Here is a 54,785-nt window from a genome sequence, read left to right as displayed (position 1 = left end):
GATGGGGGCGGTGACGGCGCTGGGCGATACGCTGTTCCCCAAGACGTCAATGGGATTCGAGCTTTCGGCGGTGCACTTTCTGGAGCGGCTGCGCGTGGTGCACCCCATCGCGGCCATTGGAACCGGGATCTTCGTGGCGCTCAGCGGACGGATGGTGCGGCGGCTGCGTCCGGGGCGCGAGACGGAGCGGCTGTCGACGGCGCTGGTGGCGCTGTTCGGGCTGCAGGTGATGGCGGGGACGGTGAACGTGGTGCTCCTTGTCCCCGTGTGGATGCAGCTGGTTCACCTGCTGCTGGCGGACGCGCTGTGGATCACGCTCGTCCTCACCGCGGCCTCCGTGCTGGCCGCCGAGCCCCGCGCCGAAGCCGCCCCGCTCCCCGAACCCGCGTCCCCCCGCCCCGCCGCGGTCTGACCCGGTTTGGGGTGGATGATGATCGAAAGCCCCTCGTCCGCATTCCGGGCGAGGGGCTTTGTTGTGCGGCGACGGGGGTGCCGTGCATGGGACCAGTCTTCCCCCGCTCCGCGAGGTGAAAGGCAGACTTCAGCGTGAGGGCAGACGGAGACTCGCGTCCGCCGCCGTGGGCCCTCACCCCGCGTGCTGCGCACGACGACCCTCTCCCACGAACAGATGCTACCCATTACCCACAGGAAGTGGAGAGCAGGAGACGCCGAAGCGCGATCGTAAAGTCCATGAGCCGACGGAAGCCGGTCCATAGGGACTGGACGCCCGGTTCTCCGTCCCGTTTGCGCCCCATGAAGCCGCCCAGCATCGCGATCATGCGTACCGCCTCTCTCACGGTCGGCGGCTTCTCCGGCAATGCGCGCGGCCGGGTGGAGCCGACCACGTACAGCGCCTTCCACTCGTCTTCTTCCAGCACGGCCGTACAGGGGAGTTCGGGCGCCACGCGCGCCACATAGGTCATGTACAGCAGCCTCCACGCGACGACGTTGTAGAGGGCCAGCGCCCGTTCGATCCGGTCCGCGTCCGCCAACTGCAGGTCCTCCATCCCGCAGCCGCTCTTCAGCACGTAGTGGTAGCGCTCCACCTTCCAGCGCTGTGCATAGGCGTGGACGACCTCCATCGCTTCCTCCAGGCCGTGCACCGCGACCGTGGTGATGATCATCCATTCGATCGGTGCCTCGCCCTCGGGCACCGTCCGGGTTTCCCGCACCCGTACCACGCTGACGCACACGGGCGACAGATCGCCCCGCCCCAGGTGGTTGCGCGGCGGCTCCAGCGTCACGGTGCAGGCTCGCACCTCCAGCGCCGCCGTACGCTCCTTCCGCTTGCGCGAGCGCGGCACGTGCACCTGCATCTCACCCACCACCGCGGCGGCTTCCACGGCCGCGTGCAGATAGCCGAACCCTTCGCCCGCGAGCTTCCGCTCGTGCGTCGCGCGGACCACCAACTCCACGCCCGGCCTGCGCGGCATGGCGAACAGCTCGAAGATGTCCGCTTCGCGATCGCCGCTGATCCAGACCTCCACTTCGTGCGGCAGCAGGGACTCGACCGCGTCCACGGTCTCCAGCCAGCGAAAGCTCTCCTTCTCCTCGATGAGCCGCTTCCGCCGCGTCCCCCGCTTCTCTGCCGCGTCCTCCCGCGCCCACACCTGCTGGCTGACGATCCCCAGCGGCACCCCCTCGATCGTGCTCATCAGCGCCGAATGGACGAACAGCCCCCGCTGTCCTCCCGAGCCACCCATCGGACCCAGGCCCAGCATCCGGCTGTCGGAGTCTCCAAGGCTCAGCCCGGTCGAGTCCTGCTCCACCAGCACGCGCTTGAACCCGGCGGCCCGCTCCGACGCTGCACGCGCGTGCGCCAGCCGGATCTCCTCGGCGGACACGGCCTCTGAACTGAGCGCGCGATACGCCGCCTTCGTGTCCGCGGCGTTCCCGCATGCCTTCGGGATCGAGGCTTCCGGATTCGCCGAAAACAACTCGATCATCCGGATCACCCGCTGCTTCAGCCGCGGATCACCCAACTCCAGTGTCGCCATCTCCGCCCCAACCCACTCCGCTCCCATCTCTCACCCCGCTTTTACTGGTTTCTCCTTCGCGCCAGTATAGGACAGGTCTGTGGGTAATGGGTAGCGAACAGATGTGGGAGAGGGAGCACACACCAGTCCGGCGCGGATCCCATACGCAGTTGAAGCCCCGAAGCGGATGCGCCAGCAGCCGGTGTCGGGGCTTTCCGCTTTTGGAGCGGCGGATTTATTCGCTCAACCGGGCTCGCCAACGGCACGACTGATGGGGACCACCGCACATCATTGGCGAGAGATGGCTTATCTGCCGCCGTATGTGCTGTTCCCTATTCCCTATTCCCTATTCCCTTGCTCCACCATCCCCGCCCGGAATGTGAATTGCACCCCCGCGGCGCGGGTTTCGGCGGGTGGATCAACAGCGGGGAGAGTCTGTGTCGAACGTGGCGGAAACGGTGGGAAGCGTGCTGCGGGGCGGCGACGTGAACGTGGGGCGGACGGAGCGGATCGCCTCCACCGTGGGCGGGAGCGTACTCGCGATTCTGGGGCTGCGGCGGGGAGGCGCGTCCGGCGTCCTCCTGGCCGCGGCGGGCGCCGCGCTGGCCCACCGCGGCGTCACCGGCCACTGCGCCGTCTACTCCGCCTTGGGCCGCGACACCACCGCGGCGGACACCGGCACGGCGCGGGAGCAGGCGATCTCGTCCGGCACGACCGCGGACGGCATGCGCGGCGAGGCGTCGATCACCGTCCAGCGCCCGGCGGACGAACTGTACCGTTTCTGGCGCGACTTCCGCACGGCGCCGCGCTACCAGGCGCGCATCGTTTCCGTCCAGGTGGTGGATGACACGCGGTCGCGCTGGGTGGCGGAGGGCGCGCGCGGCCGCAGCCTCACATGGACGTCCGAGGTGACGGAAGACGTGCCGGGGCGGCGCATCGCCTGGCGATCCGTGGCCGCGTCGGATCTGCCCAACCGCGGATCGGTGGAGTTCACCCCCGGCGCCCGCGCGGGAGAAACGATCGTCCGCGCCACGCTGGAGTTCGAGCCGCCCGCCGGCGTGGTGGGACAGGCCATCGCCAGCGTGATGCACCAGACGCCGGAGGAGATCATGCGGAGCGATCTGCGCGCCTTCAAGGCGCTGATGGAAGGCGGTGCCGCCGGGGGCGCGGCGTGAGCGCGCGCGACGGGGCCAGCGCCGCCGGCGCTCTCGCCGTCACCCAGGGCGCCTTCTACCTGGCCACGGGGCTGTGGCCCATCGTCCACCTTCCCAGCTTTGAGGCCGTCACGGGGGAAAAGACGGACAAGTGGCTGGTGAAGACCGTCGGCGCGCTCATCGCCGCTGGCGGGGCGGCGATGATGATGGCCGGGCTGCGCCGCCGCGTCACGCCGGAAATCGCTCTGCTGGCCGCGGGCTCGGCCGCCGCGCTCACCGCGGTGGACGTCAACTACACGGCCAGGCGCGTCATCCCGCCCGTCTACCTGCTGGACGCCGCCGCCGAATCCGCGCTGATCGCGGGATGGGCCGTGCTCGCCGCCCGTTCTCCCCTCTTCGACGACGCGGACGAGCGGCCGGGCGCGAACTCCGGCCGGGACCGCTCCCCGCGCTGAACCGCGTTCATTCCGCGGCGCACGAAGGTCCGCCCGAAACGGCATCCCGTTGCGCCGCATTCGGTTGCAGGATCCGCCACCCACGCGCGGAGCACGCAAACCGACTTGCGCGATCCCGCTTTTTCCTGCATAGTTGACCGGTTGCAGCATCCACCCGCGCCGCGGGCGCACGCGTGCGGGCTCCGGTCCGCGCCTGCCCTCCCGCGTGGGCGGACAAAGTTTCGACAGGTTCCGGCGCCGCCGGCCGGGCGTTCAGCCCGCGCAGGGCCCGCCGCCCGGCACCGTGCTCCGGCGCGGCCGCCCGCAGGATCGTTCGCCGCCGCTTCTCGCGAGCCGCGCAGGCACCACCCGCCAGGGTTGTGCCTTTTTCCTCCCAGTCCGGGGTGCACCGCCGCCCCAGGAGATTTCCCTCCGCATGCGCAAAGTCCTGCTCACCACCGCCGCCGTTCTGCTCGCGGCGGGCTGCTCCGACGGCGGCACCGAACCGTCCGTGCCCACCTCCGTGGCGGTAACCGCGGTCACGCCCTCGCTGAACGCGCTGGGGGCCACCACTGTGGTGCACGCCACCGTGAGCGACCAGAAGGGCCGCGCCATCACCGCCGCCCCGCTCACCTGGACGGCCAGCGGCACGTCGGTCTCCGTGGTGGGGCTCGGCGGCGACAGCGCCGTGGTGACCGCGGCGGCCAACGGGTCCGGCATCGTGACCGCCACCTCCGGCACCGCGTCGGGCTCCACCACCGTGCAGGTGGCGCAGACCGCGGCCAACGTGCTCAAGGTGGGCGGCGACGCCGAAACCGGGCAGATCGGCCGCGTGCTGACCAGCCAGGTGCGCGTGCAGGTGCGCGACCGGCTCAACCAGCCCATCGTGGGCCAGACCGTGAACTTCGCCGTCACCGGCGGCAACGGATCGGTGTCGCCCGCCTCGGCCACCACCAACACGGACGGCATCGCCTCCACGTCGTGGACGCTGGGACCGGCGGTGGGCGCCAACACCGTCATGGCCAGCTTCCCCGGAACCACCATCGCGTCGGTGACCTTTACCGCCACCGGGAGCGCGACGGCGCAGGGCACCATCCTGCTCAACACCGGCAACAACCAGGCGGCCATGGTGAACACGGCGGTTCCCGTGGGCCCCACGGTGCTGGTGGCGGACGCCGGCGGCACCGCGCTGGGCGGGCAGACGGTGAACTTCAGCGTGCGCAGCGGCGGCGGCACCATCACCAACGCCACCGCGGTCACCAACGCCAACGGCATCGCCGCGCTGGGCGGCTGGACGCTGGGACCCAGTGCCGGGCCGCAGGAGGTGCTGGTGACGGCTCCGGGCGTGAACGCGGCGCCCGTAGTCATCCGCGGTGTGGGCTGCGCGGGCGGCGGACCGGGCACCACGGGCTACAACATCACGCTCTGCTTCACCTCGCCCATGACGCCGTCGCAGGCGCAGGTGTTCCGCGACGCGGCCGCGCGCTGGGCGCAGGTCATCAAGGGCGACCTGCAGGACCTGACCGGTGCCGTTCCGGCCAGCGCCTGCGCCCCCGGCACGCCGTCCATGGACATGGACTACGACGACCTGCTGATCTTCGCCATCGTGGAGCCCATCGACGGCAGCGGCCGGGTTCTGGGCCAGGCGGGCTACTGCTACCGCCGCGTGAACGGGCTTCCCGTCATCGGCCTGATGCGCTTTGACGCCGCGGACGTGAACGACCTGGAGACCAGCGGCACGCTCGGCGCGGTGTTCCTCCACGAGATGGGCCACGTGATCGGTGTGGGCTCGTCGCTGTGGACCAGCATGGGCTTCCTGCAGAACCCCAGCAGCACCAGCAGCGTGCTGGACACCTACTTCAACGGCCCGGGCGCCGTCGCGGGCTTCGACGCCATCGGCGGAACCACCTACACCGGCGGCCAGAAGGTCCCGGTGGAGAACACCGGCGGCGCCGGCACGGCCAACGGGCACTGGCGCGAAAACGTGCTGCGCAACGAGCTGATGACGGGCTACGTGGCCAACGGGGCCAACCCCATGAGCCTGGTGACCGTCCGATCGCTCGCGGACCTGGGCTACCAGGTGGATCTGGGCGCGGCCGACAACTTCTTCCTCACGCTGGCGCTGCAGGGCCAGCAGGGCGGATCGGCCAGCTTCATCCCGCGCACCTTCAAGCTGCACAACGATGAGCTGAAGCTGCCGCAGTTCACCATGGACCGCGCGGGCCGCACGACGCGCATGCAGTAACGCACCAGAGCGGCCCGGCGGGGTGCAGTCCGCCGGGCCGCTCTGGTGGGATGGATGAACGGAATCCGGGTGCGCGCCTTTCTTCGGCGCGCACCCGGATTGTTGTTGGGCGGATGAATCCGCCGGGCCGCTCTGGCGGGATGGATGAACGGAATCCGGGTGCGCGCCTTCTTCGGTGCGCACCCGGATTGTTGTTGGGCGGAAGGATCCGCCGGAGTTCACGCGGAGGCCGGGGGGTACGCGGAGGTGCGCGGGGGGATCGGGCGCCGGGCGAGGATCGGTGGAGCGATGAGGAGATGGGGGGATAGATGAAGGGCCTCGCCACGGGCGGTGGCGCGGACGGATGCTCTCGTCCGGTCGCGCCGTCGCGGGGGGAGGCCCTTCGCTGCCGTGGGGCGGATCAGTCCAGGGAGCCGGCGGGGGTGTCGGGGTCCACGGGAAAGCCGTTGCGCGCGGCGCGGACAAACGCCTCCACCACCCCCGGATCGAACTGCGTCCCCGCGCAGCGGCTCAGCTCCGCCAGCGCTTCTTCGCTCGTGCGTGCGTCGCGGTACGGGCGGCGGGTGATGATGGCGTCGTACGTGTCCACCACGGAAATGATGCGGCCCTGCAGCGAGATTTCCTCCCCGCGCAGGCCGGCGGGGTAGCCGGTGCCGTCCCAGTGCTCCTGGTGGTGGAGGACGGCGGGCAGGCCGGGCACCAGGAACGAGCTGCGCGCCATGATCGCCGCGCCGATCTCCGGATGCCGCTTCATCTCCGCGTACTCCTCGTCCGTCAGCGGCCCCGCCTTGCGCAGCACCGCGTCGCTCACCCCGATCTTGCCCACGTCGTGCAGCAGCGCGCCCACCCACAGCGCGCGCAGGTCCTCGCCCGAAAGGCCCATCTCCCGCCCGGTGGCGGCGGCGTAGCGGGCCACGCGCTCCACGTGGCCGCCCGTGTAGTCGTCCCGCGTCTCGATGGCGGCGGCAAGGGAGCGCAGCGCGTCCAGCAGCAGCACCTTGAGCTGCGCGGCCTGCTCGGCCACGCGCTCGCGCAGGTGCTGCTGGTGCGCGCGGTTCTCGCGCAGCAGGCGGCGGTACGAGAGGGCCCGCTCGGCGGCGAACAGCACCTCGTCCACGTTGAAGGGCTTTACCAGGTAGTCGTCCGCCTGCAGCCGCAGCGCCTCCACCGCGTTCTCCACCGTCCCCGCGCCGGTGAGGATGATGAAGCCCGTGGTGTCGTCCAGCGCGCGGATGCGGCGCAGCAGCTCCAGCCCGCTCATCCGCGGCATCTGCAGGTCGGAAAGGATCAGGTCCGCGCCGTCGCGCTCGAATGCGTCCAGCGCGGCCCGTCCATCCTCCACCTCCACCACCTCGTAGTCGCCCCGGCGCAGCATGGCGCGCAGAACGCCGCGCACCCCGGCGTCGTCATCCGCCACCAGCACCCGCGGCGCCATGCTCACTGCGCACCGCCCGCGTCCACCCGGAACCCGCGCACGTCCAGCGCCAGGTCGTGCGCCACGCGCAGTCCCGCGCGCCCGCGCACCGAAAGCTCGCCGCTGGCAATGCGGGCCACCTCCACCTCGTTCACCAGAAAGACGGTGGTGTCTGCCCCCACGCGTGCCTCCAGCGTGTTTTCGCGCCCCACGCCCTCGCCGTCGCGGTTGGCGGCCGGGCTGCGCGTCCAGTCGCGCACCAGCGGCGTCTCGGCCCCGGCGCGACGCTTTACCAGCACGCTGCCGTCGCCGCGGAGGAGGAAGTAGCTGTACGTCTGCCCCGCTTCCGGCGCGTCCAGCCCCGCCCCGCCGAACACCAGCCCGTATCCCTCGTGCAGCCGCCCGGTGCGCTTGTGAAAGGTGGCGCGCACGGTGTACGGCGGCGCCAGGTCGGCCCCGTCCGCCGGCCACAGCACCGTGTGCGGCCCCGTTTCCACCAGCAGCCCGTCCGCGCCGGGCGTCAGCGTGACCCCCTCGCGCGGGTTCACCCGCCACGCGGAGGCGGCCTGCGCGCCGGCCGGTGGCGGCGAAGGCGCGGCGGGAGCGCCGGGCACGAGCGAGTCCGCGCCGCCCTCCCTACGGGCGGGCGCGTCGCCGGCACAGGCGGCGAGGGCCAGAAGAATCAGCGGAAGCGGCGTGCGTGGCATGGCGTGACTAGGGCGTCAGGGAGCGCCGGAGCTCGTCCAGCGGCAGATCGCGAAGGGGTACTTCCAGCGGCACGACCAGTTCGCTCTGCGTCTGCGTGCGCAGGCGAAAGGTGTCGCGCAGGTGAATGGGCAGGTCCTGGCGGATGGGGATGGTGGTCTTGACCGGAACCCGCACCACGCGGTTGCCGAACGGCGTGTTGATCGGCAGCTGAAAAGTGGTGTTGATGGGGACGTTGGTATTCAGCCGGATGCGGTAGCTCTGGTCGATGGGGACATCGAACCGCACCGGCGTGCCGGCGGGGATGCGCACCGTGTACTTGAGGGTGGCGTCCTGTTCTTCCAGCCGGGTGATGACGCGGTCCAGCACCGGGGCCAGCATGCGCTCGGGATGGCGGATCAGGTACAGCAGCACGCCGTTGAGCGCCAGCGACAGCAGCGCGACGGCCAGGGCGGCGGGCGCCAGCCAAGGCGCGCGCCAGGACGAAGATTGGATCACCGGTGCCGGCGGAAAAAGGGAGACCGTGTTCCCGGCGGAACATACGTCAGGGGCACGGCAGTGGAAATGGGCGCGTCCCTTATGACACCCGGCCCCTCCGCGCGTTGGCGGAAGAGGGCCCCGCGGGGAGGATAATCACCCGTGCGCCCCCACCGCCCGCCCGCCATCCACGCGAATCCATCCGACCCGCTCCACACTGGTGTGTGCTCCCTCTCCCACATCCGTTCGTGGGAGAGGATCGCCGTGCGCAGCACGCGGGGTGAGGGCCCACGGCCCGCCGCGCACAGGCCCGGTACGCGGCAGAATTCCTCTTGAGCGAATGAATCCGCCGCTCAAACAGCGGGAACCCCCGACACCAGCCGCTGGCGCGTCCGGTTCGGGGCTTCAACTGCGTCTTGGAACCCGCAACAAGGACGCAGTCCAGTCCGCGAAAGCGGACTTCGTGTTTTGCGAGGCGCGGTTTCAACCGCCGGACGACACCTGCGGACGCGCGCCGAAGCCCGCTCCCCAGCCGAACGGCTCCCCCTCCCCCGCTTGCGGGGCGAGGGGGCTGGGGGGAGGGGGGAGCCCGCCGCCGCGCCGAACCATCCGGAACGTACGATCCTGGGGTGTGCTCCCTCTCCCACATCCGTTCGTGGGAGAGGGTCGTCGTGCGCAGCACGCGGGGTGAGGGCCCACGGCCCGCCGCGCGGTCAGCTACGCACGAAACGTCCGTCTCGTTTCAGACTCGCGCCGCTTCCGAAGCGTCACTCCGCCGACGTCAGGGCCCGCAGCTTGAGCATCGTGCCCCAGTTGCGCGTCGTCACGCGGTCCTTGAGCACACGGGCGACGGCTTCCGGAAGGCGGCTATCCAGCGATCCGTCCGGGCACCAGAAGTACGCCGCGCGCCCGCTGATCGCCAGTTTCTCCGTCCCCCAGTCCTCCCGCATCAGCCCGTCCAGCAGCCGCAGTTCCGCCGGATCGCGCGGGATGGCGACAAAGAGCCGCGAGGGATTGTCCACCTCCGCGCCGATGCCGTTCTCCGCCACGATCTGCGCCACTTCCGCCGCCGTGAGGACGATCACCCGCGCCGGCACCCCGATGCGCGGCCCGGCGAGCACGCCCTCGATGCGTGCCGCCGCCTCCTGCGGCGCGGTGCCGGTCGCGGAGTACACGACGTTGCCGCTGTTCAGCAGCGTCTTGACGTTCGTGAACCCAAGCTCCTCTACCCCGTCGCGCAACTCGGCCATGGGCACGCGCTTGGACTTGCCCACGTTGATCCCGCGGATCAGCGCCACCTGCATGTCCGTCATCGGCTTTCCCCGTTCCCCGCCCTCAATCTTCCACCAGCGCCTGCAGCTTCCGGGGCGCGATCCGGCAGTACGACTGGATGATGAGCCCGCGCAGCTCGGCGTCGTCCACCGCGTCGATGTGAATGCCGATCCATCCTTTTACGCCCACGTACGGCGGAATGAAGTACGCGTCCGGCCGCGCGCGCACCAGCATCTGCTGCACGCCCACCGGCGCCGCGCACCACAACCCGTCGCGCCCGCGGCCGTGGTGCGTTCCCGCGCTGGCGTGCATGGCAAAGATCTTCTTGCGGACGCGGAACGTCGGCTCGCCCCACGCCGCCTGCTCGAACGCTTCCGGGAGCGACAGGCAGATCGCCCGCACCCGGTCTAGGGCGTTGCGATCGGCCGGGGGACCGGCGTCGGCCGGGAGATCAGCGGCGCTCATCGCTGGCGCGGAAGGAGTGGGGTGGACAGGAACCGTTCTCCACGGAGCAGGAGTGTTTCCATCCTCGGAAGCGATTCACACCGGCGGCGGAAACCGATCGTCTCCCGGCCCATCACAGCAGCAGCGTGAATGCGACCGCGATGGCGGAAATCATCCACACGGTCAGCAGCATCTGGTAGACGAGAAAGAGGCCAATCGCCTTGGGCACCGTCCGCAGCCACGATTCCGCGTGCACGCGCCGGAGGGCGATCGCGAGGTACGCCAGGGCGATGGCGGCCAGCACGGCGCCCCACGGCCCGCGTCCCGGCTTCTGATCAGGAAGTAGCCGGTCCGCGATCATCAGCAGCAGATAGAACGCGCTCCAGTGCAGCGCGAACACCGCGTGGGCCAGGTATCCGCGCCGCGCGCGCCGGTGAAATCCCGCCACCACCAGGCCGAACAGCAGCACCGAGCCCACCAGAAAGACCGGCAGGTAGCCCGCCACCGCGGCCTCGAACCGCTCCTGGAATACGGGGAGTGAAATCCCCCGCGCCGTAAGCTGATCCAGGACGGACGCGCCCATGTCGCCGCTGACGCCGGCCGCGTTCAGCGAGCTCACCACCCGCCGCGTGGCGGGATCGAAGGTGACGAACGGGCGGTAGGCGTTGACGAAGAAAAACGCCGTCGCGGCACCCAGGTACAGCTGCAGCGGCTGGGCGTAGCGCACGCGCCGGCCGGCCAGGTATTCCGCCGTCAGCTCCCCCGGGCGCACCAGCAGGCGGATCACGCTTCGCGCCACCCGCGAGTCCACGCTGGTGAGGTCCGCCGCCAGCGCCCGCAGCACGCCCGCCACCGTGGACGACGGCGGCTCCGCGGCCTGCCCGCACTCGTGGCAGAAGCGGCCGGCCAGCGCGGCGCCGCAGTTCTCGCATGCCCCCACGGACGGCATCGCGAGTGCGGCGGGCGCGGACACGCTCATTCCGGTGCGTACAGCCGCACCTGCATGCACGACGGGCAGCGCCACCCGTACACGGGCAACTGCCGCTTTCCCTTGAGCTTGAGGCCCGTCCACCGGCCCTTTTCCGGCGCGCCCTGAACCCACATCCCCACCGTGGGAGAGGTGCCGTCGTTGCTCAGCATGAACCCGCCTTCCAACGGACGCTGGCAGTCGGGACAGATGGGAGATGCCATGAGGGTCTGCCTTCGGGGAGAGGACGGACGAGGCGCGCCGGACGGAGGTCGCCGGCGCGCCGTCCCGCGGATGGTTCAGGCCGTGGCGGGAAGCTCGTAGTCGAATTCGTACGCATGCTTCCCGTCAGGCATGACGATCTTCATCGTCCCGGAAAGTCCCTCCAGCTCGCCCGTCCCCGAGTCGGGGATGACGGAAATGGTGAGGCTCTGGGCGCCGCGGTCCATCACACCCATGTGCATCAGGATGAAGGTGCCCGCGCGTCCGTCCAGCGCGCCGATCACCTTTTCCATCGCCACGTACCCCGCGGAACCCGTCACCGCGGTCATCCCCGCGAGCATCTGGCCGATGCTGGTGGCCTCCAGATCGCCGTGGTACTGCTTGTCAAGCAGCATGCGGCCCAGCGGCGATCCCTCGTCCGCCTGGGGCGTCATCTTGACCTCGAACGGGCCGGTCACGTGCGTCATCGGGTATCTTTCAGGGCTCGGAAACGGGGTGTGGGCGGAGACAGCAGAGTGCCGGTGCCGGCCGCCGCTGTCAACCGCGGACGGTGGCGGCTTCGGACCCTCCGCACCTGCGGCGGCGGAATCCGCTCTCCGGCATCCACTTTCCGCCGACGGAGGGCCGCCGGGACGGGACGCGGCCGCGCGGCTGACCGGAAACATGGCATGCATCTGGCCCCTGTCTCCCGCTTCCTTTCAACGATGGCAACGGGAACGGATGTACGGAATGCGACACCTGCCGGCGATCGCCGCGGCGGCCGTGCTGGCCGCGGCATGCGGCGGCGATGAACACCGGGGCTACACCAATCCCGACACGGACCCGCAAGCCCGGCCAACCACCGCCGCCGCGCCGGCCGTGGCTCCCCCGCCCGCGCCGCCGGTGCTGACCGCCGCCGATTCCGCCACCGCGCAGGCGAGCGTCGCGGCGCAGGCGGATTCCGTGCGTGCGGCCATGCTCACGGTGCGCGTGCTGGGCGCCAGCGAGGTGGGCCGGCTTCGGCAGGACGTGAACAAGAAGCAGATCGCCACGGCGCAGCGGCTGGGGCAGCGCGCGTCGGGCGAGGCGCAGATCCGCGAACTGGTGCGCGCGGGGCGGCTGGTGGCGCTGGGCGACAGCACGGAGTTCTGGGTGCTGCGCAGGATGGACCACTCCAGCCCGTACGTCACGCCCGACGCGCGCGCCAACCTGGTGGAGCTGGGCCGCCGCTTTCACGCGCGGCTGGACAGCGCGGGGCTGCCGCACTACCGCATGAAGGTCACGTCCGCCATCCGCACGGACGAGAGCCAGGCGGACCTGCGCCGGATCAACTCGTACGCGTCGCGAATCGTGAGTGCGCACGAGTTCGGCACCACCATCGACGTATCGCACGAGCGATTCGCCGTCCCCGTGCCGCGTCCGGGAGACGCGGCGGCCGGGCTGCGGGCCAGGGTGCTGGAGGAAGTTGGCAAGGAGAACGCAAAGCCGCTCCAAGCCATGCTGGGACGCGCGCTGCTGGAGCTGCGGGATGAGGGCGCGCTGCACGTGATGATCGAGGACCAGCAGCCCGTCTACCACTTCACCGTCGCGCGCCGCTATCCCTGACGCGTGATCGTGAGCGCGCATGCTGACGTGCTGCGGACAGCTTTACCGCCCTCACGCGGAGGCCGCGGGGGTTCGCGGAGGTCGCGGAGGGATTTCCGTCCGCTGGGCCGGCCAAGCGGCACGACACCAGAACTTTGGAAGATAAAGCGGGAGCCCGGCCAGTCTCAAAAGGTTTGGAACCAGCGTTGAGAAAAAAGGAGGCGCATCCTCTTTTCGCCTTTCGTTGCTGTTTCCACCGCGACCTCCGCGACCCCCGCGACCCCCGCGTGAGGGGCAGTAGAAGCCGGAAGACGCACGGAATCAGGAGCGAACTGCGCGTCGTCTTTGCTGGATGACAAACCGTTATGCGGGCTGCATGACCTCGACGCGGTTGCCGAACGGGTCGGCGACGTAGAAGCGGCGCACGCCGGGGTACCGGTCGTCCCACAGGATCTCGAATCCCGCCGACTCGCAGCGGATGGCGAGCACGTCCAGGTTGTCGACGCGCAGCGCCGGGTGCGCCTTGCGCGCAGGCGCAAAGTCCGGCTCCACGCCCAGATGCACCTCCGCCGCGCCCGACCGGAACCACACGCCGCCGTTGGCGCGCATGGGCTCCGGCTTCTGCACCACATCCATCTCCAGCACGTCGCGATAGAACGCCACGGCCCGCGGCTCCTCACCCGCGGGCATGGCCAGCTGCACGTGGTCCAGCCCCAGAACGCCCATCAGCGGCGGCCGGGGACGACGCCGGACACCCACCGCTCGGGCGAGGTCAGGTATCCCACCACCGTGCCGATGATCGCGCCGGGAACGGCGGCCAGCACGGCGAGAATCTGGCTGTCCCCGGCCTCTTTGTTCGGCGCATCGCTTACGAATTCCGCCCACGTGAACATGGTGAGCCCGGCGGCCAGTCCGCCCACCAGCGCGCCTTTCAGCGTGCGGCTGCGGTGCCCGCGGCTCACCTGCACGGATTCGATGGAGGTGATGGGGATGGCGACCGGCGCCCCGTGCCGCGGCTGCACGAACAGCCGCTCATCGTTGATGGCCGCCACGCGCCCCGTGACGCGAAGGGAATCCATCGCGGTGATGCGGACGCGGCTGCCGGGCTGCACCACGGGGCTGGAGTCCGCGGCGGTCTGCGCGGACAGGTCGGTGGCGCACATCAGCATCGCGCCGGCGATCAGGCCGCGCAGCATGGAAGAACGGCGAGCAATCATGTCTGTCTTGCAGGGAGAGATGTAGAAGCGGATGACGGGAAGGGCGCGGATGCGGAACTCAGCCGCGGGGGCGTCCGGAGCGTGCGAGGCTCATCCCCGCGATCAGCACCAGGAACGGCACCAGGCCGCTCCAGTTGAAGCGGCCGTCACCCCGCGCGTTGTACAGCGCAAGGCACAGCCACACGAGCCCGGCGACGGCGAACACCATCCCGAGCGCGCGGCGAAACCGGTCGTTCGGCGAGACAGATCCAGCGGGCATGGCAGAACTCGGGGTGGATGAGGGTTTGCGGCGAAAAGCGGGCGGCGGGGGCGGATTGCATCACGCTCGCGATCAGTCGCCGGAACCGGGTCGTTCGACTTCTGCCATCAACGGGCTCTGCGGATTGGCCGCGTACCATGCCGCGATGGCGGGCATCCGCGACTCGAATCCGCCGGGGATGAACACGTTCAGCACGCCCGCGCGGTCCGATGAGCGGTTCTCGAACCCGTGCATCACGCCCGCGGGGATGCGGATGAACGTTCCCGCGGGCGCTTCCACATCCTCGCCGGCCACCTGAAACGTCATGGTGCCCTGGATGACGAAGAAAAGTTCCTCGTTGGCCTCGTGAACGTGCGGGTGCGCGCCCATGTGGTTCGCCTCCACCCACCACTCCGAGACGGAGTAGCGTGACGCGGTCTCGCCTTCATCCGCCTTGAACACGGCCCGCACGGCACCGCAGTCGTACGCCCTGCCCTCTCCCGGCCCCAGCACGATCAGCCGGTCAGGACGTTCCTGCGGATCACTCATGAAAGCCGTGGGCTGAGAGGATGCATGGGCCCGCTACGGACGAAGTCGCACGACGACCGCGGTGTCGCCCGCGCTGGCCGTGATGTACAGGTCCCGCCCGTTCAGGACCGCTCCACGGAGCCGTCCAATCTCGCTGACCCGGAACAGGCGGACCGACCTGTCGCGCACGATCACGATGTCGCCGTGCTCGTTCCAGAACAGGGCCTGCCCGTCCAGTTGGGCGGAGCCGCCACGCAGCGCGTGGACGCTTTGCAGCCGGGGCGTAAGGACGTCCCATCGCCCCGCGCGCAGGCGGAACAGCCGCGCTGGATCCGCAAAGCGGTACGGCGGCTCGTCTCCAAACCGCTGAAAATCCCCACCGGCGTAGAGAACGCCACCGGGGAGAGCGACGACGGCGGAGATCAGGCCGCTTGTCTGCTCTCCCTCAGGACGCGGCATCTCTTCCCAGCGGCCTGCATGCGACTTCCGGATGAAGCTCGATCCGGCCGCGTAGACGCCCGCCGCATCGCCGCCGACGACGTGCAGGTCCGTACCCAGGGAAGCCTCGCAGAGAGAGAGCGCCCGAGCATGCAGCGGGTGGAGTTCCAGCGTCCACGAAGCCCCGTCATAGTGCAGAATGGTTCCATGCGTCCCTACCACATACACATCCCGCTCATCCCGGCCCCACATGTCCCGCAGTTGGACCGTCGCTGTATAGTCACTGCAGAATTCCGTGGAGTCCGCGGTGGGGATGTCGTGCTCGCGAAGGGAGCCGCCCTCCGTCCACTGGTACACCCGGCTGCCGGCGACCGCAAAGAAGCTGCTGCGGGAGAATGCCTGCAGCTGCAGGTGCGGGCTGCCGAAATCGGCGGGAACCACCTGCGCGATCTTGAGCCAGTCGCTGCCTCCGGACTCGCCGCGGTACACCGCCCCCGTCATCGTGCTGAGGAACAGCGCACCATCGGGGGAGGCGGCGAGCGCATACGGCGTATCGTCCGGCAGCCGCCAGACGACGTCCCCGTCCCCGAGCGCGAGTACGCTCGCCGTGGGCACCTGCCGGCACGCGCCCAGCAACGCGAGCACCAGGACGGGCAGCAGGCTTCGGGCGCGCAAGGGCATGGGCCACAGGGGGTTGGATGACGAACCGGCAAGGCGGTTCCGCCGGTTGGGCGGACGCCGTTCCGGGCCGGGCATCTGCGCCGCGAACCCGCCGGCCTCAACACGTCCGGCACGCCCGCGCCGTCGGTCGGGCGTTCTCGATTCCGTGCGTCACGGGCGAGGGATGCACGTCGAGCAGAGGCGGAAAACAGGTGGATTACGCCGTCCGAATCTCGCCTGCCCGCCCGTACGGGGCAAGGATGGACGACCGGCCCCGACACCACCTGTGATCGCGCATCCGCCGATCCCGCGTCGGCCCCGGCGCCGTTTTCGAGGCCGTGCGCGCAGTCATCCGGAGGCCGGTTCTGCCCGGTGGATGGCGACCGAAACGCGGCGGAAGCGGATGATGGAATCCGCGCGCGGGCTGAGCGGCCTCCCTGCGGAGGAGGGACGGCGGTGCCGCTCGATGGACAGCGGCTCCGTCCATCGCAGCAAAAAGATCGTGAGCCCGAGAGCTTCAAGATCAGGCAGATAATGATTGGATTCGTTCCTCGCCGATGCTACTCTTGAGCGCGCGGCGGGAGCGCCGCCGTGCGAAGACACCCGCCTTTCAATCCGCTGAGGCCGCCATGAAGAAGCTGAGCCTGAACCTGGAAGCCCTCGTCGTAGAGACGTTTGAGACCACCACGCTGGAAGGCGCCGGCCGCGGCACCGTGCTGGGACGCGCGATCGCCGGCGAGATGTACAACGTGCCGCAGAGCCCGCGGTGCGGCAGTCCGCTGTGCGTGGACACCCCGCTGGCCAGCTGCGACAGTTGCGGCAACTCGTGCGCGGTGAGCTGCAACGGATCGTGCGACAGCTGCGCGGTGACCTGCGCAGCCACCTGTACCGCAAGCTGCGGCGCCGACACCTGTGCCGCCACGTGCGCGCGCAGCTGTGTGACGTGGTGCATCCCCGAGGAAACCATCGCTGCCCAACCGCACGGCTTCGCCTGATATCGTGATCGGGGGCGGCGGATGAACTTCGCCACATCCCTTCCCTGCTATCGGACATGCGACGACGGAGTTCGGGACCTTCACTCCGGACCTCTGCTCATCTCTGACACACGCAGAACCGGCCCGCGGCGATGATCTCGCGGGCCGGTTCTGTCATCCACCGCAGGACGGATCTCTGTCGATGCGAACGCGGCACCACTTTGTCAGATCGCGTTCTTGACAATCTTGTCCAGAACCCATACTCTCCTCTCATGGCACGACCCAGGAGTTTCGACCGTGACGAGGCGCTGCAGGCGGGCGTGGAGGTGTTCTGGCGGCAGGGCTACGCCGCCACGACCACCGATGACCTCGCGCGCGCCATGGGCATCGGGCGGCAGAGCTTTTACGACACGTTCGGCGACAAGCGGCGCTGCTACCTGGAGGCGCTGCGCAGCTACTCCCGCGGGGAGATCGGCCGGCAGATCGCGGTGATGCGCGGGCTGGCCCCGCTGGACGGGCTGCGCGCGCTGCTCCGCGGGCCGGCGGATACGGAAAAGGCGCGGCGCGGCCTCGGCTGCCTGGCCGTGAACGCGTTCACCGAACACGGCGGGCAGGATCCGGAAATCCTCGCCGCGCTCAAGCCCAGCGGCGACCAACTCGAGGCGGCGGTCTGCGACGTCATCCTGCAGGCCAAGACGCGGGGCGACATCGCGGCGACGCTGGACGAGCGCCGCGCCACACGGGCGGTGCTCACCGTGCGCGCCGGCCTCATGGTGCGCGCCAAGGCCGGCGCGTCGTCGACGGAACTGCGCGAGGTGGCCGACTTCACGGTGGACCAGCTCTCCCCCGCCAGCGCCTGACCGGGCGTTGTAGGGGGCGCGAGATGCAGCCGCGAAACGATCACACGGCTGGTTTTGGACTGATTTGTCAAGAATGATGGTGCCGGGCCCTTTCTCACATCCAGTTCCGGAGCACGAAGATGCAACCGACGACCGGGCAGCAGGACGACACACCGCCTGCTGCCGCGGCGGACGCGTATCCGCCCATCCCGCGGGATGATCCGAGCCGCACGCTGGCCATCGCGCGTCCCGAAACCGACGACACGCTGCCGCACGTGGGCATCGGCACCGGCACGTACACGATTCTGCTTTCCGGGCGCGACACCGCGGGACGCTACTCTCTGATCGACATGCTGGTCCCGCCGGGCGGCGGTCCGCCCCCGCACCGGCATGACTTCGAGGAGATGTTCACGGTGCTGGAGGGCGAGGTGCGGGTAACGTTCCGCGGCGAAACGATTGCGCTGCGCAGCGGCGAAACCATCAACGTGCCGGCGAACGCGCCGCATGCGTTCCGCAACGAGTCCGATGCGCCGGCCCGCCTGCTGTGCATGTGCACGCCCGCGGGACAGGAGGAGATGTTCCTGGAAATCGGCGTGCCGGTCGCCACGCGGACGAGCGCGCCGCCGCCGCCCGACCCCGCCCTGCGCGCCGAGGCGCTCGCAAAGGTGCTGGCCCTCGCGCCGAAGTACCGTTCGGAGTTCCTCCTTCCCTGAACCGCCGCGCGCTCCATCTCCGATGCGCGCGTTTCCGCCGCGGACAACACACAGCAGCAGCCAGCCGGCCCCGCGGTGATCACGCCGTGGGGCCGGTTTGCCGTGTTCCGTCGCGCAGCGGGCCCGGCGGGGGCTCGCGGCTTCTACACTGTCCCCGATCGCAGCCCGGCGTGAGCGGATGAATACTTAGGTATTGACCTTAGTAATATCCGGTGCTAGACTCTCCGTGTTCGTTCGGGCAACCCAACCCACCGACCGGTGCTGAAATGGTCCCATCCGCAGTCGCTGACGACGTGTTCTACGCCTTGTCCAATTCCACGCGGCGGCAGGTTCTGGAGAAGCTGTCCGTGGGACCGGCCACCGTCAGCGAACTGGCGGCGCCGTTCGACATGAAACTCCCCTCGTTCGTGCAGCACCTGTCGGTGCTGGAGCGAAGCCGGCTGGTGACGTCGACCAAGCAGGGCCGGGTGCGGACGTACGAGATCGCGCCCGAACCGTTCGCAGTCGCCGAAGATTGGCTAACGGCGCGCCGCAGGCTGTGGGAAGCCCGGCTGGACCAGTTCGACGAATACGTCAAATCCCTCAAGGAAAAGGAATCGGAACCATGAACCAGCAGTTCGCGGCCAATCCCAAGCTCGACATCGTCATCGAACGCTTCATCGATGCACCGGCGCGGCTCGTGTGGGAGGCATTGACCAAGCCGGAGCACCTCAAGGAGTGGTACATGCCCCGGGAGTGGGGGCGCGTGGCGCGAGCCGAGATGGATGTGCGCCCGGGCGGCATGTTCAGCATCGACATCGCGGTGGGAGATGGCGAGCCGTTTCCGAACCTCGGCTGTTTTCTGGACGTTGTTCCCATGGAGCGGCTCGTCTGGACGTCCATGCTGTTTCCCGGCTATCGCCCGGCCGTGTTCGACGACATTCCCATCACCGCCGTCGTGACGATGCAGGCCGAGGGCACCGGAACACGCTACGTGTTTACGGCGCTGCACCGGGATGCAGCCGACCTCGAGAACAACAGGACGTCCGGCTGGCTGGAAGGCACCGAGATCGCCACCGACCAGCTTGTGGCGCTCGTGACCTCGTTGAAGTAGTTCAGGGGCGAGTTCAAGTCGACTGCGCTGAAAAGCAGAACGGCCCGGCGGCGATGCTGCCGCGGGGCCGTTCTGCTCGTCCGTCGTCCAGAGGCCGCCGATGAGCCCTGGTGAATCGTGTGCGGCTGTTTCGACAGTCATTACGCGTCAGAGACGACAATCTCGAACCCCGCGAACGGAGCATGGGCCAGCATCCCCGTAATGATCTTCGGCCGCGCACGGCATCAACGCACATCGAAATTTGCCGGCGGTGATCTGGTTGCAGGGCTCGCCGCGCCCCGCTGGTTACGATGCTGCCCCTGAACATTCCCATCTTACGTTCTCCACCAGAACGTACTTGGGAGTGAGCCACGACGTGCGGTTCGAGACCACCAGTTCATAGCGTCCCGGGCCGGGAAGCTCCACATCCAGCGTGTAATCCGACGTGTTCCGCTCTCGAAAGATTTCGGAGTACGGACCTTTGACCTTGTAGGGCTCGAATTCTTCCGCGGTCAGCACCACGACGTGAACATCCCGGTTGCCGCCACGGAGAACCTGCACCCGTCCTCGCAGGCGGCATGTTCCAGATCCGGTAACGTTCATCCCGAAGTGCTTGTACTGCTCCCCGCCGATCGCCGCGTTCACGTAGCCCGCGACGACACCGCTGGTGAGTTGGGGTCGCCGCACAGCCTCAGGTTCGGGGGGATCTTGGCTGGGCTGATCAGGCCGGGTCGTGTCAGGCCCCGGCGAGGCTACCGTAGGGACAGGCAGCTCCGGAGGTGGCTGGTAGGCAAGAACGATGTCGAACGACTCTGCATTCAAAGCGATCCGCCGCCGGAATACCGTTACCGTATCATTCACTGCGATCTGCAGATCGACGGTATCTTTTCCGGGCAGGTAATCGATCTCACCAAGAGAGAAAGTACCGTTCGCATTCGTCCGGTCACTCAGGCGCAGCAGAGGAATCGACACTGCGACGCCTTCCGCCGGCCGGCCATCCTCAAAGCGAATCCTGCCCATGGCGTCGAAGTTCTGCCGCGTTGGCCCAGGTGCAGGCGGGCCGTTGATCTTGGCGATGTTGTAAGCACCCCACACGATCGCGCCAACCAGGCCGAGGATCACCACCGTAGCGAGAAAGTTACCTACGTACGGATTCAAATCCGGCAGGATTATGAGTACAACGATGAGCAGCCCCAGCAGAGCCAGGACAAAAAACGCGATCCTCTGGACTTCCGGCTCCCGCAGCCAGAAGAGCGTGGTGATCAGGAGCGCAACAACGGCCGAGTAAAGCCCGGCGCCGACAATGCGAGGCGCAAACCGTCTGCCTCCCGATTGCAGCCCCAGCCGCAGTGCGGTTTGCAGAAACTGAAAAAACGGCGCCACGTGGGCGCGCTCCTTATTCTCGGGCGGAGGACGTTCGTGACCCTGATCGATGGGAGGAGGCGCGGCTTTGCCGGGGACGGGTGAGGCGTGTTCTTCAGCCGCGGGCTCAACATTGTCGGCGCGCTGACGATAGAGCACCGGGCGGGAGTGGTCTGGCAGCCCGATGTTGTGGATGGCGTTGCAGCCCAGGGCAAAGGCGTCGTCGATGGTTCTGCCCGCGCCCACCGCGTCATAGAACCCCACCGCGAACTCCACCGCGGCCTCGTCGGCCACCTTGCCGCGCATGCCGATGGCGTAGGGAATGCCCTGGCTGATCGCCTCGGCCTGCGGCTGGGAATCGCACGAGTTGAGCAGAACGCAGCGCAGGTGGTCGGAAAAGCGTGCAAAAAGCTCGGCCAGCGCCTCGGTGCTCACGCGCTGCGTTGCACCCGACTCGTCTTCGAGCGAGATGCCCCGCTGGTTGCCATGTCCGGAGAAATGGATGAATTCAGGCTGGTGATCCAGCAGCGCCCGCCGCAGCCCGCGGGCAGTGACGGTCCATTCGGTCAGAAACTCGAATTCGTCGCGATGGCGCGAACGCAGAAGGCCTTCCTTGATGTCATGAACTTCCTTGGCCAGTTGAAGCTGTGACGTGTCCACCGGGTTGGCCGCCAAGACGAGAATTCTGCGCATTATCAAGTATCTTCAGGAAAAAGGTCGGCGCGGTTCCAGAACCGGCCATGAGTTCATCCCATTGATCTGTATCAAGTCCTGCACGGCACCGCGCCACGGAACATCTGCAATAGCCACACATCAAACCAGCAACTACTCAACGCTTGCAAGCGTCACCTGTGCGAGAAGGCGCAGCGCTTCGTCGTGAAATCATGGACGCGCGCCACAGCCCTGCATCCGAAGGCTGGGCCGGCACCTCGCCGGCCGCGGCAGCCCGCCCGGTCTGCCCATCGGGCTGGCGACACAACGGTCAGGGATGCGGGGGCGCCGCGCAAGAGTCTTGCTCGGCGAATCTGTCAACGAAACAGACGGGCCCGGCGGCAATGAGACGCCGTGGGGCCCGTCGTTCGTGGATCATCCAGCAGACTGGTGACGACCCTGCGGATGCAGAGCTGGCCGGCACGCGCCCCGTGGGCATCTGACGGGCGCACCGCTGCCGGCGCGGCGCGCGGGAGGATCAGTAGTTGGAGAACAGGAGCGTGTTCGGCGAGCCCGTACCGCCGTTCTTGACGGCGCCGGTGGTTGCGTTGGCGACCAGCGCGTCGCGCACCTGCTGCGGCGTGGCGCCCGGATGGCTTGCTACATAGAGCGCCGCCACGCCTGCCACGTGCGGCGCGGCCATGGAGGTTCCGCTGATCGTGTGGGTCGTTGTCGTGCCCGTGTGCCACGCCGCGTTGATGTTTACGCCGGGCGCAAAAATGTCGAGGCAGGTGCCGAAATTGGAAAAGGACGCCCGGGTATCCGTGGCGTCCGTGGCGCCAACGGTAATGGCCGCCGGAAGGCGTGCCGGTGAAAAGCCGCACGCGTCGACCCTGCTGTTTCCCGCCGCAAGGACGTACGTCACACCGCTCGCGATGGACGCGGCGACCGCGTTGTCGAGCATCGCCGAGGCGCCCCCGCCAAGCGACATGTTCGCGACAGCGTTGGGCGCGTGGTTGTGGGTGACCCAGTCGACCCCGGCGATCACCGTGGAGGTGGTGCTGCTGCCGGCGCAGTTCAGAACGCGCACGGCGACGAGCTTTACGGCCTTGGCGATGCCGTAGGTGGCTCCGCCCACGGTGCCTGCGACATGCGTTCCGTGGCCGTTGCAGTCCTGTGCGTTCCCGCCCGGCGTAACCGCGTCGAAGCCCTTTACGGCGCGGCCCCCAAACTCGTTGTGCGACAGCAGAATCCCCGTATCGATGATGTACGCGGTCACGCCGGCGCCGGTGGAGGCGTAGCTGTAGCTGCCGTTCAGCGGGAGTGCGCGCTGGTCCACGCGATCAATCCCCCACGTGGCGCCGCTCTGGATGGTCTGCTCGAACTCCATGGCGTCTGCTTCGATCATCTCCACGCGCGGGTCCGCCAGCAGCGCGTCCCGCGTGGAGTCGGCGAGCCAGCCCGCGAAGCCGTGCAGCACGTCGTGATACACGAAATGGGGCATCACGCCGTGGTCGCGCGCGACGGCCTCGGGGCTGATCCCATCGTGGACGCTGACGATGTAGCTGCATTCGGCCTGGTTGCGGCCGGTCGCAATGTTGTCCCTGGAACAGTGAGATGCACCGCCGGGCGCGGTAACGTCGCCGCAGGCGGCAGCGAGAACGAGCGCGGCCGCAGCGAACGCCGACAGCTTCTTCATGGAGCTTTCGATGGGGAGGAGACGCTGACCCTCTCGCGTGACCGGAGATGGGCCGTGACGGAGACGGATGACCTGGGCGGGATGCGGAGAGTGCCTGCGCGGCAGGGCGTGCGGAAATGCTGGAGCGGGAGCGACACCGGATCTCGGCACCGCGGCGACTCTACGCGTAACGGCACTGACCCGCGAGCGGAACTTACAGCATGGACGCCGCTCGCGCCAGAAAAGTCACGGTGTCCGGGCGGGCTATGGCCCGGCGGGCCGCCGGCTCCGGCTCACAGCACGCCCGCCAATCGACGGCGACGGACCCGGCACTGTCCCAGGTCCGGCGCCGTCGGGTTCACCTACTGCGCGGTGTACCCGCCGTCGGCGCTGAGCAGCGCGCCCGTCATGAACCGGCAGTCATCCGACAGCAGGAACAGCACGGCCCTGCCGATCTCGTCGGGCGTGCCAAGCCGCTGGATGGGCTGGGCCGTCCGCAGGGATGCATGGATCTCCTCCATCGGCGTGCCGCTCTTCTGATGGAAAACTTCCAGCGTGGTCGCCAGCATCGGCGTGTCGATCGTGCCGGGGCAGATGCAGTTGACGCGCACGTTGTAAGGCGCGTAGTCGATGGCGCTGCTCTTGGTAAACTGCCCCAGCGCCGCCTTGCTCATCCCATAGACCGTGCTGGATCCCTTGCCGATGAATACCTGGTCCGATCCCATCAGCACGACATTGCCATATTGCTGCTTCCGCATGACGGGAAGAACTTCTTTCATGACGTAGAACGGGCCTTTGAGATTGATGGACAACACCCGTTCGAACTCTTCGATGCTGGTTTCCTCGATGCCGGCAAACAGATGGACGCCCGCGGCCACGAAGAGCAGGTCGATCCGGCCTTCCTGGTCCACGACGTTCTGCACGCACTGGCGAACCTGGCTGTAATCCTGCACGTCACACGTCTGGAACACGCCGTCCGCCGTCTGCGCGATGTCGAGCACGTGCGTCCGGCAGCCCTCCGCGATCAGCAGCCGCACCACGGCGTTGCCCATTCCGGACGCTCCGCCCACCACCAGCGCCACCTTGTCATGGAACCCGGCCCTCGTCTGCATGGAACGTCTTTTCTTTTGAAAGTTGATGAGCGCACTCAAAGGTGTCGCCCACGCGCGAAGCATTCTCGCAGAACAGGGCGGGACGGCAAGGCCGTCGCCGTATTGACGAGCCGATCACGGCTGCCGGCGGGGGAAGCCGTTGTTCCCGGAGAGCCGAGTCACCGCGGGCGCCGGGCTGGTGCCGGCAACGAAGGTGAGGGACGCGGCGCCGCGGCCACCAGCGCTTGGCCGTGGCGCAGAGGCGCCACAGGGTCAGAAGTGCGGGGCCGGCACACGGCTACGGCAGGAGTTCCTCTGGAGGTTGAAGAAGAGCGCTCCTGGGCTGGATGAACCCCGGCTACGGCTCGTCGGTGAAGGCGTGGACAGAGCGTCGGATCGGCAGAGAGGTGCGGAAGATCGGGTTCATCCTGCTGGCCGGGGCTGGAATGGATTGCCTTCGAGTCTGGAACTCGTCGCGCGCCCTCGGCTGTGGCGCGCGCTGCTCCGGCCGGTGGCACCGATGGTTGCAGGCCTGACACCAGGCTGAGGCGCGCCGGCGCGAGCAGGACCATCAACACGAGTGGTTCTCGAGCGCGGTGTCGGCTGCAGCGCCGGGTTTGGCGGCGGGCAGGAACTCGAGCGGGACGCGATCTTCAAGGTAGCGGGTCCTTGCCTGAAGCGAACTCCTGCCGGGCCTGCATGCCCAGACCGCCCGCGTCGCGCCGCGCCGGGCGAAGGACCAGGGTCCCCGCTCGCCCGGTCCGTAGAAACTGGATTCCAAGCCGCCGGAGAACCACTCCACTTCCGCATCAGGGACCGGGTTCCCAGCTGCATCGGTAGCCACGATGCGGAACACGGCGCTCTCGCCCACGCGAATCCGCCCACCCCGCGGTTCAATCCTGATCCGCGCGACAGGTGGCAGAACGAGGAATTGTACCGAGTCGCGGAGCGTGTCCTGGGCTACCGAGACCCACACTTTCCCCGGCTTGCGAGCCCGCAGGCGTCCCTTGCCATCGACGGATGCAACGCCCGCATCGGAGGAGTGCCAGCGGTACGGCCGCGAATTTTCATCGGCACAGAAGAAATCGTCCGCATCCACCCGTCCAACACGGAGCGTAGCGGCGTCACCCACGACAAAAGGTTCGCTGGATCTCTCCTGCAGGCAAAGCGCTTCGCCCTCCCGGATTGGCAGGCACGAGGCAGCTACACACGCCAGAAACAGAGCAGGGAACAGCTTCATCGAGGATTCGTGCTTGGATGGCCGCGGAGGAACACGAGGGTCGTGGCCGCGGGGACGCGCGCAATCCTTCTGGTCGCTCGATGGATAAGGCCCCCGCATCCACTTCGGCCGCTTCTCAGGCCACGACCGACGTGCGAGCATCTCTGGCTTCCCGATGTGCAAGGTACAGCAGGATCACTCGCAAGCCGATGGCGATGTAGAACATGGAGAGAAAGCTGCCACCCCACCCGTTCGAGAAGTGCCCCCTACCCGCGCGCAAAGCGGATCCCGCCGTCACGGACAGATACAGGAGCAGTTCGCACCCGAGCAGCACAAACCCGCGCCTCGCCGAACCGCGCCAGACAAGGACCGCGCCCACGACGACCGCCCCCAGGCAGAGGTACGCGCCCGCCAGTTGCCACCACGGGCCGACCCCGTAGAAATCGTAGGCGCCCCCAAAGATGAAGTGCGGATTCGCGGCGCTCGCCAGCAGAGTGGCAGTCGCGGCAATCACCAGCAGGCTTCGGCGCATCACGATGAGTGGCAGGCGGGGCTTGATGTCGGCACGGGGCTCAGGAATGCGGGGCCGGCACGCAGGCCCGGTGGCCGGGCCGGGGGCGCAGGTTCAGCGCGGCGCGGCTGAGCCGACGGAATCAGTCTGCGGGGTACGGTTTCGATCCGACGGCGGCACCTGACCTGGCGCGGCGGGGCGCGATGAACGAAGCCGCCCGAGCAGGCGGAGTTCTTCGGGCTGGACGCTGCTCAGGCGAGCCGTTCGTGAACAACCGAACGCAGTCAGCCCCTCAGGGGCGCTTGAATCTGCGTAGAACAGGTACTTACGACCCCGCCACAGGTCCGCTCCACACATCGCCACGTTGCCGGCGGAGGTCACGACAACGGTATCCCGAGCCGGGGGCCCCTTCCAGCTCCTGTCCACCACCACGTCGTAGCGGACGGAGTAGGGATCAGCTCCCGCGAGTGCTTCCCGGGAGGTCACGTAATGCGCGCGGATGACGAGCCCCGTGAACACGGCGCGCGCCGCCCCGTACGCCTGTGGCACCGCGTCCGCGAGCGGCTGGTTGGGATCCCGCATGCAGCTGCACGCCGCGCACGGGGGCGCTGGCGCGGCCGCCGTCAGCAGCAGCGCAGACAGAATCGAGGCAACGACCGGGAGTTTGCGCACCCGTGAAATCTCCGATGTGTGAGCCGCCGAAGAATGCCATCATCGGCGGCGCGGGGCCGGCGCGCAACCTGTCATCCATCCAAAGCACGATCCCGCATCCCACGCAGCCGATGGTCAGGCGGCAGTCGTGCGTCAGGAGCCGGTATCCCCTGCCCTGCCGACCACCGCCAGCAGATCCGATCCGCCGCCGCGGCCCTCGCTTGGCGGCGGAGTCCGCTCAGAGAGGGAGGATGAGCGCGAGAACTCCGGCAAGCGCCACGACGATTCCCCACCGGGCGCGGCCATTCCAGCGGATGTGCTCACCCCGCCAGCTCAGGTACCCGAAGGCAAGAAACGCGAGGAGCAGCAGAGTGACGCCCATCTGGAGCTGTACCCAGCCCGCGGGCTGAATGCGTGCGAGCCAGGCGGCCGCGACGGCCATGAGGGCCGCACACCCCGCGTAGGACAGGGCCAGGTGACGAGGGTTGGCGGCCGGCCGGGTAAGATAGGCGTGGATGCTTCTGTTCATCTCAAAAACGCTCGCGGGGGGGGGATGAATTTCTGCGGACATGAGGATGCTGGCCCGGATGCCTGATTACGCCAGGGATCAGCGGTGCGTGGTCGCCGCACACGCCTTCGTCTGGCTGAAAGCACGCGGGAGCCCCGCGACTCCCAGCAGAAGATCGTCGGATGGATGGCCAGCGCCTATCCGCCGGTAAACGTGGACGGACGTGGTCGCGCACCAGGGCCAGGCCGCTCTTCAGGGGACGGGACAGCCGGCGGCGCAAAGCACCGCCGGCCAGCCTTCGTTCCGAGGTCAGCCGACACCAGAAGGTCACACCAGTCTCAGCAGCCCCGCAACCCGTTGCTGAACGGCGTCGCGTCGGCCTCCGCCACCTTCAGCGCGGCCCGGTGCACGCGATCGCGCAGGTGGTCAAAGCCTGGCTCGCCGAAGCCCGGCAGCTCGGTCACTGCAAGTAGTTGCTCGACCGCGGGTGCCGCCTCGGAAAGAAAGCGCGCCCGCACTTCGCCGAGGACAAGGGCGGATGCGTTCGTGACGGCCATGGACCGCTTGGTCGAGAAATCCGCCATAGGTTTGTCAGCCGCCTGCGAGGCAGGATGATGCGATGCAGTGAACTCGGGCGGGGGCGGCACCATTCCATCCCGTCGGACGGGAAGGGCGTTGATGGGGCATCCTCTATCGCCCGGGGCATTGCTTCAGGCAATCGGCATCGCCTTAGCTGGTGTGATTGGGCTCCGTGCCCGCCCCGACATGCAGACGCATGCCGTAGATCAGGTGGCCCACCTCGGTTTCTCCAAACCAGGCGGCACCCGGCAAGAAACCCCATTGCTCAAAGCCTTGACGGACTATCAACGATTGGCTGGCTTGGTTCACATCGAGCACGAGCGCGAAGAGCGCTCGGAAATCCAGTCGCGCACAGTCTGCCACAGCGTGCTTGATGAGCGCGGCCGCGATGCCGCGTCGCCGGTAAGCGCTGTCCACATAGTAACTGATCTCCGCCGTGTGGCGGAACGCGGCGCGACCGGGACGGTAGGCACTCAGTGAGCACCAACCTGCCACATGCTGGTCACTGACGGCCACGTACAGTGGATAAGTCTCCGGACCATGGCTCTCGAACCAGCCTTGGCGAGACTCGACAGAGACGGGTTCTAGGTCTCCCGTCTGGAAGCCCGCCAGCACTGCCTGATTGTAGATGCCGACGATCGACGGGAGATCGAGTGCAGCCGCGGTTCGGATCAACATGGATCGATAGCAGAGGGGTGATGGGAGAAGTGTAAGCGACCGCTCGCAATCGGATCGCTACGTACAGACAGGGTGCACCCGCACGGGCGGTTCACGCCATCGCTTGCGCTGACCTCTCACGCTCCCGAAATGGCTTCAGCCAATCCTCCGCATCCTGCTCCGCCGCTCGCATCTGCTCAAGAGAGACGGGGCGGCGCCTCAGGCTCTCGTGCCAAGTCAAGAACGCTTCCTGGATATCGGTCGCCGCCTCGGGATTGTCGGCGAGGAGGAGCGCGTGGTAGTTGCGCCGCGTATCGGTATACACGAACATCACGTGCTTGCGGTCAAAAACGAGCACATGCATGCCCCACTGCCAGATGGGCGCCCCGCGAAGGTTGAAAAACCCATTGCGGGCGGCGCCATGGTTCAGCGACTCTCTTTGCGTTCTGATCCAATCTCTGTACTCTTCCACCTGCTCCATGATCTGTCTTTGCGGCACCTGTTGCTCGTCATAAAGTGCGGCGAGTTCGGAGGGAAGCAGGAAGTCGATGTAGCGCGTGACGGCGAACCGGTCGTCGCGGAGCTTGTCACTGAGGGTGTTCTTCCACCTGGCCAGCTTTGTTTTCGCGACCCTTTCCCGCACCTCTTCACTTGCGTCCGCGTTGATGAGATTGATCCCTCCATAGTAGTCGAGACGATCTTTGCTATCCAACAACAGCGAAGCGGCCTTTTCCAGTACTTCATCCGGGGTGCGAAGGTACTCCACCTCAGTCTTCCGCTTCATGGCATCGACCTGGCTCTCCAACTCCTGCGCGCGGTCTTCCATTGCCCGCGCGCGCCGGTCCATGGCACGCATCTGCCGCATCGTGGCGTAACCGGCCGCGGCGAGGCTGACGATGGTAACGGCGATTGCAACCCGCCACCACCCGATTGCCTCTTTGAGTTGAAACAGGTTCGCTGCGTTTCCCGCGACGATGGCGACCGCGCTCGATGCGGCCGCAGCGATGATCCACGCTGTACGGAGGAGTGGCTTGTTCTCAACGTTCGACATAAAATCCGCATTGATCAGGTAGGAAGGAATAGAGCATCAAATATGAAGAGCAACGCACCCCAGGAACTCGCGCGTCATCTTAACGACGCCTTTTACCGGAGGCTGCCGAGCAGTATACATCATGAATCCACACTCATCAAGACTTTAATTCGTGTATTCCCCTTGGGTAGTACTAAGGTGCAACCCCGCGGAATAACGGGCGCTGGCGCGGATCAGACGGCCGCGGCATAATGACAGCTCCGCCGATTGACATCACATCCGGCACACTGTCATGCTTAACACGATCAAGTCAAGGACGGACACGGTGAGCATTCTCCTCTTTCTTGCTATCGGGCTGGTGGCGGGCGTGCTTTCGGGACTCTTCGGCATCGGAGGTGGGGTGCTGATCGTGCCTGCATTGCTCCTGCTGGCGCGCATGCCACCCGCGACGGCGACGGGTACTTCTCTGGCGGCACTCCTGCTTCCAGTCGGGGCGCTGGGCGCGTGGCAATACTACGAGCACGGCAATGTAAACGTGGTCGCTGCCCTTTTTATCGCGCTGGGGCTCGCGGTGGGGGCGTACTTCGGCGCAAGCTACGCGCAGGGCATGTCGCCGTTAGCACTACGGCGCGCGTTCGCAATCTTCCTCTTCCTGGTGGCTTTCAGGATGTGGTGGGGGGATGAAGGCCGGCCCGCCGCTCCAACGTCCGCGGAGAGCCCCGCGCAAGTGTCTTGAAGGCACGGCCGCTTGAGCACGATGCATCGGCCCCTGTTGGGTCCGAGTCACGGGACACCGTTGCCGTAACTGCAGGTCCGGGGGCTATACGCAGGTTTCCCGCACACGTTTTCTGGCTCTTACATCAGCAACATGCCAATATACCCACCCATGGCAAAGATGGACGAGGTGCTGCAGTGTGGATCTACTTCGACTAGATAAAGTCGGTCCGCTGGGCCGAGGCTCATGTGTCCCCGGGCGAGCGGGATACGCGGAGAAGCTGCAAACGGCACAAGGAACGGTGCACGCGCGGTCCAGCGACGGATACATGGGTGCGTGGACACCCAGTGAAAGCGCTTCTCCGGAGTCGTTGTGCCTGCCGGAAGTCATTCGCGACACGCAGGGGTGCTGACACCCGCGCCGTCACTCACCGAAGCTGCCTTGCGACGCAGGAACTGCACGCCCCGCACGACGAGTTGGGATGGCCTGCCGTGTCCCGGGAGGCCGTGGGGCGTCTCGTAGGCGGAACCGGGGTAGGCGATGAACACACGGCAGCCGCGGGTGATCCTCCCCGCAGCGCCCGTGTGTTCATCCTCTGCGGCATGCCCCGCTGCTGATCAGCGGCCGGCGGATGTCCATTCGGCGCATCGGCCCTGTTGGGCGGCTCTTCCAAACGCTTCAACGTTTCATGCGACGACCCGCGCCTCAATGTTCTCCGCAAGCGACAGCGCCGCATGCTGGGTTCTGGATCGACCGAACAGGTGTAGGCGCAGGACTGCTATGCCTCCTTGTACGCGCGCTCCAACGCGGCCACGTCGAGCTTCACCATCGTCATCATGGCCTCCATTACGGCCTTGACCTTTGCGGGGTCCTTGTCGCCGACCAGCTCCATGAACCGCTTCGGAACGATCTGCCACGAGAGGCCGAACGGGTCCTTGATCCACCCGCACGCCGTGGGCTCCGCGCCGGCGCTGACGAGCTTGTCCCAGTACTCGTCGACCTCGTTCTGGTCCTCGCAGTCCACGTAGAGCGAGAATCCTTCTGAGAAGCTGAAGTACGCCCCCCCGTTGTAGCCCATGAACGACTGACCTCCGACGACGAACTCGGCGGAGGTGATGGGGCCGTCCTCGCCGGTGCGGGCGACGTTCCTGATCTCGGAGTCCGGAAAGGTGGAGGTGTAGAACTCCATCGCCGCTTCGAGCTGGTCGTTGAACATCAGGAACGGGGTCACCTTCGTCATCGGAACTTGTCTTCTCTATGGGGGATGATGGTAATCGAAGATTCCCAACGCGCCGCGAGCCGGTGATAAGTCCCACCCGGAGGTACGCGACGGTCGTGTCTGCCCAACAATGCCAAGCGTCACGGGTGCGGGGCCGCATTGCAAAGCCTGTGTCCCTGCCGAAAACTTGGCCGGCCCCGCACTCGCTGCAGCCGATGTTAGGCGCGCGAACGACGGCACCCACCAACACCGAGAGGCGTACCGCAGGTGGGCACCGCCGGGTACAGGAGACACTCTGCACCCGGAGTTCTCCTCACTCCATCAGTTTCGCTGAGTCCAGCGCCGCTAAGGCCCGCGCCTTCAGTGGGGACTCGTCGTCGGTCCGTCGTACCACCTCGATCGCCTCACGCAGTTCACTGCGGAAAAACTCACCACCGCCTTCCACTAGCGCAATAAGCACCTGAAGGGCTGCCTCTACGTTGAACGGATTGCCATGGCGGATGCTAAGATGGAGCCACTCAATACACTTCTGGACAGCTAACGTTGGACCCCGTTTTCTCAGACTTTCAACCTCCTCTTCGAGTAGGTCGATTTTCAGCCCGGTGAACTCGTGATCCAAGTTGTTCAGTTTCCTAGCGATCGGATTCAGCGCAAACGTCGCTGCCAGTTCAGCTTCCTTCCGTACGTCGTCCCTTAGAGCCGGCAGCGCCTCCTGAACCTGAGTCCGCAAGAATCTTAGCTCTTCAGTGAACTGATCCTGCTGGCGGCGTGCTTCTTCTCGCAGACCTGTATCCAAGGCGCGAACCTCCTGCCTAACTGCTACAAGCATTTCCTCCCTGATTGCGTTCTTGTCCCGTTCGTAGAGACGGAAATTCACCCACCAGCCTGATGCAAGGAGTACTGCCGCAAGGGTGAATACACCCCCCAAAGCCCAGTACACCGTGTTCAACAGACTTTCGTCGTACTCACGCAGGATCTCAATTTCTTTCCTCTGAAGAAGTACCAATGAATCGGTACTAGCGAGCGCACGAATGCCCGGCTGTCCCGTGTCGCGCTGAGTAGTAGCAGTTCTAGCCCTGGTCGTTGAGGATGCCTGACCACTTCCGGCGGCGGGGCACCCAACCAAAAAGTAGAGCAGTAGCGCGATCATCGCGAGTTTTGTTGACATTCAGGCCTTTCAGATGTCGGTCCCGGAGGATAAGAACTCTTTCCCCACTGCTTCTCGCCTGCCCTACGCATGCAGAGGCAAGTGAATCTAATACTCAGACAAGTGGATGAGCGGGGTGGGATCAAGTACAGAGATCTTGAGGGAACTCGCGTCCTATGCGGACCGCCGAACAACGCAAAAGGTCAGGAATGCGGGACCGCCGGGCAACACTTTCCTCTGCCCACAGGGTGCGAGGCTCATCCGCTGCACCCGACCGCCAGGCCGCGGGCGGTGAGATAGGGTAGCCGAGCGGCGGATGGGGGTTAGTGAGCCGGGATGAGCGAGTTACAAGCAGAGCTAGCCGCGTAGGCCGGCACTGAGCAGCAGGCCCAGCAGCGCGCAATTGATCGCCACGGTCGCCCAGAATACTACCTGGAACTCCAATTTCCGAGTCTTGTGTCGCACTTGATCTTGAGCGAGAAGTCCTCCAGGCCAGCCGCCGAGCAGGTCGATCAGGTGGAGTGTCCGTTCTATGGTGCGCATCCTGCCAGCCTGAGCAGCATTCTTGTCATGGCGGTACAGCAAAAAGGCGATACAGCTCAGTGCGCCGAAGCCTGTCGCGACCGCCGGCGCGATCAGCGCTGCAGCCCATCCGGCCACCAAGGCGCCGAAAGCCACGATGGCAGCCGCCGTTCGCCATCCCGCCCGGCCGGTCTGCCTGTTCTTCGCCATCGAGACTGTCGCCGATCGGTGGGGAGTCGCGTAATGGACAGAGGCCGGGGGTGCTGGGCCACACGCGCCCATCCTCTACGCCAACAAGATGAGTGCGGTACCTGGCCTCACAAACCAGCCGAAGCGTTCTTCTTCCGGAAATAGCGAACGTTGAAGACGATGGCCAACACTACCGCGAGAGCCTCAGACGCGGTGGAGAAGAAGACAACGGCCCCCATGCCACAGCTGCCTTCAAACGCGGATCCGAACCAGGAGCAAGGAACAACGTATAGTGCCGCGAGACCGAGAGCGGCCGCGGTGACCGCGGCCAGCAAGCAAAGCCCCACTGCAACGGCGACTGACTTGAGCATGTTGGTCGGCAACGATCATACGGCAGGGGGTGGGGTCGCGGGACCGCAGAACATGGGTTCGTGAGCCTGACGATACAAGAGTCAGGGGTGCGGGGCCGGAGTGCAGGCCTTTCCTCTGTCCGAACGTGTGCAAGCCCGGCATCCGCCGCAGCCGATGATCACTCCACTGACTGCCTGCCGGCCAGGATGGTGAGGCTTCCGTCCAGGTCAGGCGCGCGGGGTCGCCGCGGCGGAGCCTGCCGTCCTTACGCCAGACGCACGGATACGCTCGTGGCGAAACGGACGAACCCCAGTGCATGAGCGATCCGCACCGACGCCGCGTTCGCATCGAGCGTGCGGTATTGGGCAACGAGCCCCCGCTGCACCGCCGCCCGCGCCGCGGCGCCCACGGCGGCACGTCCGAGCCCGCGGCCACGGTACGCCGGGGCCGTCACGATGGCGAGATGGGCGATGCAGCCATCCCACACCTCGTATCCCGCCAGGGCGGCGAGCCTCCCGTCGACGAACACACCGACCGCCGTCCCCCCCGCGATGTCGCTCCCGCCGTGCTCCCACTCCTCGGGCGAGCAGGCCGCCTTCAAGGCCTCCACCCAGGGCGCGTCGTCACCCGTGAGCGGTCGCGTCGCAGGCTCGGCCGGCCCCGCCACGCTGTCGGCATACCCGATGAAGGCGGGGCCGATGACCTCATGGGCACCCAGGTCCGTGAGCGCGGCGAGCAGCGCCGCCGGGCGCGAGACGGACGCGGGCGTCCACGCAGCCACGCGCGAGGCGAGCGCCTGAACCAGGTGGGGCGGTGCGGAGACGACGGGGGCGCCGCTCATGAGGAGGATGAACACGCCGCGATAGTCGCGGAGCCGAGCCTGATGCGAGAGGAGCAGAGGCGCGGGCGGCCGCAGTTCCCCGGGCTCACACCCGAGAAAGCGAGCCCAGTAGCGATCCACGACGTGTGTTGCACTGCCAGATAGCATCGCGGGCACCTGTCGGTACAAGGGGTCAGGGGTGCCCGAGGGCGCTAGAAACCTGCCCGGCGCTCGGCCGAAAGCAGGAAGCGCCCCCGGTCGCCTGCATCCGCTCGTCAGCTGCCCGCGCGCCGGTAGTGCATGGCGACCGCGCCGTTGCGGAGCGGCGTGGACGAGACCAGCTCGAGCCGTCGCGTGCTGGACAGCCCGCTCTGGTACAGGGTGGGGCCGTGACCGGCGATCCGGGGCTGGACGAGGAACTTGTATTCGTCGATCAGATCCAGCCGGTCCAACTCGGTCGCGAGCTTGCCGCTGCCGAGGAGCACGCCGGCAGGGGTCGCGGCCTTGAGCTGCTGCACGCTCGTGCGCAGGTCGCCGGTGACGTGATGGCTGTTTGTCCACGGAAAGTCGGTTCGCGTCGACGACACCACGTACTTCGGCTTGGTCTCCAGCTTGACCGCCCACTCGCGGATCGCGGGCGGCGCATCCTCGTCGCCGCGGGCGACCGCCGGCCAGTAGCCCTCCATCATCTCGTAGGTGACGCGGCCCCAGAGCATCGCCCCGCCCTCATCCATCATGCGGGTAAAGAAGGCGTGTGTCTCGTCATCGGCGATTCCCTCCTGGTGGTCTACGCAGCCGTCCAGGGTGACGTTGAGGCTGAAGGTCAGAAGTCCCATGTGAGTTCGATTCCGAGTTGGGTGTTCCGCTGGATGTCGCTTGTCGACGAGTACCTGGCAGCGGCGAACGCCACAAGGGTCAGGGCGCGCGGGCCGCCGCGCAAGACTCTCATAACGCCCGACGGCATGTACGACTCTACCCTGTGGCCGATTGGCACGCGACGGCGGCGGACTGCAGGATGCGGCGTCTGACCGAAATCGTGGCGTGGCTGCTCTACCAAACGGGTCAGCTGGCAGAATTCCCCGGTTCCGGTGCTTGCTCGCAGATCGCGTGGCTGTGGAATGTGGCGTCGCCGAAAGGATAGGGAACCGAGAGGGAGGATGGCTCGAAAAGGTGAACCACAACACAGTACTCCCGCCCAGCGATGAAGTAGAGATACACATTCGGAGCGAACGTGGCGACACGCTGGGGCTCACGTGGAAGCGAGACGGAGCGTTCGAGCACCCGGCTGAGTTCGGCCTCCAGTTCACCGGAGTTTCCCCAACGGGCGCCGCGCCGCAGGGCGGGCGTCCGCGCCATCTCATCTTCGTGAGCCTCACTGCGGCCGATCACAATCATGAAGGGACCGGAGTCCGCTCGTTCCTCGAACGGAAGGTGGCCGCCGCTGCGTTGGTGGTACTCGCGGACAAGCGCCCGGAGGGAATCCGCGGCGGCGAGGCGGACGGGATCCTGTGCACGCTGGTACGCCGTGTCGGCGGCAACATACGCGCTCCGACACGAACTGATGGCGAGGGTTGCGGCGAGAACGATTCCTTGAGCGAATCGGCGGCAGTAGACGGACGAACGGGACATCTTTCAAACGCTCGGAGACATGGGTACCCGCTTGGCCCACCCCATGGCAGTTCAAGAGGGCGGGCGCCCAACGAGGGCCAGGGTGTGGGGCCAGACGCGCAGCCTGTCCGCAGGCCGAAAGCATGCAAGCCACCTCCCACGCAGCCGATGGTCAGGAGTGAGCCCGGGCCTGCACCATAGCGTGCCACAGTCTTCGGAATCGAAACATAGGTGCGGATTCGTTCCCTGCAACCGATTGTCAGGCGGGCGCGCTCCTGGCGAGAAACTCGGCAATACTTTCAGCGGACTCATCGGCTGACAGATGCGTCGTATCAACGGGATGATCCGGCGTTGGCATGATCGGGCGATCGAAGCGACCCTGCGCGGCAGCCATCTGATATTTTGCGATGCCTTTTAGTTTCGCGTACTTCGCGCGATCCGGCTGCTCCAGGCGCCGGTGGAGCTCATCAGGCGCACATCCCAGTTCCACGAAGCTGACCACGCCACCTGCACCGTTGATCCGCTCCTGGAGCGTCGGAATGAATACGTCCGGGACGGTAATCTCCGGTGCAAACGTGAAGATCACGCCGGATAAACCGGAGGAAGCTGCACGTGTGAGTGAGGAAAGCCAGACCTCCTCGCGAAGCTCGATGAACTCCGGGCTGCCGAACTTGAACAGCGATAGCGCGAGATCAAAGGCGAGGTGGTTATGGAACAGCCGGAAGCCGGTACGCTCGGCGAGGTGCCGGCCAATCGTGAGCTTTCCGACACCGGGCCGGCCGTAGAGCACTACAAGTTGAAAGGACATCGAAACCGCGTGGATAGTTGGACGGGCTGACGACCCGAGGGTCAGGGGTGCGGGGCCGGCGCGCAAGCCTTTCGTCCGCATCCCCTGCAGCCGATTGTCAGGCCGCGGCCCGGCCATAGATAAGTTGCGCGGCGTAGCGCGTCGTCAGATAGCTGCACGAGCGTCAACCGGTACCAGCGCGATCGCAGGCGATTCGCCATCATTCACGTAGCGGCGGTTCACGATCGCCGTGCAGTCCCAGAGCTCCGCGGCGATCGCTGGGAACTGCGCGCGCCAGCGCTCCGCGTCGGGCAGTTCGACCAAGAGGACCTCTTCCCGCCCAAGGGTCACATTCGCCATTCCCGCTGAATCCTCCTCCCGCAGGTATGACATGCAATCGATCCAGGCGTTCATGTTCTCGCCATACCAGCCCGGAAAGCCGAGCGCCCGGTCGAACTCCGCATGGAAGCTCGTCTCATCGGAGATCGCGGCGGTGTTGATGCGGATGCGTGCCATTCGCTTTCCTTGCGACGAAGTCGGGGTGTCATGGAAACTCTCAAGGTGACGGAGCACCTGCAACTGCTGCCATGTCTGCCCAGCGGCCTGACGACACAAGGGTCAGGGGTGCGGGGGCGGCGCGCAAGCCTCTCCTCGCCCGAGGGGATGCAGCGCTCCGCAGACCGCAACCCGTTCATCAGCCGCCACTGAGCGCGAATTGAACGCGTCCGGACGACTCGACTACGATGAGGCCACGACAGCGTCCATCTGACCTCGGGTAAGAACGAGAAGATTCCTCGGACTGAACGCGTTCTTCTCAAGCGCCATTAGGAGGCACAGGTACTCGCGAATCCGTAAGAGAGTGTGCAAGCGGTCCTCGGACCAGCAGACAACAATCCCAACCCGGCCAAGCGCTGCGGCGTTAAGCGCACTTCCGATCAGGTACTTGGCCGCGGCGTTCCCCTTTTCGATCTCCACGGCGACGAAGCAACGCGCGTTCAGGTTACCATATTGGAGTGCTTGGAAATCAGGTCCGTGGAAGTCGCTTCCGAAGGCACCGACGTTGCGCTGGTGCTCGTCAGCCAAGGACTCGATGAATGGGCGATTCACGGCGAGTAGCTCATCATACTCGCTGATGTACTGACGCCTAACCGCGAATGGTCCGACGGCGATGTCAACTGCAGGAGAGTACATCCGACGTGCGTGGGGTTTCCGATAGGGGAAATACGCTCTCTCCTCTGGAAGGATCGCATCCCACTCGGTCTGCACATCGGCCCAGCCACCAAGTACAACTCGCAGGCCCTCTGCCAATGTGTTTTTGTACCGGTCAACTTCGCGGAGACGATCGTAGAAGTGCATCATGGTGGCGGGATCGATCAGGGGGAGCGGCATAATTCCTCGAGGATCAGCAGCGCGGGGTCGACACGCAAGCCTCTCGTCCGCCGAAAGCATGGAGAGCGCCGCGGCCTACCGCAGCCGCATGTTATCCCAGAAGCTGCAGCAGCTTGCCAACTCGTAGCGCGCTTATTCGCGCTCCAGTTCCTTCGCCAGTTCGGTCCAGCGTTCACCCCTTTCTGTTGCCAGCTTGGCCAGGACGCTTTTCCAGTCGCTAGGAGGCGAGCGAAAGTTTGGATTCGATGGGTCGAGACGCGCTTGACGGATCGATTGAACCGACACGCCGGCTGCTACGGCGATGTCGGCGTGACTAAGGCAGTCGGTAAGTTGATCCGTGGCCGTCTTGAAGTTCATCTCTCGTCTATGCGCTCGTTGACAGCCCGCCGGCCGTCTATGATGATATAGACAACGGGGCGGAAGAGAAGGCTGGCCGCTCTCCCGGCAAGAAGACACGACCAGCTTCACATGAACGACCCAGGAGCCGTCCGATCCGTAGAGTAGCCCTGCCCGGCGGCGCGGGTCAAGAGATGGAGTTCAGCATGGAACAGCAGCAGCCCCGGCCCTCGCCGATGCGGCTCCTGGAGATCCTGAAGGACCGGTTCGGCGCACTCGAAGCGGTGGCGAACTCCTGAATCAAGCTCGCCCGCTACGCGCCGCAGGACGAACTGGCGATGGACTTGCTCGGTGCTCGAGTTCGGCAGCCGCCTGCGCGACGCGAGGGATGGGGCGATGCAGTGGGCGCAGGCACGAGGGGTGGCACCGCTTACCTGAAGAGTGCGCGGCAGCTGCAGGGAAGCCGGCGGCGGCCGTGAGCGAGAAGCTATCCCGAAGTCCAGCCGCAAGCGTGGCTGACGCAACTCTGCCAAGGCCGCGGTTCCGCGCCGGATGTCGCCTGCAGTGCCGCCTTAGGCTTGCGGCTCTGCGTCCGGACGGCCGTGTGTATCCGCCTCAGCGTACGTGGAGGCGTGGGCTCGTATGATCTCGAAATTGTTTTCACAGGAGTAGACTTGTCTATCAGCGTTCAGCAATTGGAGTGCATTGTAGTGAAGCACATCATTTCGGTGGAGAGCTTTTCGTCGACCCTGAACATCGTGCATGGCGTGGAAGTAATCGGGATGATACATGAGCAGCGCCACCCTCGGACTCAGCGGATAGATTATCTCAAGTCCGTACATGCTAGTTCGCCCCAGCAGCAGGTTCTTCAGAATGCCGCCATTGCCCGTCATCTCGCGCGAAGGAGAAGAGTTGCTTAACACGTCATGAACAAATCCCATCACAGGGTGGTCTGATGTACAGAGTGGCAGATCGGCTACGTTTACACCAATTCGCCAGATATAATAAAAGAGATCCGTCGCAATCTCCGGTATCTCGCCGCTTTGCCAGAGAAATTGCTGGTGTAGCGCCCCCACCCACTCAGGAGGTAATGTAAGATCCAGCTGAAGATCTTTGGTTATTCCAGGGTTCTTTTTCTCCAGGAATATCGTAGCATCCTCGATGAGTAATTCACCTATACGTTCTGAGATCTGCTGCCGAAACTGAGGCGTACGCGCTAATTGAATTGCTACACAGATCGCCATCGTCTGCCTTTCTTCAAGGCTAGCTCCCTTACCGTCGGCGACACGCAAAGCCGCGTTTATCACTTCATTGAACGCATCCTCCCACGTCCCGAACTGCCGTTCAAACGTGTCAGGCGAAACATCGTCAGGAAGTGTCCCCTGTTGGTCCCGCAGAAAACCGTCATTGTAGAACTTAGCCTGGCAGACGTCCCGAACATTCGGAAACGCTACGCGTCCAGTCGGCTTGTCAAACATCCAGACATGGCCTTGGTCTGGTGAGAAGCGACGTAGATACGATTGTGGAACCCAATGTTGTCGGCGGTAGTTAGTCATCCGGATTATACGCGAGAGTTTGTGGAGTACCGAGCGACAAAAGCTCAGTGGATCAGGCGCATGCGCACAGGGTGGCGACCGCGGGGGCGGTCGGGTAGTGCATCGTCCAAACGACCCGCTCGGCTGGCGGCATGCGCGGAGGCGGGCTGGCGGACGGTGAGTTTCTGGGCGCCGCCCTTGAGGATGGCCTGCTTCACCTCGCCGATCGCCTTGGTGATGCGGATCTCGCGCGGGCAGGCTTCCGTGCAGTTGAAGAGCGTGCGGCAGCGCTATTCCCGGCGCGAACGAATCATCAGCGCCCGCCATCGTGCGGCAGCCGTAATCCGCCGAGCCGCGCCTCGATCCAGTACGTAACCGCGGCTTCCAGCGATTCGAATCGTTCTTCGAACAGCTGGCATCCGTGATCGACAATGGTTACCCCGTACCCGCCCGCGCGGCGAACCAGGTGCACGCCGTCGCCCGGAGGGGCATCTCGCACGAACGACTCCAGGCCGCGCTGCCGCGCTCGGGACACGATGTCGTCGAGCGACACGGACCATTTGTGCCGGAGCGCTTCGCGGGAGAGCCGATAGCGATCCAGCAAAGGTCCGAACCGGCCGGTCAGCACCGCGTCCATCTGCTCATCCGCAGGGATCCGGCGATTCAGCATCGAGTGCTCACGAGTGGGTTTCCTGCGCCCCGGGCATTGGGGGATCCAAGGGCTGAACGACGATTCCGCCAAACCGTGCCTCCCGCGCGCGGCACACCACGCCGTCGATGAAGCAGAGGTCGCTGGGGTACTCCTCGTCGGTTGCGACGTATTTCCCGATGCACCCGCCAAACATGCTCCCGTTGCAGAACGCAACCGCTCGCCCGTCCTCGGCGGTCGCGCGCCTCACACACGCGCTGCAAACGTACGCTGGATATCGCGCGTTGGGCCGCACGTCTGATCCGCAGATCGGGCAATGCTGTGAGTCAGGCGGGTTGGACATATCGACCGTCACTGTGACGCTGAGACGTAGAAGGTTGCCCGAACTGGCGGATGCGACTCCGGCCGCCATCCGTCTTGATGCCCAAGGGCGTGCCGGGCGAAAGCACGGCCGCTCAACCGTGGTGTGCGGCGGGCTGGCGAATGGGAACGAGCAAAAACCGGCCCCGCAACGTGGACGCCGCGGGGCCGGTCTGTCGTGCGTGTCGTCCAGCGATCCGCAATCAGCCCGCGTGCGCCGTGTGCGGCTTTCGGACGGTGACGTTCCGGGGGCCGCCCGTGAGGATGGCCTGCTTCACCCCGCCGGTCGCTTTGGTGATGCGGCTCTCGCGCGGGGGCCTCGGTGCAGCTGAAGCCCGTGCGGCAGCGCCCCACGCCCGCGTGGCTGTTCAGACGCATATCGGGCGCAGCAATGATCTGTGCGGCGGCGGAGAGGGCTCCGGTTGAATCTCGGGCGCGTACCACACACAGCACTCTTCTCATCTTGCGCCATAAACCGTCAATCACCATCTTGGCAGACCGTGGACGCCCGTCCACCAGCTCAGCGTCACGCAGGGCGACGAACGCCGCCCCGGAACGCCGATCACGTGTTACCAGGAGACACCGATGCGAAAGATGCAGCTCGACCTCGACACGCTGGCCGTGGAGTCGTTCCCCGTTTCGCCCGAAACCCGCGGGGCCGGCACGGTGGACGCGTACGAGGCACCCACCCCGCCGTACGCCTCGTGCGGCTGCACCACCGGCGCGTCGTACATCGCCCGGTTCTGCCCCCCTCCGGTCTCGAAGACCACCTGCGCCGAGTTCTGACACGGTGCGGGTGCGCTGAACGATTCGTAAAAACCGGCCCCGCGGCGAGAACGTCGCGGGGCCGGTTTGTCGTGCATCGTCCGAACGCACCGATCAGCCGGCGGCGTGCGCCGAGACGGGCTGGCGGACGGTGACGTTCTGGGCGCCGCCCTTGAGGATGGCCTGCTTCACCTCGCCGATCGCCTTGGTAATGCGGATCTCGCGCGGGCAGGCTTCCGTGCAGTTGAAGCCCGTGCGGCAGCGCAACGCGCCTCATGGCTGTGCGGAATCCTCAGCCGTCGTCCGCCGCATGCGTGAAGCCGGCGATCACAGCACAGAGAAGTCAGATGCGTGACCGGCCCTTTTTGATTCCATACCCACTTGACCCCGAGATTCGGCAGTTGGAAGTACGCCCACCACCTCCACGCTGAGCCATCGGAGACGAGGCAATCTCGGTAGTCCGCAAGATCCACCTCGCGCAGCCTCCACGCTTGCTCCTCCGTCACCATGATGCGGCGCGCGCCGCTCGGCCCCACGTCGCCTGCCTTTTCTCCTTCGCGAGGACGGGGCACGTCCTCCGGCCATGGCGTCTGCGTTCGCACGCCGTCCATGCACTCGGTTTTCGTAACTTCGAGAAACACGGGGCCCGTCCATGCCGCGGCGGTACTTGCCTGCTCCTGCACGGCATCATGGGCCCGCCGGTAGTAGGCGGTAACAGGGTCGGGCAGTGTGGCGTGTGCGGCGTTCAACTGTCGACAGTCCGTCCAGCGCTGCCGCCCGTCGTACGACGTGGTGTCGTGGGCGAGCCCCGCGCAGGCATCCGGCCGCCCGATGTGCTCGCTCCAGGGGTTGTTCAAGTGATGGCAACGCATTGCCCCGCCGGTCCAGAGGCATAGCGATTCAATCGCTCCGTCGAGGACCTGCCACTCAGGCGGCATCTGGACGTCGCGAAGCTCCGCATAGGCGGTCCGCTCCGCCGCGCTCCCGTACAGCCGCCGCACGAGTGCCGTGTCGGTGACGGTGCGGTAGCCGCCACCCCCCGGCGCGCGGAAGATGATGAGGCCGTCGTCGTACGCAGCGAGCATGAAGTTCCGGCTGGTACCCAGAGACTCGACGGGCGAGTACTCCCACACGAGCAGGGGTACGGGCGAACGCGTACTAAGCGGGCGGAGCGTGGCGGCCAGCGGCGTAACACGGCTTCGCCCGGAACCCGCTGTGCAGGCTGCGCAGAGAACGGCTGTGATGCCCGCCATGAGCGACCTACGGCGCACGAACGTAAGGGGCGAAACGGCGGGCAACGTTGTCATCCAGCGTAGCGCGGGGGGCGACCCGCACGAGCGGACCAGCCACATTCCGGCCCGCATCGCAATACTCGCCACAAGATTAAGGCGCATTTGCACAATCTATCGGAGTTCAACCGTCACAACCTCCGGCATGAGAACGCCGCTGTGAACGGAACCCGTACAAAACCGGCCCCGCGGCGTTCTCGCCGCGGGGCCGGTTTGTCGTGCATCGTCCAGCATCCGTCGATCAGCCGGCGGCGTGCGCGGAGGCGGGCTGGCGGACGGTGACGTTATGAGCGCCGCCCTTGAGGATGGCCTGCTTCACCTCGCCGATCGCCTTGGTGATGCGGATCTCGCGCGGGCAGGCTTCCGTGCAGTTGAAGATCGTGCGGCAGCGCCACACGCCCTCACGGTCGTTCAGAATCTCCAGCCGCTCATCGCCCGACCCGTCGCGCGAGTCAAAGATGAAGCGGTGCGCGTTCACGATCGCCGCCGGACCCACGAAGTTGTCGTCCGCCCAGAAGCTGGGGCAGCTCGTGGTGCAGGCCGCGCACAGAATGCACTTGGTGGTATCGTCGAACTTTTCGCGGTCCGACACCGTCTGCCGGCGCTCGCGGCCGTCCGTGGGAACCGGCGAGTCGTTGATCAGAAACGGCATCACGGAGCGGTACTGCGCAAAGAACGGCTCCATGTCCACCACCATGTCCTTTATCACCCGGAACCCCATCAGCGGCTCGATGGTGACGCTGTTTCCAACGTCCCGGATGAGGACCTTGCACGCCAGACGGTTCACGCCGTTGATGCGCATGGCGTCGGACCCGCAGATGCCGTGGGCGCAGCTGCGGCGGTAGGTGAGGGTGCCGTCCTCGTACCACTTCACCTGGTTCAGCGCGTCCAGAACCCGGTCCGTGGGGTCGGCATCCACCGTGTACTCGCGGTACACCGGCTTTTCGTCGGTGTCCGGGTTGAAGCGAAAGATGCGCAGCGTGATGCGCGAGTGCGCACCCGCCTTGGCGGCGGCGCGCACGGAAGCCGCGCCGCCCGCGACGCCGGGCCGGGACTGTGTGGGAGCGGCCATCAGTACACCCTCTCCTTGGGCTGGAACTGGGTGATGGTCACCGGCTTGTAGGTGATCTCCATCTCCCCGTTCCGCTGGGTGACGAACGTGTGCTTGAGCCAGTTCACGTCATCGCGCGTCTCAAAGTCCTCGCGCATGTGGGCGCCGCGGCTTTCCGTGCGGTTCAGCGCGCTCAGCGCCGTGACCTCGGCCAGGTCCAGCAGGTTGCTGAGTTCCCAGGCCTCCAGCAGGTCCGTGTTGAAGCGCGTTCCCTTGTCCACGATGCTCACGCCCGCAAAGCGCTGCTTGAGCTCGCGCACCTTGGCCAGTGCATTCGCCATGCCTTCGTTCGTGCGGTAGATGCCGACGTCGTCCTGCATCACGTCCTGCATCTCCTCGCGCAGGCGCGCCGCCGGCTCGCCCTTGGGCACGCCGCGGATGCGCTCCAGCTGCTCGCGCGCGAAATCCTCCGGGTTCTTCGGCAGCTTGGGCAGGTCCGCCGTCGCGCAGTACTCCGCCATGGCGATCCCGCCGCGCCGGCCGAAGACCACCAGGTCCAGCAGCGAGTTGGTGCCCAGACGGTTGGCGCCATGCACGGACACGCACGCCGTTTCGCCGGCCGCGTACAGCCCCGCCAGCACCGTGTTGTTGGCGTCCGACAGCGCGCGGCACTGCGCGTCCGTGGGAATGCCGCCCATGGCGTAGTGCGCCGTGGGCTGAATGGGCATGGGCTGCTTGACCGGATCAATGCCCAGGTACGTGCGGCAGAAGTCGGCGATGTCGGGCAGCTTGTTCTCGATGACGTCGGCGCCCAGGTGCGTGGCGTCGAGGTACACGTACTTCTTGCCGTTGATGCCCCGGCCGTCGCGGATCTCCTGGCTGATGGCGCGGGCCACCACGTCGCGCGACGCCAGGTCCTTCATCGTCGGCGCGTACCGCTCCATGAACCGCTCGCCGTGGTCGTTGCGCAGGATTCCGCCCTCGCCGCGCACGCCCTCGGTAATCAGGATCCCCAGGCGGTAGATGCCGGTGGGATGGAACTGGTAGAACTCCATGTCCTCCAGCGGGATGCCCCGGCGCAGGGCGATCGCCACGCCGTCACCCGTGTTGGCGTGCGCGTTGGAGGTAATCGACCAGACCCGCCCGAAGCCGCCCGTGGCGAATTCCACCGCCTTGGCGTGAAAGACGTGCAGGTCGCCCGTCGCCACCTCGTACGCCACGCAGCCGCAGCAGCGCCCGTCGTCGGCGGTGATGATGTCCAGCACCTGGAACTCGTCGTAGAACTCCACCCCCTGCTTGATGCAGTTCTGGTAGAGCGTCTGCAGGATCATGTGCCCGGTGCGGTCCGCCGCGTAGCAGCTGCGGCGAACGGGGCCCTGCCCGAAGTGGTGCGTGTGCCCGCCAAAGGGGCGCTGCGCGATCTTGCCGTCCGGGGTGCGGCTGAACGGGAGCCCCATGTGCTCCAGCTCGATGATGACGGGAATGGCTTCCTCGCACATCGCCGCGATGGCGTCCTGGTCGCCCAGGTAGTCGGAGCCCTTGACCGTATCAAAGGCGTGCCACTCCGGATGGTCCTCTTCCAGGTTGGCCAGCGCCGCGCACACGCCGCCCTGCGCCGCACCGGTGTGCGACCGCGTGGGGTACAGCTTGGAGATGACGGCCGTGCGCAGTCCGGGCGTGCGCGACAGGTAGATGGCACTCATCATCCCCGCCCCGCCCCCGCCCACCACCAGCGCGTCGTACGTATGAGTATGGATCATGACCGCAGGCCGCGGGTGAAGTCAAAGGTCAGCAGCGCGAACACGCCCCACGCCAGCGTCAGCCCCACGACGGTGTAGAGTACCATCTTGACGATGTGCCGCGTCTTGGGATTGCGGACGTAGTCCTCCACCGAGTACCGGGCGCCGTTCAGCCCGTGCAGCAGGGCGAAGCTGGCGAGGCCGATGTTGAAGAGGCGCCACAGCGGGTTGTTCCACCGCGCCAGCACCACTTCGGCGCTCAGGTGCTCCACGCCGATCATCAGGTTCCACCACACCAGGTGGTACAACGCCATGAAGATCAGCAGCAGCCCCGACACGCGCATGAACAGCCACGAGTAGAGCTCGAACTTGCCCTTCTTGGCCAGCTCGCCCTCGGGCGACTGGTAGCCGCCGCCTGGCCGGCGCTCGCCGCGCCCGGTGTCCTCGACGTGGATCTCGGTGGTGCTCATCGCGCACCCTCCAGGCTCACGGGGGCCACGGGCGCGGGCGCCGCGGAGGCCTCCACCGGAACGCCACCGTTCAGCTGGCGCTGGCGGGCGCGCTCGGTGCCCGGCTCATCCGCCAGGCCGAAGAGCGGGGCCAGCATCATCCACGCGACGGGGAGCATGAGCACCGCCGTCATGCCGATGGCCACGTGCGCCAGGCGCCGCTGGTGCAGCATGGCGATGGGCCAGAAGTCCTGGATGATGATGCGCAGGCCGTTGAAGGCGTGGAACATGACCGCGAAGAAGATCCCCAGCTCCGCCACGCGGAAGAGGGGGCTGCGGTACAGGTCCAGCGCGTGGTCGTACCAGTCGGGCCGGTACACCACCAGCGCCGTGTCGGCCACGTGGATGATGAGGAACAGCAGGATGCCCAGGCCGGTCACGCGGTGCAGCAGCCAGGTCCACATCCCGGCGTTGCCCTTGTAGCGCAGCCCCTGGCTGAAGGATCTGGCTCGGTATTCGGTCGCCATGTTCGGTGCTCCGTCCGGGGCGGATGCGCCCGCCCGGTGGGGTGCTGCAAAGCGCGCCGCGCCCGGGTGGGCGCGGCGCGGTGAAATCGCCGCGATCAGACCAGCGCCATCGGCTCCAGAACGGCGTCCGCCGACTTGCGCAGCGCCGCCTTTTCCTCGTCCGTCAGCTCCACCTCGATGATCTGCTCCAGGCCGTTGCGTCCCAGCTTGCAGGGCACGCCCAGGAACAGGTCCTTCATCCCGTACTCGCCCTGCAGCCACGCGGCGCAGGGAAGAATGCGCTTCTTGTCCTTGACGATGGCTTCGGCCATCTGCACGGCGCCGCTGCTGGGGGCGTAGTACGCGGAGCCCGTCTTGAGGTACTTGACGATCTCGGCGCCGCCGTTGCGCGCGCGGTCCACGATCGCGTCAAGCCGCTCCTTGTCGATGAGCTGCGTGATGGGAATGCCGCTCACCGTGGTGTAGCTGATCAGCGGCACCATGGTGTCGCCGTGGCCGCCCAGCACCATCGCCTGAATGTCCTCGACGGAGACGTCGATGGCCTCGGCCAGGAACGAGCGGTAGCGGCCCGTGTCCAGCACGCCGGCCATGCCGATGACGCGCTCGCGCGGGAAGCCGCTGGCCTTCATCGCCACGTAGCACATCACGTCCAGCGGATTGCTGACCATGATGATGATGGCGTTCGGCGACACGCGGGCGATGTTTTCCGCCACCTGACGCACGATGCCGGCGTTGGTGGTGAGGAGGTCGTCGCGGCTCATGCCCGGCTTGCGGGCGATGCCGGCGGTGACGATGTAGATGCCGGAGCCGGCCGATTCCTCGTAGCCGTTGCTGCCGGTGACGCGGGTGTCGAAGCCTTCGATGGGAGCGGACTCCCACTGGTCCAGGCCCTTGCCCTGGGGAATGCCTTCAGCGATGTCGATGAGCACGACCTCGCGCGCGAGCTCCTTTTCGGCGACGCGCTGGGCCGCCGTGGCGCCCACGTTGCCCGCCCCAACCACCGTGATCTTGTCTATCATCTTCAAAGCCGATGCGAAAGAGAAGTCGGGCCGCCGGACGCTTGGTTCCGGGCGGGCCGGCGGTGGCGCCAACATAGACGGCCCCGCGCGGTGTGTCAACGGCGGTTTGACAGGGAATTTCGGGTGTGTTTCGGGCGATGCGGACCCGCCCGCGCCCGGCCATCCGTTTCCTCCGTCCACCCGGTCCGCTCCGCCCGCGTGACACGCCGCGCGCGGGCCCGTCTGCATGGGAAGACGGGATCGCCGCGGATCTGTGACAGGCTCCGTTCCATACACCGCACCCGCCGCTTCGCCCAGTCCCGGTGCGTCACCGCCGCCTTTGCTCGCGGGGCGGGTTCTACTGCATCTCACGCGGGGGTCGCGGGGGTCGCGGGGAACAGCAACGGCAGGGCATCACACAGAGCTACAGAGTCAACAGAATGGGATAACCGAGGGATGATTATCGGATGAATGGATCGGTGGATGGATGGATGATTTCCGCTGTTCCCCCGCGACCTCTGCGGCCCCCGCGATCTCCGCGTGAGTGCTGTTGCTGTAAAAGCCCGGTCGCAGGGGAACACGATTCTACTGCACGCCCACGGAGCGCCCCTGGCTGCTGAACACCACGCCATCCGCATCGTTTTGAATGGGCTCCCAGCCGGTTTGAAAGCCGCGTTTGTTCGCCTGCTTGCGGGCTTCGCGGAACAGTTCGAGACCGTCGGAGTGGACGAGGAATGCGACGAACTGCCGGCTGGTGTCAGCATCGGCCAGCGCGCGCTGGAGTTCGGAGGAGGGGCGGCGCACCACCCGGCCAGTATCGCCCGCTTCCGGCTTCATGCGGTACCGCAGCCCCAGGTTCCCCGACGTGACGCTTCCCGCCACCGAAACCTCGTGGTTTCCCGCATCCGCCGAAAAGTCGTAGATGCGGCGCAGAACCACGTTGAAGTTGTACCAGTTCAGGCGGGGCAGCCCGCGCAGGAGCTGGGAATACGCCGAATCCCCAGCCTCGGTGCGCAGCCGCGCGATGCGGTCGCCCCGCACCTCAAAGAAGATCGCCTCCTTGTCCGTATACTCGTGCAGCGGCGTGTGCACGATCACCGTTGCGTCCGCGGCGGCGAGCGTCACGAACAGCAGGACAAAGATCATTACCCCGACCGTGTTGGTCAGCGTATCCAGAAAGGAATCCAGATTCCCCGCCGGCTGGTTTCCGCCGGTGCGCCGTACCCGCTTCATCGGCGGATCCTGAGCTTCCAGCCCTCGTCGATGGGCTCGTACCCGATCTTGATCCCCCGTCCCTCCACCTGCCGCCGCACCTCACCAAAGTGCGGGTACCCCGACGGACGCAGCGCCACGATGATGTATTCGTCTGCCTTCCGTTCACTCACGTCGCGGAGCAGATCGGCGAGCGGGGTATCGCGGCTGCCCAGCCGGCTGGCGGGGACCCTCTCCCCCCCGGGATGCAGCACCACGCCCTCACCCGTCACCTCCACGTAGTGCGGCCGCAGAGTGACGTTCTGCCCGACGCTGTTCAGCGCCACCAGGGTGATGGAACGCCGCGAACCCAGCGGCCCGCTGGCGACCAGAATCACCAGCAGCACCAGCGTGCCGATCACGCACGCCAGGACGGAGAGAAAGGGAAACAGCTCCGCCGTCAGCGCGGCTCCCCGGCCCCGGCTACGCGTCGCCATGGTTCCCCACGGGCCGCACATCGCCGTCGGCCTCCACCAGCGTGATGGTGCGCGGGAGAGCGAGCCGGTCCAGCGCCGGCCGCAGCGCGCGCAGCGAAATCTCCACCTCGCCCAGGATCTCCTGAAGGCGCCCGGTGTGACGCAGCGCGTCGATGCTGCGGTGCAGCGACTGCTCCAGAGCGACGACCTCGGAGGTCTGGGCGGCGAGGGCGGCCAGTTGCTCCGCGCGCTGCCCCAGGGCGGCGGCGCCGGCGTGCAGGGCTGATGAGACGGTGTTCACCGTGGCCGCGAACTGCTCTCCGGCCGCCTGGATCTGGGCGCGCGATTCGACCGCCGCCGCATTCTGCTCCGCCAGCAGCGCACGCGCCGTCTGCACCAGCGTGCGAAGCACGCGCTCGTCGCGCGCTTCCAGCCGGGCCCGGGCGGCTGCCTGTTCCTGCTCCGCCAGCGCGCGGTTCTCGGCCTGGGCCTGCGCCAGCGCCTGCCCCGCCTCACCTACCGCGCGCGCCGCGTCCTGGGCAGCGCCCGCGATCTCCGCCGCCGCGGACTGCAGGTACGTCCGAGCATCACGGACCATGGCTTCCGGGGAGGGCAGCGCGCCGCGAACCACGTGCTCCACCACCCGGTGCATCGTCTGTTCGTCCACACCCGCCGGCCGTGCGGCGTCTGCGCCGGGAAGGCGGGCGATCACCTGGTCCCGCGTGTCGGCGTCCAGCGCGAGGATCGCGCGGCGCTCCCATCGTTCCAGCAGCACCAGCGGCAGCATGACCGCCACGCTGAGCGCCAAGGCAAGCAGCGTGGTGTCGAACGCGACCGCGAGCCCGGTCGTCACGCCGCCGATTCCCTGCTTGATCTGTTCGATCTCTTCGGCCTTCTGCAGAAAGCCCGAAAACCCGGCTACCGCGGCACTGATTCCCACGACCGTGCCGATGAAGCCGAACAGCGGAATGGCCCATACCGCCACGCGAGGGACGGAGTAGGCCCCCTCCAGCGCCGCTTCGGCCTGCGCGGTGTCGTCGTCCGATGCCGCGGCGGCGGCCGAAGCCGATCCCGAAACCAGGTACGCCTGCAGCGCGCGGGCGCGAAGGAGGCCCGCCCGTCCGCCGGCCCGCGCCCACCGCTCGCGCAGCGCAACCAGCGCCACGCGGTTCCGCGCCTCCGCCGCCGTGAGCGCGGGCAGACGCGCCGCCCCGGCCAGGTCGCGATGCGCGGCGAATGCATGCGCGGCCCGCCCGGCCAGCAGCACCAGCGCGGTGCACGCCAGAAACACGGACGCGTACTGCATCCAGCCCCGCTCCAGCAGCAGGACGGCCAGGTACGATCCGCGAAACGGCTGCAGCGCAAAGTGCGTGGCGGCGGTGAGCGCGGCACCGGCGAGGAGCGCGACCGGAACGCCGGTCCCGCCTTGCGCCGGACGCGGAACGGAGACGTGGGCGTCGGGCTCCGTGGCCGCGGCCGCGGCCGGAGGGTACACGGCCGCCTGCTCGGGGGGAGGAAGAACAGTCTGCATCAGGGAGCGAGAGAGGATTGGGGACCCGTGATTGCCGTCCGCATTGCGGGATGGCCGATGCAGACTGGGTCGGCCCCGCGCACCAGGATTCCCGTTCGAGCCGTCCGCGATCGGGGGCCCACTCCCGCGGCGCGCACACCATGGTTATCTTTGCAACCTCCTGTCGGACAGGCACTTGGGCAGGGATCGCACGCCCGCTTTTCCGCTGGACAATTCCCGAATTCATGTAGAACCCGGAACGCCGCCGCCCACCGCGACGGCGCGTTTCCTTTTTCCGCGATCGTCCATGCACCCTTCCTCCAACGGTGACCGGGAACCCGCATCCGGCACCGCGCCGCCCACGGCCGGCACGCGCACCGGCAAGCCCCTGCCCCGCCATCGCGCGAACACGTCGGTGTGGCCGATGCGGATGGGAATCGCCGGGCTCGTTCTGCTTTCGTTCGTCGCCGGGTTCTGGGTGTGGGCCGCGGCGCGCGGGCCGCAGCTGCCCCGGCTGGCGTATACCGAACCGCTTTCCGCTGTTTCCGCGCGCCAGGTGGCCTCGCTGACGGTCCGCCCGGGCGACGTGATCATCGGCGAGTGGGCCGGCACGCGCGGCGCGGCGAACGGCGCCGATCCGGACTTTCTCGTCGACTACCCCGTGCAGCAGGTGGACGCGCTGGCCGCCCGCGCCGAAGCCGCCGGCGTGCGCCTGACTCTCGCCACGCGCCCGCCGCACGCCACGCCCGAGGCCACCCTCCGCTACCTGCTGACCGCGGCTCTGTTCATCGGCCTGGGATTCGTGTTCTACCGGCAGATGCGTCCCGGTGGATCGAATGCCGAGCTTGGCGGGACGGGAAAGTCCGACGTCACCTTTGACGACGTGGCCGGAACGCAGGGGGCGGCGGAAGAGCTGCGCGAGATGGTCGATTTCCTTCGCGCGCCGGACCGGTTCGCGCGGCTGGGCGCGCGCATCCCCAAGGGCGCGCTGCTGGTGGGCCCGCCGGGGACGGGAAAGACGCTGCTTGCGCGCGCGGTGGCGGGAGAGGCGGGCGTTCCCTTCTTTTCCGTCTCCGGATCGGAGGTGACGGGCTTTCTCGTCGGCATGGGCGCGAGCCGCATCAAGTCGCTGTTCAAAAAGGCCCGCAAGCGCGGCGGGGTGATCTTCATCGACGAAATCGACGCGCTGGGCGGCAAGCGCGGGCGCAACCGCTCGCACAACGAGGACGACCGCACGCTCAACCAGTTGCTGGTGGAGATGGACGGCTTCGATCCGCTGCACGGCGTGGTGGTCATCGCCGCCACCAACCGCCCGGACGACCTGGACGAGGCGCTCAAGCGCCCGGGCCGCTTCGACCGGATGGTGAGCGTAAGCCCGCCCAACGCTTCGGGGCGCGAAGACATTCTGCGGCTGCACGTGGGCCGGCGCGGCATTCCTCTGCACGGCGAGGTGGACCTGGGCCGCCTGGCGCGCCTGACGCCGGGAAGCACCGGCGCCGAACTCGCCAACCTGCTGAACGAGGCGGCCATCGGCGCCGCGCGCGAGCAGCAGGGCGAGGTGCGGTGGGCGCACCTTGACGCCGCGCGCGACCGGCTGCTGCTGGGCAAGGAGCGCACGGGCTTCCGCGCGCTGGACCAGGAGCGGTGCACGGTGGCGTATCACGAGGCGGGACATGCGCTTGTGGGCGTGCTCTGCGCGCCGGAAGACGGGCTGCACAAGGTGACCATCCAGCCGCGCGGGCAAGCGATGGGCGTGGCCTACTTCGCGCCGAGCGACGACCGGTTTCTATATCGGGCTGGGCGGGCGCGCGGCGGAGGAACTGGTGTTCGGCCCGCTCGCCATCACCAGCGGCGCGCAGAGCGACCTGCAGCAGGTGAACGGGATCGCCCGCAAGATGGTGTACCAGCTGGGGATGGGCGTCGCGACCGGGCTGCTGATCCACGACGGCGAAATGGGCAGCCTGAGCGCGGAGGCGCACGCCCGCATGGACCGCGAGGTGCAGACGATTCTGGAGCGCCTGTACGTGCGGACACAGGAGGTGCTGGAGGCCAACCGCGAACCGCTCGCCGCGCTGGCCCTCGCGCTGCTGGACCGCGAGACGATCGAGGGCGACGAAGCGGTGGAGATCATGGAGGAGGCGGGCCTTGCACGTCCGGCGTGGCTCGCCGAGGCCTTTGCCGCCCCGTTCGCCCCGCCCCGCGCGCGCCTGGCGAGCTGAGCTTCGAGGCGTGGTCTGCCACGAAAAGAGGTCCGGCCGCGAGGCCGGACCTCTTCCGTTTGCCTCTTTTTTTCGTCGCGCGAATACGACTTCCCTCACCAAAGCCGCCGCGGGGCGTCACTCGCGCTCGCCGCCCATTCTGCCCCGCGGAGCTGGATGCACCGACGGATCTGCTGGCGGCAAGCCGACATCCCGCGAAGCACGCGGCGCGACGGCCTGCGCTCGACCAGACAGAAGCCGCCGCGGGTGGTCCGGAGTGTCCACCTGTGGCGGCTTCCGGCCGTCTTCCGCTCTGCCGAAATCGTTGTAGTATTGGGCTCCCGCGACTCCGGAGGAGGCCATGAAGCACAACTACACGGCGGTAATCCAGAAGGGGAAAAATCACTGGATTGGTTGGATCGAAGAGGTTCCCGGCGTCAACTCTCAAGGCCTCACCCGAGAAGAGTTGATGGACAACCTTGAATCAGCGCTCGCGGAGATGCTGGAGATCACAGAAGCGCCCGGCCCAGGTAACCAGGCGCCTCCGTGACCCGCGGAGCTCCAGGTATCTGTCCCGCTCTGGCGAGGTGCGGTCAGATGCCCTGGCCGCCGGAGACCTCGATGCGCTGCGCGGTGATCCAGCGGTTGTCGTCGGAGAGGAGATTGGCGATCATCGGCCCGATGTCGTCGGGGAGGCCGACGCGGCCGAGGGCGGTGATCCCCGCGAACACCTTGTTGAGTTCCGGGTTGTCGCGCACCACGCCGCCGCCGAAATCCGTTTCGATGGCGCCCGGCGCCACCGTGTTGACCGCGATGCCGCGCGCGCCGAGTTCCTTGGCCATGTACCGCGTCAGGACCTCCACCGCGCCCTTTACGGCGGCGTAGGCGGCGTACCCGGGATACGAGATGCGCGTGAGCCCCGTCGACAGGTTTACGATCCGCCCGCCGTCCGCGATCAGCGGAAGCAGGGTCTGGGTCAGGAAGTACACGCCCTTGAAGTGCACGTCTACCAGCCGGTCGAACTGCGCTTCCGTCGTCTCGCTGATGAGCGCGTAGTCACCGTGGCCGGCGTTGTTGATGAGATGATCGAACGTATCGCGTCCCCACGTGTCGCGCAGCGCCGTCCGCAGCCGGCCGGCGAACGCACCGAAGCTGGCTACTTCGCCTGTATCCAGCTGCAGCGCGACGGCCTTGCGGCCCATTGCGGAGATCTCGGCGACGGCCGCATCCGCCTCGTCCGAGCGGCTGTGCCAGGTGAGGACGACGTCTCCGCCGCGGCGGGCGATGTGGGTGGCGGTGTTGCGGCCAAGGCCGCGGCTTCCGCCGGTAACGAGGGCAATCGTGTTCATTTCCGGGCTCCTGTGGTGTGATCCAGCCGCCATGGGGCGACGACACGAATCTACGCCAGCGAAGCGGGTGCTCCTTGCCGGAATCGCGAAATCTCTTGCCTGATCCTCCAGCATCGCGTGCGCGGCG

General features: G+C 67.0%; 59 protein-coding genes and 2 pseudogenes (1 of these 61 running past the window's edge). 14 read left to right on the top strand and 47 right to left on the bottom strand.

Features of this window, described 5'->3' with window-relative positions; genetic code table 11:
- A protein-coding gene (locus HNQ61_RS04165; RefSeq protein WP_170038019.1) for a COX15/CtaA family protein crosses the window boundary here: on the top strand, positions 1–412 show its final stretch. 554 nt of this gene lie to the left of the window's left edge; the window shows 412 of its 966 coding nt (coding positions 555–966); the start codon falls outside the window, past its left edge; its stop codon occupies positions 410–412.
- A gap of 226 nt (positions 413–638) precedes the next feature.
- On the opposite strand, the gene HNQ61_RS04160 is transcribed toward HNQ61_RS04165, so the two are convergent.
- Complete coding sequence (locus HNQ61_RS04160; RefSeq protein ID WP_276510302.1) at positions 639–2,024, bottom strand: IS4 family transposase; 1,386 nt, start codon at positions 2,022–2,024, stop codon at positions 639–641.
- A gap of 389 nt (positions 2,025–2,413) precedes the next feature.
- On the opposite strand from HNQ61_RS04160, the gene HNQ61_RS04155 reads away from it, so the two are divergent.
- The 3 genes from HNQ61_RS04155 to HNQ61_RS04145 all read left to right on the top strand — a co-directional run bounded on the left by HNQ61_RS04155 (position 2,414) and on the right by HNQ61_RS04145 (position 5,809).
- Positions 2,414–3,151 carry an SRPBCC family protein gene (locus HNQ61_RS04155; RefSeq protein WP_183685511.1) on the top strand — a complete coding sequence of 246 codons (738 nt, stop codon included), beginning with the start codon at positions 2,414–2,416 and terminating at the stop codon, positions 3,149–3,151.
- The gene (locus HNQ61_RS04150; protein WP_183685510.1) at positions 3,148–3,585 is read left to right on the top strand and encodes a hypothetical protein; all 438 of its coding nucleotides are present in this window, start codon (positions 3,148–3,150) and stop codon (positions 3,583–3,585) included. Before HNQ61_RS04155 ends, HNQ61_RS04150 begins: the two co-directional genes overlap by 4 nt.
- Positions 3,586–4,000: 415 nt before the next feature.
- On the top strand, positions 4,001–5,809 hold the full coding sequence (locus tag HNQ61_RS04145) for an Ig-like domain-containing protein (RefSeq protein WP_170038023.1): 1,809 nt from the start codon (positions 4,001–4,003) through the stop codon (positions 5,807–5,809).
- Between the two features lie 400 nt (positions 5,810–6,209).
- On the opposite strand, the gene HNQ61_RS04140 is transcribed toward HNQ61_RS04145, so the two are convergent.
- From HNQ61_RS04140 to HNQ61_RS04105, 8 genes are all read right to left on the bottom strand, one after another.
- On the bottom strand, positions 6,210–7,244 hold the full coding sequence (locus HNQ61_RS04140) for an HD-GYP domain-containing protein (protein WP_240979021.1): 1,035 nt from the start codon (positions 7,242–7,244) through the stop codon (positions 6,210–6,212).
- Positions 7,245–7,246: 2 nt separating this feature from the next.
- Positions 7,247–7,930, bottom strand: a complete 684-nt coding sequence (locus HNQ61_RS04135; RefSeq protein WP_170038027.1) for a hypothetical protein — start codon at positions 7,928–7,930, stop codon at positions 7,247–7,249.
- A gap of 7 nt (positions 7,931–7,937) precedes the next feature.
- A complete protein-coding gene (locus tag HNQ61_RS04130) occupies positions 7,938–8,426 on the bottom strand; it encodes a hypothetical protein (protein ID WP_170038029.1) in 489 nt (162 codons plus the stop codon).
- 746 nt (positions 8,427–9,172) lie between these two features.
- Positions 9,173–9,718, bottom strand: a complete 546-nt coding sequence (locus tag HNQ61_RS04125; RefSeq protein WP_205761957.1) for a DUF1697 domain-containing protein — start codon at positions 9,716–9,718, stop codon at positions 9,173–9,175.
- A 22-nt stretch (positions 9,719–9,740) separates the two neighbouring features.
- Positions 9,741–10,142, bottom strand: a complete 402-nt coding sequence (locus HNQ61_RS04120) for an MmcQ/YjbR family DNA-binding protein (protein ID WP_170038031.1) — start codon at positions 10,140–10,142, stop codon at positions 9,741–9,743.
- Between the two features lie 112 nt (positions 10,143–10,254).
- On the bottom strand, positions 10,255–11,100 hold the full coding sequence (locus HNQ61_RS04115; RefSeq protein ID WP_170038033.1) for a DUF3667 domain-containing protein: 846 nt from the start codon (positions 11,098–11,100) through the stop codon (positions 10,255–10,257).
- Positions 11,097–11,312, bottom strand: a complete 216-nt coding sequence (locus HNQ61_RS04110; RefSeq protein ID WP_170038035.1) for a hypothetical protein — start codon at positions 11,310–11,312, stop codon at positions 11,097–11,099. Before HNQ61_RS04110 ends, HNQ61_RS04115 begins: the two co-directional genes overlap by 4 nt.
- A 75-nt stretch (positions 11,313–11,387) precedes the next feature.
- The gene (locus tag HNQ61_RS04105) at positions 11,388–11,777 is read right to left on the bottom strand and encodes a DUF3224 domain-containing protein (protein ID WP_170038037.1); all 390 of its coding nucleotides are present in this window, start codon (positions 11,775–11,777) and stop codon (positions 11,388–11,390) included.
- Positions 11,778–12,039: 262 nt separating this feature from the next.
- Here HNQ61_RS04105 and HNQ61_RS04100 point away from each other — a divergent pair, with 262 nt between their 5' ends.
- Positions 12,040–12,894: a DUF5715 family protein gene (locus tag HNQ61_RS04100; RefSeq protein WP_170038039.1), complete on the top strand. Its 855-nt coding sequence runs from the start codon at positions 12,040–12,042 to the stop codon at positions 12,892–12,894.
- 342 nt (positions 12,895–13,236) lie between these two features.
- Here HNQ61_RS04100 and HNQ61_RS04095 read toward each other — a convergent pair whose 3' ends face one another.
- The 5 genes from HNQ61_RS04095 to HNQ61_RS04075 form a co-directional block, all read right to left on the bottom strand.
- Complete coding sequence (locus HNQ61_RS04095; protein ID WP_170038041.1) at positions 13,237–13,599, bottom strand: VOC family protein; 363 nt, start codon at positions 13,597–13,599, stop codon at positions 13,237–13,239.
- Positions 13,599–14,090: a hypothetical protein gene (locus HNQ61_RS04090; RefSeq protein WP_170038043.1), complete on the bottom strand. Its 492-nt coding sequence runs from the start codon at positions 14,088–14,090 to the stop codon at positions 13,599–13,601. Before HNQ61_RS04090 ends, HNQ61_RS04095 begins: the two co-directional genes overlap by 1 nt.
- A 58-nt stretch (positions 14,091–14,148) precedes the next feature.
- The gene (locus HNQ61_RS04085) at positions 14,149–14,349 is read right to left on the bottom strand and encodes a hypothetical protein (protein ID WP_170038045.1); all 201 of its coding nucleotides are present in this window, start codon (positions 14,347–14,349) and stop codon (positions 14,149–14,151) included.
- A 72-nt stretch (positions 14,350–14,421) separates the two neighbouring features.
- Positions 14,422–14,877 (bottom strand): cupin domain-containing protein, encoded by a 456-nt coding sequence (locus tag HNQ61_RS04080; RefSeq protein WP_170038047.1) that lies wholly within the window; start codon positions 14,875–14,877, stop codon positions 14,422–14,424.
- A 33-nt stretch (positions 14,878–14,910) separates the two neighbouring features.
- Entirely contained in the window at positions 14,911–15,975 is a 1,065-nt protein-coding gene (locus HNQ61_RS04075) for a hypothetical protein (RefSeq protein ID WP_170038049.1), read from the bottom strand.
- A gap of 608 nt (positions 15,976–16,583) precedes the next feature.
- Here HNQ61_RS04075 and HNQ61_RS04070 point away from each other — a divergent pair.
- From HNQ61_RS04070 to HNQ61_RS04050, 5 genes are all read left to right on the top strand, one after another.
- A complete protein-coding gene (locus tag HNQ61_RS04070; protein ID WP_170038051.1) occupies positions 16,584–16,949 on the top strand; it encodes a hypothetical protein in 366 nt (121 codons plus the stop codon).
- Between the two features lie 251 nt (positions 16,950–17,200).
- A complete protein-coding gene (locus tag HNQ61_RS04065) occupies positions 17,201–17,788 on the top strand; it encodes a TetR/AcrR family transcriptional regulator (RefSeq protein ID WP_170038053.1) in 588 nt (195 codons plus the stop codon).
- A 119-nt stretch (positions 17,789–17,907) separates the two neighbouring features.
- Positions 17,908–18,480 (top strand): cupin domain-containing protein, encoded by a 573-nt coding sequence (locus tag HNQ61_RS04060; RefSeq protein WP_170038055.1) that lies wholly within the window; start codon positions 17,908–17,910, stop codon positions 18,478–18,480.
- Between the two features lie 266 nt (positions 18,481–18,746).
- Positions 18,747–19,088 carry an ArsR/SmtB family transcription factor gene (locus tag HNQ61_RS04055; protein WP_170038057.1) on the top strand — a complete coding sequence of 114 codons (342 nt, stop codon included), beginning with the start codon at positions 18,747–18,749 and terminating at the stop codon, positions 19,086–19,088.
- Positions 19,085–19,573, top strand: coding sequence for an SRPBCC family protein (locus tag HNQ61_RS04050; protein ID WP_170038059.1), 489 nt, complete (start codon positions 19,085–19,087; stop codon positions 19,571–19,573). Before HNQ61_RS04055 ends, HNQ61_RS04050 begins: the two co-directional genes overlap by 4 nt.
- A 285-nt stretch (positions 19,574–19,858) precedes the next feature.
- On the opposite strand, the gene HNQ61_RS04045 is transcribed toward HNQ61_RS04050, so the two are convergent.
- From HNQ61_RS04045 to HNQ61_RS04005, 9 genes are all read right to left on the bottom strand, one after another.
- A complete protein-coding gene (locus HNQ61_RS04045; protein ID WP_170038061.1) occupies positions 19,859–21,607 on the bottom strand; it encodes a CHAT domain-containing protein in 1,749 nt (582 codons plus the stop codon).
- A 496-nt stretch (positions 21,608–22,103) separates the two neighbouring features.
- Positions 22,104–23,264 carry a S8 family peptidase gene (locus HNQ61_RS04040; protein ID WP_170038063.1) on the bottom strand — a complete coding sequence of 387 codons (1,161 nt, stop codon included), beginning with the start codon at positions 23,262–23,264 and terminating at the stop codon, positions 22,104–22,106.
- 341 nt (positions 23,265–23,605) lie between these two features.
- The gene (locus tag HNQ61_RS04035) at positions 23,606–24,355 is read right to left on the bottom strand and encodes an SDR family NAD(P)-dependent oxidoreductase (RefSeq protein WP_170038065.1); all 750 of its coding nucleotides are present in this window, start codon (positions 24,353–24,355) and stop codon (positions 23,606–23,608) included.
- Between the two features lie 550 nt (positions 24,356–24,905).
- The gene (locus tag HNQ61_RS04030) at positions 24,906–25,574 is read right to left on the bottom strand and encodes an Ig-like domain-containing protein (protein WP_170038067.1); all 669 of its coding nucleotides are present in this window, start codon (positions 25,572–25,574) and stop codon (positions 24,906–24,908) included.
- Between the two features lie 115 nt (positions 25,575–25,689).
- Complete coding sequence (locus HNQ61_RS04025; RefSeq protein WP_170038069.1) at positions 25,690–26,085, bottom strand: hypothetical protein; 396 nt, start codon at positions 26,083–26,085, stop codon at positions 25,690–25,692.
- Between the two features lie 868 nt (positions 26,086–26,953).
- The gene (locus tag HNQ61_RS04020; RefSeq protein ID WP_170038071.1) at positions 26,954–27,244 is read right to left on the bottom strand and encodes a hypothetical protein; all 291 of its coding nucleotides are present in this window, start codon (positions 27,242–27,244) and stop codon (positions 26,954–26,956) included.
- Positions 27,245–27,561: 317 nt separating this feature from the next.
- On the bottom strand, positions 27,562–27,780 hold the full coding sequence (locus tag HNQ61_RS04015) for a hypothetical protein (protein WP_183685507.1): 219 nt from the start codon (positions 27,778–27,780) through the stop codon (positions 27,562–27,564).
- 172 nt (positions 27,781–27,952) lie between these two features.
- Positions 27,953–28,480 carry a GNAT family N-acetyltransferase gene (locus tag HNQ61_RS04010; protein ID WP_170038075.1) on the bottom strand — a complete coding sequence of 176 codons (528 nt, stop codon included), beginning with the start codon at positions 28,478–28,480 and terminating at the stop codon, positions 27,953–27,955.
- Between the two features lie 91 nt (positions 28,481–28,571).
- Positions 28,572–29,510: a hypothetical protein gene (locus tag HNQ61_RS04005; RefSeq protein ID WP_170038077.1), complete on the bottom strand. Its 939-nt coding sequence runs from the start codon at positions 29,508–29,510 to the stop codon at positions 28,572–28,574.
- A gap of 271 nt (positions 29,511–29,781) precedes the next feature.
- Between HNQ61_RS04005 and HNQ61_RS04000 the strand changes: the two genes are divergently transcribed.
- The gene (locus tag HNQ61_RS04000) at positions 29,782–30,225 is read left to right on the top strand and encodes a sulfite exporter TauE/SafE family protein (RefSeq protein WP_170038079.1); all 444 of its coding nucleotides are present in this window, start codon (positions 29,782–29,784) and stop codon (positions 30,223–30,225) included.
- Positions 30,226–30,982: 757 nt separating this feature from the next.
- Here the strand turns inward: HNQ61_RS04000 and HNQ61_RS03995 are convergent.
- From HNQ61_RS03995 to HNQ61_RS03930, 14 genes and pseudogenes are all read right to left on the bottom strand, one after another.
- Positions 30,983–31,444 (bottom strand): VOC family protein, encoded by a 462-nt coding sequence (locus tag HNQ61_RS03995; RefSeq protein ID WP_170038081.1) that lies wholly within the window; start codon positions 31,442–31,444, stop codon positions 30,983–30,985.
- 292 nt (positions 31,445–31,736) lie between these two features.
- A complete protein-coding gene (locus HNQ61_RS03990) occupies positions 31,737–32,591 on the bottom strand; it encodes a hypothetical protein (RefSeq protein ID WP_170038083.1) in 855 nt (284 codons plus the stop codon).
- A gap of 336 nt (positions 32,592–32,927) precedes the next feature.
- Positions 32,928–33,302 carry a DUF1294 domain-containing protein gene (locus HNQ61_RS03985; RefSeq protein ID WP_205761960.1) on the bottom strand — a complete coding sequence of 125 codons (375 nt, stop codon included), beginning with the start codon at positions 33,300–33,302 and terminating at the stop codon, positions 32,928–32,930.
- Between the two features lie 107 nt (positions 33,303–33,409).
- Positions 33,410–33,664, bottom strand: a complete 255-nt coding sequence (locus HNQ61_RS03980; protein ID WP_170038087.1) for a hypothetical protein — start codon at positions 33,662–33,664, stop codon at positions 33,410–33,412.
- Between the two features lie 233 nt (positions 33,665–33,897).
- Positions 33,898–34,488: a GNAT family N-acetyltransferase gene (locus HNQ61_RS03975; protein ID WP_170038089.1), complete on the bottom strand. Its 591-nt coding sequence runs from the start codon at positions 34,486–34,488 to the stop codon at positions 33,898–33,900.
- Between the two features lie 239 nt (positions 34,489–34,727).
- On the bottom strand, positions 34,728–35,288 hold the full coding sequence (locus tag HNQ61_RS03970) for a dihydrofolate reductase family protein (RefSeq protein ID WP_170038091.1): 561 nt from the start codon (positions 35,286–35,288) through the stop codon (positions 34,728–34,730).
- Between the two features lie 226 nt (positions 35,289–35,514).
- Complete coding sequence (locus HNQ61_RS03965) at positions 35,515–36,081, bottom strand: hypothetical protein (protein ID WP_170038093.1); 567 nt, start codon at positions 36,079–36,081, stop codon at positions 35,515–35,517.
- A gap of 238 nt (positions 36,082–36,319) precedes the next feature.
- On the bottom strand, positions 36,320–36,868 hold the full coding sequence (locus HNQ61_RS03960) for an AAA family ATPase (protein ID WP_170038095.1): 549 nt from the start codon (positions 36,866–36,868) through the stop codon (positions 36,320–36,322).
- Between the two features lie 144 nt (positions 36,869–37,012).
- Positions 37,013–37,363, bottom strand: a complete 351-nt coding sequence (locus HNQ61_RS03955; RefSeq protein ID WP_170038097.1) for a barstar family protein — start codon at positions 37,361–37,363, stop codon at positions 37,013–37,015.
- Between the two features lie 222 nt (positions 37,364–37,585).
- Entirely contained in the window at positions 37,586–38,206 is a 621-nt protein-coding gene (locus HNQ61_RS03945) for a hypothetical protein (RefSeq protein WP_170038099.1), read from the bottom strand.
- 162 nt (positions 38,207–38,368) lie between these two features.
- Entirely contained in the window at positions 38,369–38,593 is a 225-nt protein-coding gene (locus tag HNQ61_RS03940; RefSeq protein WP_170038101.1) for a hypothetical protein, read from the bottom strand.
- Between the two features lie 551 nt (positions 38,594–39,144).
- Entirely contained in the window at positions 39,145–40,128 is a 984-nt protein-coding gene (locus tag HNQ61_RS03935) for a DUF4238 domain-containing protein (protein ID WP_170038103.1), read from the bottom strand.
- Positions 40,129–40,301: 173 nt separating this feature from the next.
- A pseudogene (locus tag HNQ61_RS29795) lies at positions 40,302–40,397 on the bottom strand (succinate dehydrogenase iron-sulfur subunit); the annotation flags it as partial.
- A 23-nt stretch (positions 40,398–40,420) separates the two neighbouring features.
- Positions 40,421–40,777, bottom strand: a complete 357-nt coding sequence (locus tag HNQ61_RS03930; RefSeq protein WP_170038104.1) for a hypothetical protein — start codon at positions 40,775–40,777, stop codon at positions 40,421–40,423.
- Between the two features lie 924 nt (positions 40,778–41,701).
- Here HNQ61_RS03930 and HNQ61_RS03925 point away from each other — a divergent pair.
- The gene (locus tag HNQ61_RS03925; RefSeq protein WP_170038106.1) at positions 41,702–41,902 is read left to right on the top strand and encodes a hypothetical protein; all 201 of its coding nucleotides are present in this window, start codon (positions 41,702–41,704) and stop codon (positions 41,900–41,902) included.
- 93 nt (positions 41,903–41,995) lie between these two features.
- Here HNQ61_RS03925 and HNQ61_RS03920 read toward each other — a convergent pair whose 3' ends face one another.
- The 9 genes from HNQ61_RS03920 to HNQ61_RS03880 form a co-directional block, all read right to left on the bottom strand.
- Positions 41,996–42,148, bottom strand: coding sequence for a hypothetical protein (locus HNQ61_RS03920; protein ID WP_170036013.1), 153 nt, complete (start codon positions 42,146–42,148; stop codon positions 41,996–41,998).
- A gap of 1,263 nt (positions 42,149–43,411) precedes the next feature.
- Positions 43,412–44,242, bottom strand: a complete 831-nt coding sequence (locus tag HNQ61_RS03915; RefSeq protein ID WP_170038108.1) for a succinate dehydrogenase iron-sulfur subunit — start codon at positions 44,240–44,242, stop codon at positions 43,412–43,414.
- Complete coding sequence (gene sdhA, locus HNQ61_RS03910; RefSeq protein ID WP_170040399.1) at positions 44,242–45,978, bottom strand: succinate dehydrogenase flavoprotein subunit; 1,737 nt, start codon at positions 45,976–45,978, stop codon at positions 44,242–44,244. Before sdhA ends, HNQ61_RS03915 begins: the two co-directional genes overlap by 1 nt.
- Positions 45,978–46,430, bottom strand: a complete 453-nt coding sequence (locus HNQ61_RS03905; protein WP_170038110.1) for a succinate dehydrogenase, hydrophobic membrane anchor protein — start codon at positions 46,428–46,430, stop codon at positions 45,978–45,980. Before HNQ61_RS03905 ends, sdhA begins: the two co-directional genes overlap by 1 nt.
- The gene (sdhC, locus tag HNQ61_RS03900; RefSeq protein WP_170038112.1) at positions 46,427–46,936 is read right to left on the bottom strand and encodes a succinate dehydrogenase, cytochrome b556 subunit; all 510 of its coding nucleotides are present in this window, start codon (positions 46,934–46,936) and stop codon (positions 46,427–46,429) included. The genes HNQ61_RS03905 and sdhC overlap by 4 nt, the downstream gene beginning before the upstream one ends.
- Before the next feature lie 95 nt (positions 46,937–47,031).
- Positions 47,032–47,955, bottom strand: a complete 924-nt coding sequence (mdh, locus tag HNQ61_RS03895) for a malate dehydrogenase (RefSeq protein ID WP_170038114.1) — start codon at positions 47,953–47,955, stop codon at positions 47,032–47,034.
- A gap of 564 nt (positions 47,956–48,519) precedes the next feature.
- A complete protein-coding gene (locus HNQ61_RS03890; RefSeq protein ID WP_170038116.1) occupies positions 48,520–49,167 on the bottom strand; it encodes a hypothetical protein in 648 nt (215 codons plus the stop codon).
- The gene (locus HNQ61_RS03885) at positions 49,164–49,622 is read right to left on the bottom strand and encodes a hypothetical protein (RefSeq protein WP_170038118.1); all 459 of its coding nucleotides are present in this window, start codon (positions 49,620–49,622) and stop codon (positions 49,164–49,166) included. Before HNQ61_RS03885 ends, HNQ61_RS03890 begins: the two co-directional genes overlap by 4 nt.
- Positions 49,609–51,132: a MotA/TolQ/ExbB proton channel family protein gene (locus HNQ61_RS03880; RefSeq protein WP_170038120.1), complete on the bottom strand. Its 1,524-nt coding sequence runs from the start codon at positions 51,130–51,132 to the stop codon at positions 49,609–49,611. The genes HNQ61_RS03885 and HNQ61_RS03880 overlap by 14 nt, the downstream gene beginning before the upstream one ends.
- 286 nt (positions 51,133–51,418) lie before the next feature.
- Here HNQ61_RS03880 and HNQ61_RS03875 point away from each other — a divergent pair.
- Positions 51,419–53,330, top strand: a pseudogene (locus HNQ61_RS03875) (ATP-dependent metallopeptidase FtsH/Yme1/Tma family protein).
- A gap of 340 nt (positions 53,331–53,670) precedes the next feature.
- Positions 53,671–53,859, top strand: a complete 189-nt coding sequence (locus HNQ61_RS03870; protein ID WP_170038124.1) for a type II toxin-antitoxin system HicB family antitoxin — start codon at positions 53,671–53,673, stop codon at positions 53,857–53,859.
- Between the two features lie 43 nt (positions 53,860–53,902).
- On the opposite strand, the gene HNQ61_RS03865 is transcribed toward HNQ61_RS03870, so the two are convergent.
- On the bottom strand, positions 53,903–54,658 hold the full coding sequence (locus HNQ61_RS03865; RefSeq protein ID WP_170038126.1) for an SDR family oxidoreductase: 756 nt from the start codon (positions 54,656–54,658) through the stop codon (positions 53,903–53,905).
- Positions 54,659–54,785 lie beyond the last annotated feature (127 nt).

The organism is Longimicrobium terrae (assembly GCF_014202995.1).
In the GTDB taxonomy this organism is placed as follows: domain Bacteria; phylum Gemmatimonadota; class Gemmatimonadetes; order Longimicrobiales; family Longimicrobiaceae; genus Longimicrobium; species Longimicrobium terrae.
The sequence above is the reverse complement of the archived record's forward strand: the minus strand, read 5'-3'. Positions and strand labels throughout refer to the sequence as shown.

Bases quoted from the DNA above. Each gene is read 5' to 3' on its own strand.
- HNQ61_RS04160 (WP_276510302.1), bottom strand. From the start codon at position 2,024: ATGGGAGCGGAGTGGGTTGGGGCGGAGATGGCGACACTGGAGTTGGGT.
- HNQ61_RS04145 (WP_170038023.1), top strand. From the start codon at position 4,001: ATGCGCAAAGTCCTGCTCACCACCGCCGCCGTTCTGCTCGCGGCGGGC.
- HNQ61_RS04140 (WP_240979021.1), bottom strand. From the start codon at position 7,244: ATGGCGCCGCGGGTGCTGGTGGCGGATGACGACGCCGGGGTGCGCGGC.
- HNQ61_RS04135 (WP_170038027.1), bottom strand. From the start codon at position 7,930: ATGCCACGCACGCCGCTTCCGCTGATTCTTCTGGCCCTCGCCGCCTGT.
- HNQ61_RS04125 (WP_205761957.1), bottom strand. From the start codon at position 9,718: ATGACGGACATGCAGGTGGCGCTGATCCGCGGGATCAACGTGGGCAAG.
- HNQ61_RS04120 (WP_170038031.1), bottom strand. From the start codon at position 10,142: ATGAGCGCCGCTGATCTCCCGGCCGACGCCGGTCCCCCGGCCGATCGC.
- HNQ61_RS04115 (WP_170038033.1), bottom strand. From the start codon at position 11,100: ATGAGCGTGTCCGCGCCCGCCGCACTCGCGATGCCGTCCGTGGGGGCA.
- HNQ61_RS04110 (WP_170038035.1), bottom strand. From the start codon at position 11,312: ATGGCATCTCCCATCTGTCCCGACTGCCAGCGTCCGTTGGAAGGCGGG.
- HNQ61_RS04105 (WP_170038037.1), bottom strand. From the start codon at position 11,777: ATGACGCACGTGACCGGCCCGTTCGAGGTCAAGATGACGCCCCAGGCG.
- HNQ61_RS04100 (WP_170038039.1), top strand. From the start codon at position 12,040: ATGCGACACCTGCCGGCGATCGCCGCGGCGGCCGTGCTGGCCGCGGCA.
- HNQ61_RS04095 (WP_170038041.1), bottom strand. From the start codon at position 13,599: ATGGGCGTTCTGGGGCTGGACCACGTGCAGCTGGCCATGCCCGCGGGT.
- HNQ61_RS04090 (WP_170038043.1), bottom strand. From the start codon at position 14,090: ATGATTGCTCGCCGTTCTTCCATGCTGCGCGGCCTGATCGCCGGCGCG.
- HNQ61_RS04085 (WP_170038045.1), bottom strand. From the start codon at position 14,349: ATGCCCGCTGGATCTGTCTCGCCGAACGACCGGTTTCGCCGCGCGCTC.
- HNQ61_RS04080 (WP_170038047.1), bottom strand. From the start codon at position 14,877: ATGAGTGATCCGCAGGAACGTCCTGACCGGCTGATCGTGCTGGGGCCG.
- HNQ61_RS04075 (WP_170038049.1), bottom strand. From the start codon at position 15,975: ATGCCCTTGCGCGCCCGAAGCCTGCTGCCCGTCCTGGTGCTCGCGTTG.
- HNQ61_RS04070 (WP_170038051.1), top strand. From the start codon at position 16,584: ATGAAGAAGCTGAGCCTGAACCTGGAAGCCCTCGTCGTAGAGACGTTT.
- HNQ61_RS04065 (WP_170038053.1), top strand. From the start codon at position 17,201: ATGGCACGACCCAGGAGTTTCGACCGTGACGAGGCGCTGCAGGCGGGC.
- HNQ61_RS04060 (WP_170038055.1), top strand. From the start codon at position 17,908: ATGCAACCGACGACCGGGCAGCAGGACGACACACCGCCTGCTGCCGCG.
- HNQ61_RS04055 (WP_170038057.1), top strand. From the start codon at position 18,747: ATGGTCCCATCCGCAGTCGCTGACGACGTGTTCTACGCCTTGTCCAAT.
- HNQ61_RS04050 (WP_170038059.1), top strand. From the start codon at position 19,085: ATGAACCAGCAGTTCGCGGCCAATCCCAAGCTCGACATCGTCATCGAA.
- HNQ61_RS04045 (WP_170038061.1), bottom strand. From the start codon at position 21,607: ATGCGCAGAATTCTCGTCTTGGCGGCCAACCCGGTGGACACGTCACAG.
- HNQ61_RS04040 (WP_170038063.1), bottom strand. From the start codon at position 23,264: ATGAAGAAGCTGTCGGCGTTCGCTGCGGCCGCGCTCGTTCTCGCTGCC.
- HNQ61_RS04035 (WP_170038065.1), bottom strand. From the start codon at position 24,355: ATGCAGACGAGGGCCGGGTTCCATGACAAGGTGGCGCTGGTGGTGGGC.
- HNQ61_RS04030 (WP_170038067.1), bottom strand. From the start codon at position 25,574: ATGAAGCTGTTCCCTGCTCTGTTTCTGGCGTGTGTAGCTGCCTCGTGC.
- HNQ61_RS04025 (WP_170038069.1), bottom strand. From the start codon at position 26,085: ATGCGCCGAAGCCTGCTGGTGATTGCCGCGACTGCCACTCTGCTGGCG.
- HNQ61_RS04020 (WP_170038071.1), bottom strand. From the start codon at position 27,244: ATGAACAGAAGCATCCACGCCTATCTTACCCGGCCGGCCGCCAACCCT.
- HNQ61_RS04015 (WP_183685507.1), bottom strand. From the start codon at position 27,780: ATGGCCGTCACGAACGCATCCGCCCTTGTCCTCGGCGAAGTGCGGGCG.
- HNQ61_RS04010 (WP_170038075.1), bottom strand. From the start codon at position 28,480: ATGTTGATCCGAACCGCGGCTGCACTCGATCTCCCGTCGATCGTCGGC.
- HNQ61_RS04005 (WP_170038077.1), bottom strand. From the start codon at position 29,510: ATGTCGAACGTTGAGAACAAGCCACTCCTCCGTACAGCGTGGATCATC.
- HNQ61_RS04000 (WP_170038079.1), top strand. From the start codon at position 29,782: ATGCTTAACACGATCAAGTCAAGGACGGACACGGTGAGCATTCTCCTC.
- HNQ61_RS03995 (WP_170038081.1), bottom strand. From the start codon at position 31,444: ATGACGAAGGTGACCCCGTTCCTGATGTTCAACGACCAGCTCGAAGCG.
- HNQ61_RS03990 (WP_170038083.1), bottom strand. From the start codon at position 32,591: ATGTCAACAAAACTCGCGATGATCGCGCTACTGCTCTACTTTTTGGTT.
- HNQ61_RS03985 (WP_205761960.1), bottom strand. From the start codon at position 33,302: ATGGCGAAGAACAGGCAGACCGGCCGGGCGGGATGGCGAACGGCGGCT.
- HNQ61_RS03970 (WP_170038091.1), bottom strand. From the start codon at position 35,288: ATGGGACTTCTGACCTTCAGCCTCAACGTCACCCTGGACGGCTGCGTA.
- HNQ61_RS03965 (WP_170038093.1), bottom strand. From the start codon at position 36,081: ATGTCCCGTTCGTCCGTCTACTGCCGCCGATTCGCTCAAGGAATCGTT.
- HNQ61_RS03960 (WP_170038095.1), bottom strand. From the start codon at position 36,868: ATGTCCTTTCAACTTGTAGTGCTCTACGGCCGGCCCGGTGTCGGAAAG.
- HNQ61_RS03955 (WP_170038097.1), bottom strand. From the start codon at position 37,363: ATGGCACGCATCCGCATCAACACCGCCGCGATCTCCGATGAGACGAGC.
- HNQ61_RS03945 (WP_170038099.1), bottom strand. From the start codon at position 38,206: ATGATGCACTTCTACGATCGTCTCCGCGAAGTTGACCGGTACAAAAAC.
- HNQ61_RS03940 (WP_170038101.1), bottom strand. From the start codon at position 38,593: ATGAACTTCAAGACGGCCACGGATCAACTTACCGACTGCCTTAGTCAC.
- HNQ61_RS03935 (WP_170038103.1), bottom strand. From the start codon at position 40,128: ATGACTAACTACCGCCGACAACATTGGGTTCCACAATCGTATCTACGT.
- HNQ61_RS03930 (WP_170038104.1), bottom strand. From the start codon at position 40,777: ATGCTGAATCGCCGGATCCCTGCGGATGAGCAGATGGACGCGGTGCTG.
- HNQ61_RS03925 (WP_170038106.1), top strand. From the start codon at position 41,702: ATGCGAAAGATGCAGCTCGACCTCGACACGCTGGCCGTGGAGTCGTTC.
- HNQ61_RS03915 (WP_170038108.1), bottom strand. From the start codon at position 44,242: ATGGCCGCTCCCACACAGTCCCGGCCCGGCGTCGCGGGCGGCGCGGCT.
- HNQ61_RS03905 (WP_170038110.1), bottom strand. From the start codon at position 46,430: ATGAGCACCACCGAGATCCACGTCGAGGACACCGGGCGCGGCGAGCGC.
- sdhC (WP_170038112.1), bottom strand. From the start codon at position 46,936: ATGGCGACCGAATACCGAGCCAGATCCTTCAGCCAGGGGCTGCGCTAC.
- mdh (WP_170038114.1), bottom strand. From the start codon at position 47,955: ATGATAGACAAGATCACGGTGGTTGGGGCGGGCAACGTGGGCGCCACG.
- HNQ61_RS03890 (WP_170038116.1), bottom strand. From the start codon at position 49,167: ATGAAGCGGGTACGGCGCACCGGCGGAAACCAGCCGGCGGGGAATCTG.
- HNQ61_RS03885 (WP_170038118.1), bottom strand. From the start codon at position 49,622: ATGGCGACGCGTAGCCGGGGCCGGGGAGCCGCGCTGACGGCGGAGCTG.
- HNQ61_RS03880 (WP_170038120.1), bottom strand. From the start codon at position 51,132: ATGCAGACTGTTCTTCCTCCCCCCGAGCAGGCGGCCGTGTACCCTCCG.
- HNQ61_RS03870 (WP_170038124.1), top strand. From the start codon at position 53,671: ATGAAGCACAACTACACGGCGGTAATCCAGAAGGGGAAAAATCACTGG.
- HNQ61_RS03865 (WP_170038126.1), bottom strand. From the start codon at position 54,658: ATGAACACGATTGCCCTCGTTACCGGCGGAAGCCGCGGCCTTGGCCGC.